Annotated in this window: 47 protein-coding genes (2 of these 47 cut by a window edge); 24 read left to right on the top strand and 23 right to left on the bottom strand. The window is 37.0% G+C overall.

Annotated elements, in window-relative coordinates; genetic code table 11:
• The 4 genes from AC57AW_RS12200 to AC57AW_RS12185 all read right to left on the bottom strand — a co-directional run.
• On the bottom strand, positions 1 to 70 hold the start of the coding sequence (locus AC57AW_RS12200; RefSeq protein WP_496352089.1) for a Rossmann-fold NAD(P)-binding domain-containing protein. It extends 692 nt beyond the left edge of the window; 70 of the gene's 762 nt are visible here — the first part of the coding sequence; it begins with the start codon at positions 68 to 70; its stop codon lies off the left edge, out of view.
• Positions 67 to 495 carry a MarR family winged helix-turn-helix transcriptional regulator gene (locus tag AC57AW_RS12195; protein WP_496352088.1) on the bottom strand — a complete coding sequence of 143 codons (429 nt, stop codon included), beginning with the start codon at positions 493 to 495 and terminating at the stop codon, positions 67 to 69. Before AC57AW_RS12195 ends, AC57AW_RS12200 begins: the two co-directional genes overlap by 4 nt.
• Positions 496 to 840: 345 nt before the next feature.
• Entirely contained in the window at positions 841 to 2118 is a 1278-nt protein-coding gene (locus AC57AW_RS12190) for a phage tail-like protein (protein WP_496352087.1), read from the bottom strand.
• 255 nt (positions 2119 to 2373) lie between these two features.
• Positions 2374 to 2931: a DNA-3-methyladenine glycosylase I gene (locus tag AC57AW_RS12185; RefSeq protein WP_496352086.1), complete on the bottom strand. Its 558-nt coding sequence runs from the start codon at positions 2929 to 2931 to the stop codon at positions 2374 to 2376.
• 139 nt (positions 2932 to 3070) lie between these two features.
• On the opposite strand from AC57AW_RS12185, the gene AC57AW_RS12180 reads away from it, so the two are divergent.
• Positions 3071 to 3370 carry a DUF883 domain-containing protein gene (locus AC57AW_RS12180; RefSeq protein ID WP_047384507.1) on the top strand — a complete coding sequence of 100 codons (300 nt, stop codon included), beginning with the start codon at positions 3071 to 3073 and terminating at the stop codon, positions 3368 to 3370.
• Between the two features lie 120 nt (positions 3371 to 3490).
• A complete protein-coding gene (locus AC57AW_RS12175; RefSeq protein WP_123940030.1) occupies positions 3491 to 4300 on the top strand; it encodes an enoyl-ACP reductase FabI in 810 nt (269 codons plus the stop codon).
• Positions 4301 to 4527: 227 nt separating this feature from the next.
• Here AC57AW_RS12175 and AC57AW_RS12170 read toward each other — a convergent pair whose 3' ends face one another.
• From AC57AW_RS12170 to AC57AW_RS12145, 6 genes are all read right to left on the bottom strand, one after another.
• A complete protein-coding gene (locus AC57AW_RS12170; protein WP_496352085.1) occupies positions 4528 to 5967 on the bottom strand; it encodes a glycoside hydrolase family 30 protein in 1440 nt (479 codons plus the stop codon).
• Positions 5968 to 6007: 40 nt separating this feature from the next.
• Positions 6008 to 6817, bottom strand: coding sequence for a glycoside hydrolase family 16 protein (locus AC57AW_RS12165; RefSeq protein ID WP_496352084.1), 810 nt, complete (start codon positions 6815 to 6817; stop codon positions 6008 to 6010).
• A gap of 71 nt (positions 6818 to 6888) precedes the next feature.
• Positions 6889 to 9111: a glycoside hydrolase family 3 N-terminal domain-containing protein gene (locus tag AC57AW_RS12160; RefSeq protein WP_496352083.1), complete on the bottom strand. Its 2223-nt coding sequence runs from the start codon at positions 9109 to 9111 to the stop codon at positions 6889 to 6891.
• Positions 9112 to 9120: 9 nt separating this feature from the next.
• On the bottom strand, positions 9121 to 10545 hold the full coding sequence (locus AC57AW_RS12155; RefSeq protein WP_496352082.1) for a glycoside hydrolase family 30 protein: 1425 nt from the start codon (positions 10543 to 10545) through the stop codon (positions 9121 to 9123).
• A 3-nt stretch (positions 10546 to 10548) separates the two neighbouring features.
• Positions 10549 to 12108, bottom strand: a complete 1560-nt coding sequence (locus tag AC57AW_RS12150) for a RagB/SusD family nutrient uptake outer membrane protein (protein WP_496352081.1) — start codon at positions 12106 to 12108, stop codon at positions 10549 to 10551.
• Positions 12109 to 12119: 11 nt separating this feature from the next.
• A complete protein-coding gene (locus tag AC57AW_RS12145; protein WP_496352080.1) occupies positions 12120 to 15041 on the bottom strand; it encodes a SusC/RagA family TonB-linked outer membrane protein in 2922 nt (973 codons plus the stop codon).
• A 176-nt stretch (positions 15042 to 15217) separates the two neighbouring features.
• Between AC57AW_RS12145 and AC57AW_RS12140 the strand changes: the two genes are divergently transcribed.
• The 8 genes from AC57AW_RS12140 (at position 15218) to AC57AW_RS12105 (ending at position 27632) form a co-directional block, all read left to right on the top strand.
• Entirely contained in the window at positions 15218 to 16402 is a 1185-nt protein-coding gene (locus tag AC57AW_RS12140) for an MFS transporter (RefSeq protein ID WP_496352079.1), read from the top strand.
• 16 nt (positions 16403 to 16418) lie between these two features.
• Positions 16419 to 17207, top strand: a complete 789-nt coding sequence (locus AC57AW_RS12135; RefSeq protein WP_318846152.1) for an NUDIX hydrolase — start codon at positions 16419 to 16421, stop codon at positions 17205 to 17207.
• Between the two features lie 128 nt (positions 17208 to 17335).
• Positions 17336 to 18514, top strand: coding sequence for an acyl-CoA dehydrogenase family protein (locus AC57AW_RS12130; protein WP_077414460.1), 1179 nt, complete (start codon positions 17336 to 17338; stop codon positions 18512 to 18514).
• Between the two features lie 160 nt (positions 18515 to 18674).
• Positions 18675 to 20633, top strand: coding sequence for a T9SS type A sorting domain-containing protein (locus AC57AW_RS12125; protein ID WP_496352078.1), 1959 nt, complete (start codon positions 18675 to 18677; stop codon positions 20631 to 20633).
• A gap of 298 nt (positions 20634 to 20931) precedes the next feature.
• Positions 20932 to 23727, top strand: a complete 2796-nt coding sequence (locus tag AC57AW_RS12120; RefSeq protein ID WP_496352077.1) for a TonB-dependent receptor plug domain-containing protein — start codon at positions 20932 to 20934, stop codon at positions 23725 to 23727.
• Positions 23728 to 23748: 21 nt separating this feature from the next.
• Positions 23749 to 24969: a DUF4876 domain-containing protein gene (locus AC57AW_RS12115; protein WP_496352076.1), complete on the top strand. Its 1221-nt coding sequence runs from the start codon at positions 23749 to 23751 to the stop codon at positions 24967 to 24969.
• Between the two features lies 1 nt (position 24970).
• On the top strand, positions 24971 to 26485 hold the full coding sequence (locus AC57AW_RS12110) for a DUF6850 family outer membrane beta-barrel protein (protein WP_496352075.1): 1515 nt from the start codon (positions 24971 to 24973) through the stop codon (positions 26483 to 26485).
• Positions 26486 to 26552: 67 nt separating this feature from the next.
• Complete coding sequence (locus AC57AW_RS12105) at positions 26553 to 27632, top strand: cytochrome-c peroxidase (RefSeq protein ID WP_496353883.1); 1080 nt, start codon at positions 26553 to 26555, stop codon at positions 27630 to 27632.
• Between the two features lie 109 nt (positions 27633 to 27741).
• Here AC57AW_RS12105 and AC57AW_RS12100 read toward each other — a convergent pair whose 3' ends face one another.
• The 6 genes from AC57AW_RS12100 to AC57AW_RS12075 form a co-directional block, all read right to left on the bottom strand.
• Positions 27742 to 30105: a patatin-like phospholipase family protein gene (locus tag AC57AW_RS12100; protein ID WP_496352074.1), complete on the bottom strand. Its 2364-nt coding sequence runs from the start codon at positions 30103 to 30105 to the stop codon at positions 27742 to 27744.
• A 186-nt stretch (positions 30106 to 30291) separates the two neighbouring features.
• The gene (locus tag AC57AW_RS12095) at positions 30292 to 32979 is read right to left on the bottom strand and encodes a PD-(D/E)XK nuclease family protein (protein WP_496352073.1); all 2688 of its coding nucleotides are present in this window, start codon (positions 32977 to 32979) and stop codon (positions 30292 to 30294) included.
• Positions 32976 to 33512: a DUF922 domain-containing protein gene (locus AC57AW_RS12090; RefSeq protein ID WP_496352072.1), complete on the bottom strand. Its 537-nt coding sequence runs from the start codon at positions 33510 to 33512 to the stop codon at positions 32976 to 32978. Before AC57AW_RS12090 ends, AC57AW_RS12095 begins: the two co-directional genes overlap by 4 nt.
• Entirely contained in the window at positions 33512 to 33916 is a 405-nt protein-coding gene (locus AC57AW_RS12085; RefSeq protein WP_077414471.1) for a hypothetical protein, read from the bottom strand. Before AC57AW_RS12085 ends, AC57AW_RS12090 begins: the two co-directional genes overlap by 1 nt.
• Positions 33917 to 33978: 62 nt before the next feature.
• Positions 33979 to 34614, bottom strand: coding sequence for a 16S rRNA (guanine(527)-N(7))-methyltransferase RsmG (gene rsmG, locus AC57AW_RS12080; RefSeq protein WP_496352071.1), 636 nt, complete (start codon positions 34612 to 34614; stop codon positions 33979 to 33981).
• 97 nt (positions 34615 to 34711) lie between these two features.
• Entirely contained in the window at positions 34712 to 36049 is a 1338-nt protein-coding gene (locus tag AC57AW_RS12075; RefSeq protein WP_496352070.1) for a M20/M25/M40 family metallo-hydrolase, read from the bottom strand.
• Positions 36050 to 36312: 263 nt separating this feature from the next.
• Here AC57AW_RS12075 and AC57AW_RS12070 point away from each other — a divergent pair, with 263 nt between their 5' ends.
• The 5 genes from AC57AW_RS12070 (at position 36313) to AC57AW_RS12050 (ending at position 41941) form a co-directional block, all read left to right on the top strand.
• On the top strand, positions 36313 to 37506 hold the full coding sequence (locus tag AC57AW_RS12070; RefSeq protein ID WP_496352069.1) for a pyridoxal phosphate-dependent aminotransferase: 1194 nt from the start codon (positions 36313 to 36315) through the stop codon (positions 37504 to 37506).
• A 33-nt stretch (positions 37507 to 37539) separates the two neighbouring features.
• Positions 37540 to 40479 (top strand): M16 family metallopeptidase, encoded by a 2940-nt coding sequence (locus tag AC57AW_RS12065; RefSeq protein WP_496352068.1) that lies wholly within the window; start codon positions 37540 to 37542, stop codon positions 40477 to 40479.
• Positions 40480 to 40625: 146 nt separating this feature from the next.
• Positions 40626 to 41258: a peroxiredoxin gene (locus tag AC57AW_RS12060; protein ID WP_103235396.1), complete on the top strand. Its 633-nt coding sequence runs from the start codon at positions 40626 to 40628 to the stop codon at positions 41256 to 41258.
• A 126-nt stretch (positions 41259 to 41384) separates the two neighbouring features.
• Positions 41385 to 41693 carry a thioredoxin family protein gene (locus tag AC57AW_RS12055; protein ID WP_047384463.1) on the top strand — a complete coding sequence of 103 codons (309 nt, stop codon included), beginning with the start codon at positions 41385 to 41387 and terminating at the stop codon, positions 41691 to 41693.
• Positions 41693 to 41941 (top strand): DUF6952 family protein, encoded by a 249-nt coding sequence (locus tag AC57AW_RS12050; protein ID WP_002980002.1) that lies wholly within the window; start codon positions 41693 to 41695, stop codon positions 41939 to 41941. The genes AC57AW_RS12055 and AC57AW_RS12050 overlap by 1 nt, the downstream gene beginning before the upstream one ends.
• Before the next feature lie 582 nt (positions 41942 to 42523).
• Here the strand turns inward: AC57AW_RS12050 and AC57AW_RS12045 are convergent.
• The 3 genes from AC57AW_RS12045 to AC57AW_RS12035 are packed head-to-tail and all read right to left on the bottom strand — an operon-like array spanning position 42524 to position 44776.
• Positions 42524 to 43213, bottom strand: a complete 690-nt coding sequence (locus AC57AW_RS12045) for a Bax inhibitor-1/YccA family protein (protein WP_496352067.1) — start codon at positions 43211 to 43213, stop codon at positions 42524 to 42526.
• Between the two features lie 41 nt (positions 43214 to 43254).
• Positions 43255 to 43692, bottom strand: a complete 438-nt coding sequence (locus AC57AW_RS12040) for a peptidylprolyl isomerase (protein ID WP_496352066.1) — start codon at positions 43690 to 43692, stop codon at positions 43255 to 43257.
• Between the two features lie 49 nt (positions 43693 to 43741).
• Positions 43742 to 44776: an acyl-CoA reductase gene (locus tag AC57AW_RS12035; protein WP_496352065.1), complete on the bottom strand. Its 1035-nt coding sequence runs from the start codon at positions 44774 to 44776 to the stop codon at positions 43742 to 43744.
• Positions 44777 to 44835: 59 nt separating this feature from the next.
• Here AC57AW_RS12035 and AC57AW_RS12030 point away from each other — a divergent pair, with 59 nt between their 5' ends.
• The 8 genes from AC57AW_RS12030 (at position 44836) to AC57AW_RS11995 (ending at position 53994) form a co-directional block, all read left to right on the top strand.
• Complete coding sequence (locus AC57AW_RS12030; RefSeq protein ID WP_318846169.1) at positions 44836 to 45186, top strand: 4Fe-4S binding protein; 351 nt, start codon at positions 44836 to 44838, stop codon at positions 45184 to 45186.
• 110 nt (positions 45187 to 45296) lie between these two features.
• On the top strand, positions 45297 to 46361 hold the full coding sequence (gene serC / locus AC57AW_RS12025; RefSeq protein ID WP_496352064.1) for a 3-phosphoserine/phosphohydroxythreonine transaminase: 1065 nt from the start codon (positions 45297 to 45299) through the stop codon (positions 46359 to 46361).
• A gap of 124 nt (positions 46362 to 46485) precedes the next feature.
• Positions 46486 to 47451, top strand: coding sequence for a D-2-hydroxyacid dehydrogenase (locus tag AC57AW_RS12020; RefSeq protein ID WP_318846171.1), 966 nt, complete (start codon positions 46486 to 46488; stop codon positions 47449 to 47451).
• A 2-nt stretch (positions 47452 to 47453) separates the two neighbouring features.
• The gene (locus AC57AW_RS12015) at positions 47454 to 48698 is read left to right on the top strand and encodes a DUF1015 domain-containing protein (protein ID WP_318846172.1); all 1245 of its coding nucleotides are present in this window, start codon (positions 47454 to 47456) and stop codon (positions 48696 to 48698) included.
• Positions 48699 to 48753: 55 nt separating this feature from the next.
• On the top strand, positions 48754 to 50157 hold the full coding sequence (locus AC57AW_RS12010; RefSeq protein WP_496352063.1) for a M28 family peptidase: 1404 nt from the start codon (positions 48754 to 48756) through the stop codon (positions 50155 to 50157).
• Position 50158: 1 nt separating this feature from the next.
• Positions 50159 to 51517, top strand: coding sequence for a M20/M25/M40 family metallo-hydrolase (locus AC57AW_RS12005; RefSeq protein ID WP_496352062.1), 1359 nt, complete (start codon positions 50159 to 50161; stop codon positions 51515 to 51517).
• Positions 51518 to 51519: 2 nt separating this feature from the next.
• Entirely contained in the window at positions 51520 to 52878 is a 1359-nt protein-coding gene (locus tag AC57AW_RS12000; RefSeq protein ID WP_496352061.1) for a M20/M25/M40 family metallo-hydrolase, read from the top strand.
• An 885-nt stretch (positions 52879 to 53763) separates the two neighbouring features.
• Positions 53764 to 53994: a hypothetical protein gene (locus AC57AW_RS11995; protein ID WP_496352060.1), complete on the top strand. Its 231-nt coding sequence runs from the start codon at positions 53764 to 53766 to the stop codon at positions 53992 to 53994.
• 157 nt (positions 53995 to 54151) lie between these two features.
• On the opposite strand, the gene AC57AW_RS11990 is transcribed toward AC57AW_RS11995, so the two are convergent.
• From AC57AW_RS11990 to AC57AW_RS11975, 4 genes are all read right to left on the bottom strand, one after another.
• Entirely contained in the window at positions 54152 to 54373 is a 222-nt protein-coding gene (locus AC57AW_RS11990; protein ID WP_496352059.1) for a hypothetical protein, read from the bottom strand.
• A gap of 138 nt (positions 54374 to 54511) precedes the next feature.
• Complete coding sequence (locus AC57AW_RS11985; protein ID WP_318846180.1) at positions 54512 to 55549, bottom strand: peptidylprolyl isomerase; 1038 nt, start codon at positions 55547 to 55549, stop codon at positions 54512 to 54514.
• A gap of 81 nt (positions 55550 to 55630) precedes the next feature.
• The gene (locus AC57AW_RS11980) at positions 55631 to 56143 is read right to left on the bottom strand and encodes an FKBP-type peptidyl-prolyl cis-trans isomerase (RefSeq protein WP_496352058.1); all 513 of its coding nucleotides are present in this window, start codon (positions 56141 to 56143) and stop codon (positions 55631 to 55633) included.
• Positions 56144 to 56348: 205 nt separating this feature from the next.
• A complete protein-coding gene (locus AC57AW_RS11975) occupies positions 56349 to 57419 on the bottom strand; it encodes a branched-chain amino acid aminotransferase (RefSeq protein WP_318846181.1) in 1071 nt (356 codons plus the stop codon).
• Positions 57420 to 57504: 85 nt separating this feature from the next.
• On the opposite strand from AC57AW_RS11975, the gene mnmC2 reads away from it, so the two are divergent.
• Positions 57505 to 57671, top strand: the beginning of a protein-coding gene (gene mnmC2 / locus AC57AW_RS11970; RefSeq protein ID WP_496352057.1) for a tRNA (5-methylaminomethyl-2-thiouridine)(34)-methyltransferase MnmC2. Its footprint extends 508 nt past the window's final position; 167 of the gene's 675 nt are visible here — the first part of the coding sequence; it begins with the start codon at positions 57505 to 57507; its stop codon lies beyond the right edge, outside the window.

Raw genomic sequence — 57671 nt, 5'->3', positions numbered from 1 at the left:
ATTTTCCGGATAAGGAAGAGGCTATTCTCTCTCCCAGCCAGCCATAGCCTATAATTCCTATTTTCTTCATATTTTGGATACCGTTTGAATGTATAATATTTCGTCTAAGGAAGCACTCAGTTGAGTTTTCACATCATCACTCAGATGCATACAGCTTTGAACCGCCGCAGGAATATGCTTCGCTCTTTCTTTCAGTTTTGTTCCATTTTCTGTAAGGTTGATCAGTACTACTCTTTCATCTTCAGAGCTGCGGGTACGGATAATCAGCCCGTTTTTTTCCATGCGTTTCAGAAGCGGAGTCAATGTTCCATTATCCAGATGAAGGTGTTCACCGATCTTTCCGATATTCATTCCGCTATGTTCCCACAAAATGATCATTACAAGATATTGAGGATATGTCAATGAAATTTCATCCAGATAAGGCTTATATAAACCTGTAATATAACGGGAAACAGCATAGGTTTTAAAACATAAATGTTCTGATAAAGGAATCATTTTCTTTTTTAATGAACAAATATAGTTTATTTTGTGCACAATATTTTTGTTTACAATATTTATTTTATTCAAATGGCCTGAGAATTAAAAGCACTTTATGAAAGCAAATATATTTTTGTGGGACTCTATTTCTGGCTTGTATCTACGTCATCATAAAGAAAGGTTTTAATGGAATAACCGCGCTTTCTTTGGCTTTTTTCCCTTTGTATCTCATTATAAGGAATAGCTGGCAAAATGTCCGCCAGGAAATCCGCTTCTTAAAACTCAATTAACATCTTATAACCAAAAAGGACCTCCAACAGGAAGTCCTTCACACCATATCAACTATAATAAAAACTTATTATTTTAAAACTCATTGATCATCACATAAAAATGTCCGGAATACAAGCTATTGGCGCTTCCTGAAATATTAGTAAGATTAATTGTAATACTTGATGTGGAAGTCATCCTAGGATTCGAAATAGAGAATGACGAATTTCCTGCAAAATCTCCTGCCGGAGAAACCACCACAGCAGCTCTTGCAGAATTTGGCTGATATCCCGAAGGAACCGGAATTTCTATTGTTGTAGATTTTCCCGATGGCAAATTATTGATGGATATTCCCGGCCATGCTTCAAAACTGATCTGATTTTTCTGCACACTTCCTTTTTCTCCCAATTTGAACTGTCCGTTTATATCCAGTTTTGCAGAGATATTCGGAGTACTTGTACCAATCCCGACATTGGCATTATTATTTCCCAGAACAATAGCATTGGCCTGTGAAGTAGCTGCTCCATATCCTACTGCTGTTGAATATTGTCCCAATGCGTTGGCTTCTGAGCCTAAAGCTGTTGAGTTCTGACTGTTAGTTACTGTATTATATCCTAAAGCTGTTTCACTATTTGTATTCGTTTTTGCATTAAATCCTAATGCGATAGACTGAAACCCGTCTGCTGAAGAATTATTTCCGACTGCAACAGATTCGTTACTGCTGGTTTGGGCATGAAATCCTATTGCTGTAGATCTGAATCCAGCCGCTGCCGTCTTATTTCCCACTGCCAAAGCTTCATTTCCGGAAACTACGGTTGCACTTCCAATAGCTATTCCCATAAATACTGAACTTGCACTTCCAATGGCAATACCATTTTGTCCTCCATTTGATCCTATTCCCAGGCTTACAGAGTTGTCAACCCCCAGTCTTCCTGCTGTCAATGCATTGACTTTAAATATCAAATCATCGTATGTTTTTGTTCCTAAAGCCAGCGTTGTATTCGCTCCTCCATAATTTCCCACATTTGTTCCAGAAAGGTTCCAGTTTGTTCCATCCTCTACCTTAGTGGTAGTGCCACCATTTGCCAAAATTTTATTCCATTTTGATTCAAACCAATAATAAAATCCAATTTCTGTCAATGTTCCATTACCATTATTCCACACGATAAGTCCATCTGCCGGTGAAGGTACGGTAACATTGTCTGTTGTTGATATCAACGCAATACTGGGAAGAAGTACTCCTTTATCATTGGCACTGATATGAAGCATAGCAGACGGATTTGGATTTGGTAATCCAATCCCAACCTGAGCGTATATAAAACAAGTGAAAAATAATAAAAGAAGAGTATAAGGAAGTTTATAGTTTTTATACATTACCTACGATTTTCGAGGATGCAAATATACAAATTTCTAACAATACATTGGTTTTATTGAAAATTTCATAATTAAAAATGCTTTCAAGTGATTAAACCTGAATTTACTCACAAAACAATGAAATCTGTTTAAATATAAACAAGTTATAAACCACAGTATTCATTAGCTTTTCCAACAATCCCTGATTTTATGCTTAATTATTTAAATTATAATATCAATAAAAAAAATCACTAAATTTTGAATAAATAATAACCATTACATTCTGGTAAAGCAGTCTTTTATGTGGTCATTTACCATTCCGGTAGCCTGCATATGGGCATAAATTACTGTAGAACCCACGAATTTGAACCCTCTTTTTTTAAGTTCTTTGGATATAAGATCGGAAATTTCTGTTGTAGCTGGAACATCAGCTAAAGTCTCGGGACTGTTATCAATGGGTTTTCCGCCTGTAAAGTTCCATATATAGTTGGAAAAACTCCCGAATTCTTTCTGAATTTCTATGAACCGCTGAGCATTGGAAACTGCTGCCAGAATTTTAAGCCTGTTTCTGATAATTCCCGGATTGTTCATTAATTCTTCGATCTTTTTCTCTGAATAAACAGCTACTTTTTTATAATCAAAATGATCAAAGGCTTTCCTGAAATTTTCTCTTTTAGACAAAATAGTATACCAGCTCAGCCCGGCCTGAAAGCTTTCTAGAATAAGGAATTCAAAGAGTGTTTCATCATCATATACGGGTCTTCCCCACTCTTCATCATGATACTTTCTATAGAGGTCATCTTTTTCGCACCATCCGCATCGTACTGTTTCCATAATTATCAAATTTTATCAATTAAAGATACTGCTGATTTGGAAAAATATAACAAAAGATTATGAAAAGTTTAACAGAGATGTCCTATTTTAGGAATGGTTATTGTTTAATTACTGATACCAAACTAAAATTTATACTATTATGAACAATTCAGAGTACAACAAAGCGGAAAATGCAGTAAACAATGTAGAAAATTCTTTACAAAATGCAACGGACAAAGCCAAATGGAAAATCAATGAATTGGCAGACAAGGCTAAAGATTATATCAATGAGAAAAGAGATAATGATCAGGAAGCCAGCCAGGAAGACTGGCTCGACAGGGTAAAAGCTAATGTATCCGATGCCTGGGAGGATATCAAGGATAAAGCAGATGAGGCATGGGAAAAAACCAAAGATGCGGCAGAGGATGTAAAGGCAGAATGGAATAAGAAAACCAATTAGTATTTCAGTCATATAAATATTTTCAATAAAATGGAGTCTTAAATTGATAAGGCTCCATTTTTTATTATGCCATAAGCACAATTATTGCTACATTTGTATTATAATAAACATTAAAAAATTATGTCATACGGTTTACTTAAAGGCAAAAAGGGAATTATTTTTGGAGCCCTTAATGAACAATCTATCGCATGGAAAGTTGCTGAAAGATGCCATGAGGAAGGTGCTGAATTTATCTTATCCAATGCTCCGATTGCTTTGAGAATGGGGGAACTTAATGGATTAGCAGAAAAAACAGGTTCTGAAGTAATAGCAGCAGATGCTACTTCTATAGAAGATCTTGAAAAACTTTTTGATGCCGCTGTTGCAAAATTTGGAAAAATCGACTTTATCCTTCACTCCATTGGAATGTCTATCAATGTAAGAAAAGGAAAACATTATACAGAAATGAACTACGATTGGTTGGAAAAAGGTTGGGATATCTCAGCTGTTTCTTTCCATAAAGTAATGCGTGTGGCTTGGGAAAAAGATTGTATGAACGAATGGGGAAGCATCCTGGCACTTACTTATATTGCTGCTCAGAGAACATTCCCGGATTATAATGATATGTCTGATAACAAAGCTTATCTTGAAAGCATTGCAAGAACTTTCGGAAACTATTGGGGTGAAAGAAAAGTACGTGTAAATACGGTTTCTCAGTCTCCTACAATGACTACTGCAGGTAGTGGTGTGAAAGGTTTTGGAGGATTCCTTGGATATGCAGAAGATATGTCTCCTCTAGGAAATGCTACAGCTCTTGAATGTGCAGACTATTGCGTTACCCTTTTCTCTGATCTTACGAAGAAAGTAACGATGCAGAATCTTTTCCATGATGGTGGTTTCAGCAGCTCTGGAGTTACTCAGAAAGTGATCGGTAAATATGATGTTGAATAATATCATTTATCTTAAAAAATAACGAGCTGATAAAGTTTCGTTTACCATACATAACCCCCATGAAGCTTTTTCATGGGGGTTCTTTTTTCTTGAAACCTCATCTTTTATCAGTTGAAGCCAATAATTATAAAAAGGCTTTCATGAAATTGAATGTCTAAGCTGTATAAAATAAACCCGGCGGCCTCAGAGAGGCCGCCGGATCTGTCAAAAATAATATTAATATGATATTACAAAATTACGGTCTGTATAGAGTGTGCAGGAGCATTCAGCTTGGCAGCCTTTCCTTCTATCCATAGATTGGTTTCTATATCATTTTCTGAATCATTCATGATCACAGTTACCAACTGTCCGTTTTCATTCATAAAAGCGGAAGAAGTTAATGCCGCTCTGTTAGAAGAACTTCCGATTCTCTGAGCATTTGGTTTGATATATTTTGAAACATGGCCTATATAATAGTATTCATAGGTATAGAACACCTCTCCTGTTTTGGTATCTGCAATAATCGGGGCAAAGCAGAAGTTCCCTTTATGGTTAGGCCCTCCGGTTTCATCCAATAGAATATTCCAGTCTGTCCATAAAGCATTTCCTTTGTTGAAATCATTCAGCATATTTTTGCTGTAAAGCTCACCCAGACTTACATCATAGATCTTATCCATACTGAACTGTTCTTTACATCCTTCCGTAAAAGCCAGAAACTTATCCGGAAAAGCTCTGTGTGTTTCTGCCAGGTTATCAAAAAGCTGGGTTTTATTATTCCATGTTTCATACCAGTGATACCCAATCCCGCTTGCGTATTTTGAAGTTTCCGGATCGCTTAGTGTAGTGGTTGCTCTTTGATAGATAAGGTCTCTGTTGTGATCCCAGATCATTACTTTTTTATCTTTATATCCGTTTTTCCAAAGCGTTGGTCCAAGGTTCTTTTTCAGGAATTCTCCTTCTTCTTCAGCAGTATAGATACATGATTCCCAGCTTTGGGTAGCCATGGGTTCGTTTTGGACGGTCAGTCCCCAGATATTAATTCCTCTTTTTTCGTATTCTTTAATAAATTTGATATAATAATCTGCCCATGTCTGATAATACTCGTTTTCTAATCTTCCACCTTTATACAAACTTTTATTTGATTTCATCCAGGCTGGCGGGCTCCACGGAGAGAAATAGAAGGTAAAATTATTCCCGATCGCTTTCTGAGCTTCTTTAATCATCGGAATTTTATACTTCTCATCATGAGCAACGTTGAACGTCTTCAGGGAAGTATCATTATCCTCTACATAAGTGTAAGAATCACTGGAGAAGTCACAGGAATTCATATTGGTACGAACAACGGTGTATCCCAATCCGTTTTTTCCAAAATAAGCATCCAGGATTTCTTTCTGCTTGTTTTTTGGCATTTTATAAAAAGTTTCTGCTGATGCATCTGTGATAGCACCACCAATCCCTATCAGTTTCTGATATTTAAAATTGGGAGCCACAAAAATACAGGCCTCTGTTTCTTTGGGCTGACCAAACTGTTCAAATTTAACGGCTCCTTTATCCACCATCTTCTCATTCGACTTCGAGTTGGTAAGGATTACCTTAGCTGTTTTTCCTGCATTCTTTTTCCAATAATTCTGAGCATTGACATTGATGACAACGCCTACAACAAAACAACTTACAATTAGTTTTCTCATGATTTTTTTTCTGTTTTTGGACCTCTTGTCCTCATTTTCATTATTTATTCTGATAGACTCTTATGTAGTCTATGTAATACTTCTGTGGAAAAATAGAATCATCTATTCCTTTTTGGCCTCCCCACATTCCACCTACCGCGAGGTTTAAAATGATAAAGTAAGGTCTGTCAAAGGGCCATGCTTCATTACTTTTCTCTTTATTCACATAGGTGAAAAATTTCTTATCATCTATATACACATCAATCTTTTCCGGTGTCCAGTCTGCTTTATAGACATGAAACTTCTCGCTGGCATCTTTTACAAACAGGGTATCTGTTTTCTGGGTTCCCTGGATATGATTGTATTTTTTAGTGTGAACGGAAGCATGTATAAATCCCTGATTAAAACCCACGTGTTCCATAATATCCAGTTCACCGTCATCCGGCCATTTCTTCATATTTTCACTCATCATCCATATTGCCGGCCAGGTTCCACGGCCTTTGGGAAGTTTTGCTCTGACTTCTACTGTTCCATATTGAAAAGCGAATTTCCCTTTGGTTAAAAGTCTTGCAGAAGAATATTTATTGTTTCCCCAATTTTCTTTTTTGGCTTCAATGATGAGGTTTCCTTTTTCCATTCTGGCATTCTCAGGTCTGTTTTTAGTATAAAATTGAGCTTCCTCGTTACCAAAACCTCCTCCTCCGGTATCATAATTCCATTTTAATGAATCCGGAAGACCTTTCCCATTAAATTCATCATTCCAGATCAGGGTTCTGTGAAAATCAGGTTTGTGCGAGGCACAGTTCAAAACAGAAAGGAAAAAAGTTCCTGCTGCACATATTCTGATGATATTTTTAGCTTTGAGATGCATAGGTTTATGTTTTGGCTAAAGCCATATTCTGAATCTTTTATTAAACGGGCTAAAGACCACTCCTATTGAATTTATTTTGTCCAGTTAATTCTTTTGGTCTGCACATTTTGAGAATTGGTTCCGATCATAATGTCAAATTCTCCACTTTCCCAGTCAAAATTCAAGTTGTCATCAAAAAATTTCAGGTCTTCTGGTGTCAGCTTAAAATCTACTTTTTTACTTTCTCCTTTTTTGATCAATATTTTCTGGAAACCTTTCAGTTCCTTTACAGGTCTCACCACTTTTCCGAAAAGATCTCTGATATAAAGCTGTACCACTTCTTCACCATCATATTTTCCTGTATTGGAAACGGTAACACTGACATTAAGAGTCTGATTTCCAGTAAGGCTTGTTGAACTTAATGCCATATCAGAATATTTGAAATCAGTATAGCTTAAACCATATCCAAACGGATATTTCGGGTCATTATCAAGGTCTATATAGGCTGAAACATAGTTTCTGTCTGTATTATTTTTTGCGGGTCTTCCTGTATTATAGTGATTGTAATACACCGGAATCTGCCCTTCTGTTCTTGGGAAACTCATTGGAAGCTTTCCTCCAGGATTCACGGTACCAAACAGAACATCTGCAATAGAATTTCCTGCTTCAGTTCCCAACCACCATGTATATACAATTGTTGGAATATTATCTGATGCCCAATTGAAAATCAAAGGTCTTCCAGCATTAATCATCAAAATGATTGGCTTTCCTGTTTTTGCAATTTCTTTCAATAAGTCTTCCTGAACTCCTGTAAATCCAATAACACTACGGCTTTTCGCCTCTCCGCTCATCGCATGTCCTTCTCCCAATGTCATAATCACCACATCTGCTTTTTTTGCAGTTTCTATAGCTTCTGCAAATTGGGTTTTGTCCTGATCATCTACATTACAGCCTTTTGCGTAGAGTAAAGTGGAGTTTTTATCAAGCTGGTTTTTAATTCCATCAAATTGTGAAACGATTCTTTGGTTGTCATCTTTGAATGCAATAGACCAGAAACCGTGATTAGCTACTGTTTCTTTCCCGAAAGGGCCTATCAGTGCAACTGTTTTTGTAGTTTTTGAAAGGGGAAGAATATTTCCTTGGTTTTTAAGAAGAACAATACTTTTTGAGCCAAATTCTCTTCCGAATTTTCTGTTCTCCTGATTGTCGGTTTGTTCTTTCTCTCTCTTTTCATCGCTGAATCGGTAAGGATCATCGAAAAGACCCATTTCGAATTTCTTGGTTAAAATTCTTCCCGCTGCATCATCTACCAGTTTTGGATCTACTTTTCCTTCTTTGACCAATTTTGGAAGTTCTGCCATGTAGACACGGCTTTCCATATCCATATCGCTTCCGCCCTGTATTGCTTTTTCAGCCGCCTGGCTGGCATCTTTAGCATAGCCATGAGGAATCATTTCCCCGATGCTTCCCCAGTCTGAAACCACAAAACCTTTATAGTTCCATTTTCCTTTTAACAGATCTCTCTGAATATATTGGTTAGCCGTTGCAGGAATTCCGTTGATATCATTGAAAGAGTTCATAAAAGTAGCTACTCCTGCTTCAGCAGCGGCTTTAAACGGAGGAAGATATGTTTCATTGAGTTGTCTGAGACTCATATCTACAGAATTATAATCTCTTCCACCTACCGCAGCTCCATAAGCCGCGAAATGTTTTGCACAGGCCATCACAGCATCAAGACTTCCCAAACCTCTGCCCTGAAATCCTTTGATCCTTGCCAATCCTATTTTTGTTCCCAGGTAAGTATCTTCTCCGGAACCTTCCATTACTCTGCCCCATCTCGGATCTCTGGCAATATCCACCATTGGAGCAAACGTCCAGTGAATACCATAAGCAGCCGCTTCTGTTGCAGCGATTCTTTCTGATTTTTCTATCATTCCGAGATCCCAGCTTGCTGCCTGTCCCAGATTTACAGGAAATGTGGTACGGTATCCATGTATAACGTCCTGACCGAACAACAAAGGAATTCTCAGCCTTGACTGCATGGCCAGTTTCTGAAATGCTCTGGTTTCTTCTGACCCTGCCACATTCAGCATAGAACCTACTTTACCTTTTTTAATTTCTTCTAAAACGGCTGCCGAATTAGATTTCTGAGGTCCTGTAGCATATTCAAATCCGCTGTACTGAACCATCTGTCCTACTTTTTCCTCAAGGGTCATTTTAGACAGCAATTCTGTTACTTTCTGATCAATGGTTTTCTGTCCGTAAGCATTCATTCCCAATGTGGAAAATGCCAGTAAGAAATAAACTCTTTTCATAGTATCAAATTAAAAAATATAGGTTGCTGTAGAACGTCCTGAAATTGTTACAGCAGCGGTTTTCCCGGCAAATTTAATATTAAAATTCTCATCTGAAGGGTTATCGTTCTGCACAATTAAAACTATTTTCCCAAATTGAGTCTTAAAAGCAGCAGTGGAAAGTTTATCAGTCTGTGTGGAAGCGATACGCTGAGCTCCTGCAGGAACAAATTTAGAAGCGTGTGCAATAATATAGTAGGAAACATTTCTTGTGAAATTTTCACTGTCAGACACGGTAATTGCTCCTTTACACTCTGTACAACCTCCGTCTGTATGCGGAGCGTATTTTGGATCGTTGGCAAGGTTCCATTCCAGTGCAATTTTACTCCAGTTCCTCATAGATCCGATGATTACATTTTTCGTATGCCAGTTCAGGTCTTCGGTAAAAGTTCCTTTGGACCCGGTCCACTGTTCGGTAAAGTATAAATTCTTGTTCGGAAAAGCATCATGTACATTACTTAATGCTGAAATATCTCCTTCATATAAGTGAAAAGCAGATCCATCAATATACGGATTGGCTTCGGAATCTTTTAAAATATCAATGGCATATTCAGGTTTGTTGCAGTTGTGATCATAAACCACGATTTTAGTGGTAATTCCATTAGCTTTAAAAACCGGGCCTAAATGATTCTTAATAAAATCTCTCTGTTTTTCAGATGGCATATACAAACTGGGATTATTTCCCGGATGCAGAGGTTCATTCTGTGGCGTTACAGCATCAATAGTGATGCCTTCTTTTTTCATTCCCTGAATGTATTTTACAAAATATTGAGCATACGTTCCTGCAAATTCAGGTTTCAAACTTCCTCCCTTTGATTTACCATTGTCTTTCATCCAAACCGGAGGTGACCAAGGTGCTGCAATGATTTTTATTTTTGGATTGATTGCTAAGATCTCATTCAACATAGCGATCAACGCTTTATCTTTTGCCAAGCTGAATTTTGAAAGAGAAGGATCAGTCTGTCCTTCCGGCAAATCATCATATGAAAATACTTCACCATCGAGATCGGAAGCTCCTATACTTAGTCTTAAATAACTGATAGAAATTGAGTTTTTGTTGTTTCCAAAAAGCTCATTAAGCAGTGCTTTTCTTTTGGAAGGCGACAATCTGTTGATTACCTCAACACTTCCTCCTGTTAATGTATATCCAAAACCATCAATATATTGAAACTTTTGAGAATCGTCAATTTCAATATTCTGAAAGCTGTTGGTATTATTTACAAATTTAACAGAGGTCTGCTGTTGTAATTTTACACTTCCATCACCTTTTGTAAGCCAGTACTGAACTTCATTTCCTTTGTTGAACGCAATGGATGTACACGACAAAGGAAAAAGGGCCACACCACTAAGTAGTGCGGCACCTCTAAAGAAACTATATAAGTTGTGAAACTTCATGTTTTAGTATCCAGGATTTTGTTTTAAAACTGTATTCGGCAATTCATTGAACGGAATGGGAAGAATTTCATTTTTATTGGCTTTAAATCCTTTTGATGCAAGTTTAGAAGGAGCATCTCCCCATCTTACAAGGTCGAACCATCTGTGTCCCTCACCTGCAAGTTCTCTTCTTCTCTCATCTTTTATGGCCTGTAAAGAAACCGGAACCGATGATAATCCAACTCTTGATCTTACCGCATCTAATAAAGCCTGGGCTCTTGCTCCTGCTCCACCTAATGCTTCTGCCTCCATCAGATAAGTATCTGCTAATCTTATGGCGATATAATTCTGACGAAAATTTAGTTCTGCCGGACCTGGAAGCGAGGTTTTTAAAGCATTTGTAGGCAAATATTTATTAAGGAAATATCCGGTATCTGCAAAAGCAGGCCCATAAATGACTTTACCTTCCGCTACCAGTTTTTTAGCATTGAAAACAGTCACATTCAGTCTTGGATCTCCCTGCATAAAATTGACATAATTCTCTGTTACGGTATTAAATGCCCAGCCTGAATAGATATCTGGTGCATCATTATTTGGAATGCTTTTTAGTGAATAAGAACGAGGGGCCACCATAACATTGATAGAATTTCCTTCATCCTTACCCTGTCCCCAGAATCCCCAATCAGAGCTTCCTTTGTTGGTATGCATTATTTCAAGAATAGATTCTGATAAAAATTTATATTTATTTGGATCCGGATCAGATTCTAAGGCAACTTTAAATAAATCTGCATAATCTGCCACGAGCTTGTATCCATACTGACTGGTTCCTCCAGGTGTACCGTTTACTTGGGCAAATTGTGCAGCAGCTTCTGGCATTTTTTTATCATAAAGATAAATTTTACCTAAAATAGCTCTTGCAGTTCCCTGTGTAATTCGTCCTTTATCACTGATAGCAGGTGTCATCATCAGATCCGGAATAGCAGCAACCACATCATTTTCTATTTGTGCATAAACATCACCTGGTTTTGCCTGTGGTATATGCCAATAATCATCTGAAACAGTTATACTTTTAAGAATCAAAGGGATATTGCCAAACATTCTTACGAGTTCAAAATAATATAAAGAGCGAAGAACTTTGGCTTCTGCAATATATCTCTTCTTAAGATCTTCATTCATTGAAGCACCCGGAACTTTTTCTATTACAAGATTGGCACGTGCAATTCCCTGATAGTAATCTTTCCAGTAGCTGGCTGGCATTGTATTCGGGTTGATCATATAATTATTCATTCCCTGAATACCTGCTCCATCACTAGAGCTTCCTCCGCCGGAATAAAAGTCATCAGATCCTGCATTAAAGAAAGTAACTGTATTTTCAAATCCTGCAGAATATTTTCTTAAAACATCATATACGGAAATCAGCGCACTAAAGGACTGCTGTTCATTTTTAAAATATGAATCAGTACTAAATGCCCCGGAATTCTGTACTTCATCCAGATAGGAATTACTACAGCCTATATTGGTAAAACTCAGACCTGTCAGAAACGCAACGGCAAGTCCTTTATGTATAAAATTCTTATTTTTCATTTTGTTGGTCATTAAAATTGAATATTAGCTCCTATAAGGAATGTTCTTGCTTGAGGGTAATAAGCTCTGTCTACACCAATAATATCCTGTTCAGAATTATTTCTTCCCGCAATTTCAGGGTCATATCCTGTATATTTTGTAAAAGTAACCAGGTTTTCTCCTGTGATGTACAGTCTTACTTTGCTCATTCCGAAACGTTCGGTAACGTCCTTAGGAATGGTATAGCCTAACTGAACAATTTTCAGACGCACATAATCTCCTTTCTGAAGGTAGTAGTTAGACATCCATGAATAGTTGTGGTTAGAATCAGTGCGGGTAAGTCTTGGATTATCATTGGTAGATCCCTCACCTGTCCATCTGTCTAAGATTCTTGTCTGGTAGTTGGCATCAGGCAAATCCAATCTTCTTAGCCCCTGGAAAATCTTGTTACCAGCCTGTCCTTGCGCAAACATCATCAGATCAAAATTCTTATAGCTCATATTCACAGTAAGTCCAAAAGTATATTTTGGTATAGAGCTTCCTAAGTTTACTTTATCATTGTCATCAATTTTACCATCTCCATTATTATCCTGCCAGATAAAGTCTCCAGGTTTTGCATCTGGTAATAATTTTACACCATTGGCATTTACATAATTATCAATTTGTGTCTGATTTTGGAAAACACCGCTATATGTTTGTCCGTAAAATGATCCATAAGGCTGCCCTACTGCTACTCTGGATACTGCTCCCATAGTCTGGAAAGAAGCCAGGTTGAAGTATTCAATATCATCTTCTAGTCTAAGAACTTTGTTCTTTATGGTTGCAAAGTTACCGTTAACTGAGATGCTGAAATCCTGCCAATTCTTTTTGTACCCCAATTCAAGCTCTATCCCGGTATTCTCCATATCCCCTACGTTTGACCAAGGTAGATTTGGAACTCCTACATAACCCGGAATATTGATTTGTCTAAGGATATCAGTTGTTTTCTTTTTGTACCAGTCTGCTGTCAAAGTAAAATTGTTGAATAATTTTAAATCTGCAGCAATATTCAGCTGGCTGGTCTGCTCCCATTTAAGGTTTGGATTTTCCAATGTACTTGGCGCATAACCAATAATGATATTGTTACTGGAGTTGGTATAGTTACTTCCGGAAACCATGAAACTTGCATATCTGAAGTTATCCATTTCGTCATTTCCTAACACCCCATAGCCTCCTCTCAATTTCAAATTATTAACCACTTTATTCTCCGGCCAGAAATTTTCTTTATGAACATTCCATCCAAGAGACATTGATGGGAAAGTTCCCCAATGCTGGTTGGTTGCAAATTTTGAAGAACCATCTCTACGAATTGTTCCTGTGAATAAATATTTGTCAGCATAGTCGTAAATGATTCTACCAAAATAAGATGCTTTACGGGTCTCGATTCCATCCCATCCTTTGGCAACAATATTATCCTGAGAAATATCGAAGTTGAAGGAGGCATCCTGCCAGTTATCAATAGGCAGATTACTATAAGTCAGGCTCGCCCCACCGGCAATATTATATCGGTAAACTCCCTGACCCACCATGATGTTGATGTTGTGATCACCAAACTTATTCTGGTAAGTCAACGTATTTTCCATACTCCATTCAAATTTATTTTCGTCCACTTTGTTTAGACTGTTGAAGCTGGTATTGTTAAAATTGGGACTTAAATAATATTTCGGAGTAAAAGAACGGCTTCCCCAATAGGATTTTTTGCCATTTAAGCTTGTTTTGAAGGTGAAGTGATCCAGAAATTTAAGTTCTGCAAAAACATTCCCTACAAAATCATCAGACCAGCTATAATTTCCTTGTTGTATATGACGGAAAGCCTGCGGATTGGTCATCTCGTTATTTACATATGGGGAAATTCCATAAGGGCGTCCTTCAGAATCGCGAATAATATTAGGGTTTGTATAACCACTTGGTTCTACCATAGACCAATCTGTCACAACAACCGGAGTGGTAGGATCCAGGTTAACTGCTGAAGCCAAAGGCCCTCCAAATTCTTCGTTTGCACTTATTCCCTGAGATTTCACATGGGTATAGGCAAAAGTTTGCCCTATGGTCAGGTAATCCGTAACTTTATGTGTTGAGTTGAATCTCGCATTGATTCTTTTATAATAAGAAATATCACTCAATACAATACCACTCTGATCAAAATATCCGAATGATGTATAGTAGGTTGATTTTTCATTACCTCCAGTAATGCTTACTTCATGAGATGATTTTTCACCTGTTCCGAAAATAGCATCCTGCCAGTTGGTTCCTTTTCCAAATGATTCAGGATTAGTAAATCTGGGAGCTTGTCCATCATTAACGAACCCTTCATTGATAATTTTGGCATATTGTGTGGCATCTAGGAGATCCAGTTTTTTCGAAGCATTGGAAAAACCGTAAAATCCATTATAGGAAAGGGTCAGTTTTCCTTTTTTTCCTTTTTTGGTCGTAACCAGGATTACTCCTTTAGCAGCGGAAACTCCATAGATTGCAGAAGATGCTCCATCTTTTAAGACTTCAATACTTTCAATATCAGACTGGTTAAGCCATCCTATATTGTCTACAACAATACCGTCTACTACCCACAAAGGACTGTTACTTCCAGCCCCGAAACTGGTAATACCTCTTACACGTACAGTGGCAGCAGCTCCCGGCTGTCCGGAATTGGTCACTACAGAAACTCCGGCTGCCCTTCCTTGTAATACCTGTTCCGGCTTACCGGATGGAATATTTTCAATATCGCTGGCTTTAATACTTGCTATAGCTCCTGTCACATTACTCTTTTTCTGAGTACCGTAACCAATCACTACAACTTCGTCTATTTTGTTTTCTTTAGCAATTGTGTCCTTCGCCTTGGTGGTCTGGGCACTGAAGTTGGCCGTAAAATAGAGGACGGCAACCACTCCTACGCTTCGTGATATTCTTACATTCATATACAGTTATTGTTTAATTCTCAAATTGAGACAATAAAAATATATTTTTTTTCAATTAATTAACATTCTATTCACAAATATTTTAATTTTTCTTTTATTTTTCAGGGTTAGAAGCCCTATCTTCGCATCAATATTTCATAAAAATTCACAAAAAAACAATAAAGAAGTCTCCCAAAATGATCATCAAGCATTCTAAAATTTCTCTTCCGTTAAAACTTACCTTTCTTATTTTTTCAATGGTTTTGAATTGTATGGGACTTATTATTCTGCAGTTATCTGAAGAGAAAATCACTTACGGAGAACTGGGCTTTTTAGAATCCTTTAAAGACTTACCTATTGCCTTTATTTCTCTTTTTGCGGTAAGCTTTATCAACAAAACAGGAACGAAAAAAGCATTGATTTCAGCTCTGGTCATTGTTGGATTCTGTTCCTGCCTGCTTCCCTTTATAGAGGTTTTCTGGTTTTTCAAATTATGGTTTGCCATCATCGGAGCCTGTTTTGCTATTGGTAAAATTTGTGTTTTTGGGATTATCAGGAACAATATTTCGGATGAGAAATCGCTGGCAAAGACGATGAATAGCGTAGAAGCTTCTTTTATGATCGGAATCTTTGTTGTCAATACCTGCTTTGGATGGGTCGTATCAAGTGAATACTCTGAATATTGGAAGTTTTGCTTTTTATTAATCGCGTTTTTATCGGCATTAACTATATTCTTGTTATCAAAAATTACAATTTCTGAATCCAAGCCTTTAGAAAATAAAAGTGTATTCTCTGAACTTTCAGGGTTTGTAACTCCTTCTATAGCATTATTCCTTGGTGTCCTCTTTTTTATTGTGTTTGTAGAACAGGGATTCAATTCATGGCTTCCCTCATTTTATAAAAACCATTTAAAGGTCAACTCATTTTTTGCGCTTCAGGCCACCTCCTTTCTTGCTGTATTTTCGTATCTGGGAAGAACGATAACAGCCAATATTATCAGAAGATTTTCATTACCCACTTATTATATTTCATGTATGGCCTTCATTATTGCCCTATTGATCATTATTGTAGGAATACAGTATTTTGAATCTGTAAATTCGAGAATCATTCTTTTCTTATTTCCGGTCATTGGGTTGTTTTTATCTCCGCTCTACCCTGTGATCAATTCAAAGATGATCGCGCAGGTCGACAAAGAGAGGGTTACTCTTTTCACCTCTCTTATTGTTATTTTTTCATCCCTTGGAAGCTCTGTAAGTTCTATTATTATGGCAGTTCTGTTTGAAAAACAATTATTAAATTTTTATCCATTATATATATTATTTTTCGTTATTATTCTTTTTGTTACCAGTTTGCTCTTTTTTAACGTTTCAAAAAGAAAATAGTTTTATTTTTACTGCCATGAAAATCAAAGACACAAAAAGTAAAGAAACACTTCGGGAACTTATCGATACCAAAGATTTTGTTGCCCATATCTCTGTGGACTGTACTATATTCGGCTTTCATAATAACATTTTGAAAGTTCTTCTTTTAAAGTATCACGATCTGGATTTATGGTCACTTCCGGGTGGTTTTGTTTTCAATGATGAAGATTTAAGGGAAGCAGCAGCAAGGGTTTTATTCGAAAGAACACATCTTAAAGATATATTTCTGAAACAATTTCATACGTTTGGAAGAATAGACCGTACTGAAAATAATGTTCATCAGATTCTTCTTAACAATAAAGGAATTGAAGTACCGGAAGATCACTGGATTTTTCAAAGATTTGTCACGGTAGGTTATTGCAGCCTTATTGATTTTTCAATGGCCAATACTTTCCCTGATGCCTTCAATGAGAGTTGTGAATGGTTTGAGGTAAACAATCTGCCCAAGATGGCTTTCGATCACGACAGAATCATAGAAACCGGGTTAGAATACCTGCGGATGAATATCAATACAGAGGTAGCGGCCAGTAATCTGCTTCCTGAAAAGTTTACGATGAAAGATCTTCAGTCTCTTTATGAAACCATTTTAGGCCAAAAATTCAGAAGAAATAATTTCCAACGCAAAATTTTAAGCTTAAATATTCTCGACAGGCTGGAAAAATTGTACGATGGCTCTGCCAATAAAGCACCTTATCTATATAAATTTAAAAGTAAAGTCCACAATTCTACCAATCAGTATCCTATCTCTAATGATGAGGAGGCTTAAAACACCGAATTTATCCCATTAACAAATAAAAAGAGCATTATCTACCTGAAAACCAACCCAAAGATAAGTTTTCAAAAAAATTTTCAGGACACCACGAAAAATGTTACTTTTAACCAAATCAAAAAATCATGTCATATTATCCTCTTACAAGCATCCCTGATTATTATGGAATTGATGCTTTACTTACTGAAGAACACAAACTCATCCGCCAATCTGTAAGAGACTGGGTTGAAAGTTTTGTAATGCCGCAGATTGATCAGGCCGCTCAAAATCATACAGATATACCTAATCTTATGAGAGAACTGGGGAAAATCGGAGCGCTGGGACCTTATATCCCGGTTGAATATGGCGGTTCAGGGTTAGACCAGATTTCTTATGGTCTTATTATGCAGGAGTTGGAAAGAGGAGATTCTGCAGTACGTTCTGCTGCTTCAGTTCAGAGCTCGTTGGTGATGTTTCCTATCAATGAATTCGGTTCTGAGGAACAGAAAATGAAATATCTTCCTAAGCTTGCTGCCGGAGAAATGATTGGATCTTTTGGATTGACAGAGCCTAACCACGGTTCAGACCCAAGTTCTATGGAAACTTATTTTAAAGATATGGGAGACCATTATCTTTTGAATGGAGCTAAAATGTGGATCACTAACTCTCCTCTATGCGATATCGCTGTGGTATGGGCAAAAAATGAGGAAGGAAAAGTACAGGGATTAATTGTTGAAAGAGGAATGGAAGGATTCACCACTCCTGAAACTCACAATAAATGGAGCTTAAGAGCTTCAAAAACCGGAGAATTGGTATTCAATGACGTAAAAGTTCCGAAAGAAAACCTTCTTCCAGGGGTAACAGGACTGAAAGGACCTTTATCTTGTCTAAACTCTGCGAGATATGGAATTTCATGGGGAGTAATTGGTGCTGCTATTGACTGCCACTGTACTGCTGTTCAATATTCTAAAGAAAGAAAACAGTTTGGAAAACCAATCGGTTCTTATCAGCTTCAGCAGAAAAAGCTGGCTGAATTCTTAACAGAGATTACAAAAGCTCAGTTATTATGTCTTCAGTTAGGAAATCTTAAAAATGCCCACAAAGCAACTCCAGCTCAAATCTCTATGGCTAAACGTAACAACGTTAATATGGCTATTGAAATTGCCAGAGAATCAAGACAAATCCTAGGTGGTATGGGAATCATGGGTGAATTCCCAATGATGAGACACGCTGCTAATCTGGAGTCTGTGATCACTTACGAAGGAACGCATGACGTTCACTTGCTGATCACTGGTTTGGATATTACAGGAATCAACGCTTTTTAAAAAAAGATAAAATATAAATAAAAGAGTCTGGCCTTCGGCCAGACTCTTTTATTTTACTCACTTTGCAGAGAATTGATATTCAATGAATAATTATTGATGTTGTAATATTTTCACGGATTTGTTAAAGTTATTACCTTAATACCATAGAAAATACATCAATATGAGAAAAATCACAACTTTTTTACTGGGCCTTGCCGCTCCATTCTACTTTGCACAACAGGCTGGAGACGTTGTAAGCGCTGAACAGAAACTGGATTTAACGCCACAGGGAGTCATTAATTTTATCGCCAATAATCTCGGCGATCAAAACGCTCCGGAATTTGCCGGCTACCTGAACAGTTTTAATGTGGGCCTAAAGGGCTACAAGATCACTTATTACACCAAAAATGAAAACAATGTCCTTGTAAAAGCTACCGGACTCCTTATGTATCCCAATGTAGGATTCAAATTGTCAACAGTTGTATCAGATCATGGAACTACAGACAGCAGAAATAATGTGCCTTCTAATTTCAAAGGAGCATTAACAGCAGGGTTTGTAGTGGAACTTTCTTACGTACTTAATGGCTATATTTTAATGGCACCAGACTATGTAGGAATGGGAAGTGGCGACGGAGTTCATCCTTATGTAGATTATGCAACTGAAGCGGGTGCAACCATTGATTTCGTCACTGCCGCCAACAAAGTACTCGGACAATTGGGTGTTAAACGCTATGATGAGTACTTTCTAGCCGGGTATTCACAGGGGGCTCATGCGGCAATGTCTACTTTAAAAAGATTAAGCATTTCGAATCCCAATAATATCAAATTCAAATATGCTTATATGGGCGACGGACCTTATGATTTCTCCGGAGTAACCTTAAATAAAGGCGTTCTGGAAAAAGATATTTATCCGTTTACCTCATTCCTGGCCAATGTTCTTCATACCTGCAACAATACAGGATATAAAACCTATAATAACAACATTTCAGAAGTTATTTCTGCAGAATACCTTGATAAATATAATTATCACGTTGTTCAAGATAATGGCGGACTTTTATGGGGTCCTGTGATATGGAAAAAACTCTTTACACCCAATTTTGTGAACGATGTCACCAATAATCCAAACAACAAGCTCAGACTGTGCATGAAACCTAAGGATGTATACGACTGGTACAACAAAACACCTATGACATTGGGTCATTCGACTGTAGATTTAGCTATTCCACCTGAAAATACCTCTAAAACCATTGATGTTCAACGTGGCTATTATGCATGGTGGGATCTGAATAAATATAAACTGGATTCTTTCTACTGGGGACCTCTTGGACACGTAGGCGGAATTCTTCCTTTTACTTTAGCTTCCAATGCCAAATTCAATACTTTGAGAAGCGGCGGACTTCTTAATGAATGGGCAATTGTAGGATCCATTTTCGGCAAGCAGTCAGTAGAGAAAACATTTGAAAAGCCTTCCCTTCTCTCTTCACAAATCAAACCGGATCTGGGAAATATGCAGCTCGTTGAAATTACAGATTTCAATAAAGAAAAAGCCCAGAGCAGAACAGCCAATGACCAAAATTTATCAACTTTAAAAGACGGAGTTTATTTATTAAAAGTATCGGAAAACAATGAAAATAAGATAATTCCATACATCAAAAACACTCCTAAAGAAGTTTCTGAAAACGAAATCGTACAATCTTCCGGCCCATCGGTTTTACAGTTAAAAGTTGATCAGGACGAACTTTCTGCAGTAAACATATTTGATGAAAATAAAACGTTAGTCAAAAGTATTTCTCAAAAGCAATACCGTGAAGCCGGAGGGATCAATGTACAGGATCTGGAGAATAAAAACTACACTTTTGAAGTGGTAACTTCTTATTATAATCTTCAGTTCAATAAAGCAGTTGGAGGTACAATATCTTCTGAAAGCAATACGGATATCTTTACCCAAAAACAGCAAATTATTGCAAAATCTGGCAACGACATTAAAAACATCAGCATTTACAGTATTTCCGGTGCTCTGATCGTTCAGCAGGAAGTCGGCAAACCACTGTTTGAATCCAGAAACCTAGAATCTGGGGTATATCTGGTACAAATCACACTTTCTAATGGGAAGGTCATTAATAAAAAAGTAAAACTGTAATACAATCCTCTTCATAATCTCATTTCAAGTTAATTTTGGCACTTCAGCAATGAAGTGCTTTTTCATGTATGCAAATCCAATAACTCCACAATAAATAATTAGAGATAAATTGCAGCTAAAACCAAACACAATTACGCAATTCATTATTACAAACCCTTTTACATCTCAAAATTTCAACTTTAAACAAAAATATTATCAAAACAGCAAAAATGATTCTTGTCATTTATTTTAAATTATTCTAAATAAAATTAGCAAACTTATATTGATGCTCTTACTTTTGCCGAAAGAATAATGCCAGATGGTACACCATGACTCCCGATTCCCTTTGAGACTCCGATTTTTCAGCTTTCTTATTTTTATCACCACGATCACAGCAGTCAGGTCCCAAAATCTGGAATTTACAATTACTTTTGAAATAAAAGACAAAAATCAGACTTCACTAAAAGACTCTGAAATAAAAATTTTCTCAGAAGAAAACACTCATACATCTTCTACCAATGACGAAGGAATAGCAGAAACACATCTTCCCCCCGGAAAATATAAAATTGAAGCCTGGAAAAACGGAATTCTTGGATATTCAGGCAAAATATCTGTAACAAAGTCTGAAACGTTTGTTTTTCCATTTGCGGAAAAGATAAATACTATTGAAGAAGTGGTTATTACAGCCAAAGAAGGCAAAGGACTTACCTCCTCCTCTATGATCAGCCAGCGGGCTATGCAGCATTTGCAGCCTTCAAGCTTTTCTGATCTTCTGGAACTTCTTCCCGGTGGGAGGTCAGGTGATCCGGTTCTTAATCAGGTTAACAAAATAAGTCTCCGCGAAACCGGCAGACCAAGCAGTGATTATAACACATCTTCTATGGGAACTACATTTTTGGTTGATGGTGCTCCGCTAAACTCTAATGCCAACCTGCAGTATTCTTATGATTTTTTAGACAAAACCAACAATGGACTTAAGAGAAGGCTTAATATAAACAGCGGTGTAGATATGAGAACCATTTCTACGGATCAGATTGAGAGCGTGGAAGTTCTTCGTGGAATTCCGTCCGCTATCTATGGAAACCTTACTTCAGGAATTGTAAAAATCACGAACAAATCCGGATACACAAAATGGAAAGCAAGATTTAAAGCAGATGGTTACAGTAAACTTTTTGCCGTAAGCAAAGGTTTTGAAAATAAAGAAAAAGATCTGAAAATCAATACAGGACTGGATTATCTGAATGCAAAATCTGACCCCAGAGACCGGCTTGAAAGCTATAAAAGAATTACCGCTCATATCGCCGTTATAAAAGAAAAAAAATGGGATCGCGGAACCGGTAAATGGCAGAGCAATCTCAGTTATACAGGTTCACTGGACGGTTCAAAATCTGATCCTGATGTAGATATGTCCGAACTCAATTCTTATGAGGTGAATAATCATTTTTTGAGTCTTTCCAATTTGTTTACTTATACTAAAAATGAACCTTCGTTCTATCGGTCAACCGAAATTCAGGCAACGGCAAACCAAAGATTTGACAGGATAAAGCAAACCAAATTTATTCAGCTGGAAAATGCAATGGCCTTTCCTCTCTCAGAAACTGTAGGGGAATACGATGGTTATTATCCTGAACCAAGATATATTTCCAATTATACAGTGGACGGAAAACCTCTTGATCTGTTTGTTAAAATGATCAATAACTTTCAGGTTGATTCAAAATCTGTTCACCATGAGTTCAATGCCGGATTTGACTGGCAAATGAGTAAAAACTGGGGCAAAGGGCAGCTATTTGACATCTACAGACCCATTGACCCAAAAGCTACTTTCAGACCACGCCCTTACCGCGATATTCCGGCTTATATGACTTCAGCGTTATTTCTGGAATCTGTAAGTTCATTACATGCAGGCAATCACAAACTTACATTAGCATTAGGATTAAGAGGAAACACTATGATGAACCTTCCATCTCATTTCAAAATGAATGGAAAATGGTATACAGATCCGAGAGCCAATTTCCAATGGGAACTTCCTTCGTTTGACTGGATGAATAAAAAAGCAACTTTAGCTTTAACATTAGGATATGGCAAACAGAGCTTATTTCCGGACCTGAATTTATTATACCCTGAACTTATTTATAAGGATATTCAACAGCTCAATTATTTTCACAACAATTCAAACTACAGAAGAATCAATTATAAGACATTGATCTACAATCCGCAGAATCCTGAAATAGAACCTGCTGTGAATGAAAAATTTGAAGCAAGAATTGATTTCAGTCTGGGGTCACATCAGTTATCTGTTACTGTTTTTAAAGAAAATATGCACAATGCATTCCGTTCCATGAATGAATATGCTTTATACCAATATAAAAAATATGACACTTCTGGTCTGAATCACGATGCTATCACTTCTCCGCCTGATTTGAATACACTTCCCTACCAGACAGTGAATGAAAACTTTCTGTATGCCACTCAGCGGAATGGCAGCAAAGTAGATAAAGAAGGTGTAGAATTTCAATATTCTTCCAACAGAATTCCCGGAATTAATACAAGATTTACTTTAAACGGAGCCTGGTTTCGTACAAAATATGGCAACAGCCTGCCGGTATACAGAGGAAGAGATTTACTGATCAACGGAAGACCTTATCCTTATCTGGGATTATACGAGGGAATGGAACCTAATTCGTTGAATGAAGTACTGAATACCAATCTGATGATGGATACTTATATTCCCCGTTTGGACCTTGTTTTTTCATCCTCATTCCAGTTTTCATGGTATTCTATGAGAAAACTTGAGCCTATGAGCGGAATCCCCAGTCATTATGTAGATCAGGACGGTCATATCCTCCCTTTTAATCCGGAAACAGCCAAGGGAACAATCCTTGAAAGTCTTATCATCGCTCAGAATGAGGACTTATATAATGCCTCCCGAAAACCTATGGAAATGAATCTCAATCTGAAAGTAACCAAAAGCTTCAGAAATAAAACTGTTGTAGTATCTATGTTTGCCAACAGGCTGTTCAGCTACTATACACCTTACAATATCAACGGATTTACCATTAATAGAAAAGGTGCTTATGATCCTTATTTCGGGATGGAAATCAATTTCAATTTATAAACAATTTCAATTCAATAAGTTATGTTAAAACATGTATTAAGAACACTCTTCGTATTGTGTGCAGCAATTGCGATAACAGCCTGTTCTTCAGATTCCAATGATGTCGCAGAGGCAAAAACTTCATTAAAGCTGGAACTCAAAGTAGTTCCTGAAAATATTCAGGTTAAAGAATACAAACATCTCACGATAAGCTTCAAAGAACTTAATTCCGGATTTACGGTTACCCAGGAGCTTAAAAACACCAATAAACTGCATATTGTTCTTCCTTCGGGAACCTATAACATCATTGCAGAAGGAAACATTGTGTATGCTGATAATTCCGGGGTAATAGAAGCCAAGGTTGCCGGTGTACAGAACGGGGTTGTCATCAATGGCAGTGAAACCAGCAAAACTCTGGATCTTGCATTAAAATCAGGCAGCAGCAGTGATCTTATCCTTGAAGAAATCTTCTTTACCGGAACCAAAACCCCACAGGGAGCCATGTACTTTGGTGATCAGTATTTTAAAATTACCAACAATACAGACCAGACTTTGTATGCAGATGGCATGCTGCTGATACAATCCAGCTTTATGACCAATGAAAAACAGGATTACAGCCCCAATATTATGGGAACTGCTCTATCTGCCGGGGCTATTATCAGAATTCCAGGAAATGGAGCGACCTATCCTGTAAAACCGGGAGAATCTATCATTATTGCTGAAGATGCTATTAATCATAAAGATTTCAATCCTTCTTCCGTTAATCTTTCCAATGCTAACTTCCAGATTTTCAAAGAAGATTCTGATGACATCGACAATCCTTCGGTTCCGAAAATGGTAAATGTTTTTGAAAAAATGGTGATTCACACGCAGGGATATTACGCTTATGCATTAGCACGTATGCCACAGGGAATGACCAATGAAATGCTGATCGCTCAAAACACATATACTTACAATTACAACCTTACTATAAGTGGTGATGTGTATCCTATGGACGGAACTGCTGTCAAAATTCCCAATGAATGGATTACAGATGCTGTTAATTTAAGTGTACAGGATTCATTTCAATGGGTGGTAACCACTCCTTCTCTGGATCTGGGATGGACTTCTGTAACTACTTTTGACGGAGATAAAAACCGTTTTGGAAAAGCTGTACGCAGAAAAGTAACAGGAAAAACAATAGATGGTAAAAATATTCTTAAAGACACCAACAACTCCACAACAGATTTTGAACATGGTGTAAAACCATCTTTATTCAACTAAAATGAAATATTTTCTTTCCATATCCGTCCTGCTGATCTCTTTTTCAAGTGTAAAACTGCATGCCCAGATCACGGACACGATAACAGAAAAAGTACGTGAAGAATACAGCTTTGAAAGGCTTATTAAAAACAGTATTACCACCAATCCTGCCAGTTATGCGGAAGCAAGGAAATACGGGATCACAACTTTCAATGTGTTTGCTGAAAAAAGCAATACTCCCAACCAGCTGCAACAAAAAGGCAAAGGCAAAAATCTGTGGGGTGCAGAGGTCTACAGCTTACAAAAGCTCGATGACAGAACAACAGTTTGGGGTAATGCTTCTTATACTCAGGGGAAAAATAAGCAGGTGGTATGGAACGAAAATTCAGATTATGATCTCATCTATCCTTACGTGGCGGCAGACAGTGTAGGCGGAGATATGAAGTTTGAAAATTATAGATTTTCAGGAGGATATTCTAAAAAAATCAATACTTACACATTAGGAATTACAGGAAGCTATGAAGCAACATTGAGCTATAGAGACATTGACCCACGACCGAAAAATACAGCAGCTCATTTTTCTTTGACAATGGGTGCCAATAAACTGATGTTTCAGAAGTTCAGAATCGGGGCTTATGTGGATGCTGAAAAATATACTCAAAAGCATTATCTGAGCTTTGTGAGCAATCAGGGATATCCTATGATCTATAATATGAGTGGACTGGGAAATTATAACGAACTGCTTTCCGGAAAGCTCCGTCAGGCTTATTATGAAGGCTGGTCTTATGGAGGAGGTCTGCAAATCTTTGAAGCAGGCAGCAAAAACTGGTATCTGAATATAGGTCTGAAAAAGTTTAATCTTGATAAGTTACTGACAGAATATGCAGATCTCAACGCTTCAAAAATTGATGAACGTCAGTTGACTTTTTCAGCAGGAAAATTCTTTGATTCCGGGAAAATAGTCTGGGGAATTTCTGCCGAAGGAAACAATACAGAAAGAAAAGGAACTGAAAATCTGTTTTTAAATGAAAACTCAAGAAACTACCTCCAGATCGGAAGTGTGGAAAAGTACAATCACAAGATCAGCAGTATCATTTTTAAAGGGCTCATACAAATGGGTAATGAAAAGGCAAAATCCTCTTTAATTCCCTTTTTTGGATGGATTCAGGAAAAAGAGAAATACAGCAGTCCCACATCAAGAATAGAATTAAGTAAGATAATCTATGGCGCGGATTATCAATGGCTGAAAACTTTTGAACATCAGCAGACACTCTCTGTAGCTGCAGGGCTTTCCGCAACTAGTATCTATCAAAAAGATGCTCTTTTCAACAATTCCGGAAAGCCATCCATTAATACAATGCTTCAGGAGAATTATCTCTTTCAGTCTTCAGATTTCTGGCAGGCAAAGCTTGATATTAATTTTCATTTCAGCTTCCCGGTTATCAAAACCGCTTTTGTAGGAGGTAAAATCATGTACAGCAATTTTAAAAACAGCAGCAATACCCTATTTGCAATCAGTATAGGAAGTATTTTTTAAACACATTATGATAAAATTTTCAGATCTTAAATTAATCGCAGTTCTCGGAAGTATTTCTCTATTCTGTATGCAGCATACCATTCAAAAGTACAGGGTGGACTATGGAGAAACTGTGGAGCAATACAAAAAGCCTGTAAGATTCTGGCCTAAACCCACAATCGATGCCGGGGTTAACTGGAAAGAATTTGAGGCTATAGACTGGGATTCCAACTATTACGAAACACAGGAACTTCCTGAAGTAATGCTTGGAAAAAAACTGTTTTTTGATCCCAAACTATCATCATCCAGCCAGGTATCCTGCAGCAGCTGTCATAATCCTGAACTGGGCTGGGGAGACGGCCAGGAAGTAGCATTGGGAACAGATCATCTGCAGGGAAAAAGAAATACACCGTCTCTTTTTAATATTGCAGACCGGAATTCCTATTTCTGGGACGGAAGAGCCAGAACGTTGGAAGAGCAACTTGTAGGTCCTATTTCTGCTCATAATGAAATGAACATGAAACCGGAAAAACTCGCAGGAAAACTGTCTCAATTGAAAGAATACAGACAGCTTTTTAAAGAAGTATATCAGACGGATAAGATTACATTTGATAAAATCGCCAAAGCATTAGCAACTTTTCAAAGGACCATCAAAAGCCAGCCGAGCAAACTGGATAAGTTTATGAAAGGAGATTATAAAGCCATGAGTGATCAGGAAATTTACGGCATGCATATATTTCGTACTAAAGCAAGATGCATGAACTGTCACTATGGAAAAAATCTGACAGATGAATCTTTTCACAACATAGGGCTTACTTATTACAAACGGGAGTATGAGGATCTGGGGTTGTATAATATTACTAAAAACTCAGATGACACAGGAAAGTTTAAAACTCCTTCTCTGAGAGATCTTAATTATACCGCTCCATGGATGCATAACGGATTGATGGATGACATGCACGGCATTGTCAGTTTATACAACAGCGGTATGCAGATGATTAATCCTACTCCTGAAGAAAAGAAAACTGATCCTAATTTTCCTGTTACCGATCATCTGATAAAACCTTTGAATCTCAATGAGCAGGAACTGGATGCAGTTGTTTCATTTTTAAAAAGCATGTCCGGAAGCTACTATAAAATGCCAAGACCGGAAATCCCAAGAAAATAGTTTTACAACAGAATAAATAATTGATTTTAAAACAGTAAATCCTTTTATCTAAAGTATATTTTTAGGTAAAAGGATTTTTAATATTTTCTAAACCGACTCCGGTTATTCTTTAAAACTTGAAACCAACACTGAAATATATCCTTGAAAAATCAAGCTGACTGTTTCTGGAAACATTGATACTTATAGGGCCGATAAGAGATTCATATCCCAGGTTTACTCCATATCCAAACATATCGAAGCTGTCATTAAAAGGAGAAAGTTCTTCACTTACTTTTCCATAGCTGAACGAAGGGGTAAGATAAAGTTTTTTCATAATTCTGTACTGAAATGATATTGCAGCCTTCGCAACAGAAGTCACAGGAAGCTCTTTCTGACGAAGACCATTGAATTCAGGGCTTAAAAGATCATTATTATATTCGCTGCCTCCAAGATTATATTTCTGATTCAGGAATAGATAAGGAACCTGATCGTCTCTCCTCGAGCCAAAACTTGCTCCCAAAAATACGTTTGCCTTTACCGTCAGCCTTCTTGTGATGGGTTGATAGAAGTTTTCATTCAAAGTAAAAGAAATCAGGTTTTTAGGTTCGTAATAATAAAAATCTTTAGGATTTAGTATCAGATACAGAAGAGGCTGTACTGTATTCAGATCATAAAGCTCGTACTGATCTCCGTAATAAAATCTTGTACTCACCTGAAGATGATTCCCTTTTGTTGTGAAATACCTTTTGTTGAGACTGTTCTGTTCAAACTTCAGGAATGTGTTGAAGTTACTGTGGTTATACAATTTCTTACTGTAATTATCCACTTTTGACTGATCCACTTTATCCAGTAAACTGTACATTCTTTCTGTACTGAATTCTGTTCCCAATGACAGATAAGCATTTGGAGTGATGTTATAGTTCAGCGCAATCTTTCCTGTTATATTACGGTACATATGGTTAGGAAAACGGTCACTTCCGTCGTCATTCACATCATATAACCTGAAGTTAAGGTCATTACTTTTAAGATTAACCATCTTGGCTTCCAGATCCAGCCACAAACGCTCTCCGCTGTCCAGAAACTGCTGGTAAGCAAGTTTAGCCTTGAAACGCTCAGAAATATCTACGGTTGCCAGAAATCTTGACCTGTTCAAAAGAATGTTTCTGTATGTATAATTAACAATAATTCCTACCGACTGTTCTGTATCATAGTGCAGAGCCAGTTTAAAAGCTCCTTTTTTTGCCCTTTTCACAAAAACATTCATGATAAGACCATCATTTTCATTGGTGTAGGTATAATACACCTTTATATACTGGCGCATTCCGAATACCCGGTCTATTGCTTCATTTACAGTTTTTGCATCGTAATACTTCCCTTCCGTCAATCCCATTTGCTTTTTAAGCACTTCAATCTCCGCAGCATCATTAATAGGCGTTCCATCTTCTTCGTTGAATGTGAATTTCGTAGTAGGCAATTTCACCTCTTCAATCATCTGATGTTCATATTGGATTCCGGCTTTTCGCTGAGCTTCTGCCAGGGCTACAAACTCAGGAAGGTGTTTTCTTGCTTCCACCTCTCCAATTTTGATGATCCTCCTGAACTTGGCAAAATCCTTCGTTGTAATCTCACCCAATGGATCTACAAAGTCTACCAAAACATTAGACAGCTCTTTTTGATGTTTAAAATCCTCCACCGAACGGATGGCATGCGTTTGATAAATCATCTTCATCGGATTCTCAATTTCTTTCTTGGTAAAAAGTCTGAAGCCGGTATACCCTCCGATGACAAAATCTGCTCCCATCTCCCGAACCTCATTGGCTGGATAATTACGGTCTAATCCACCATCTACCAAAAGCTTTCCATCAATATAAACAGGTGCAAAAGCTGCAGGAATGGCCAGTGTAGCACGAATTGCCAACGGTAAAGAGCCTTGTTTCTGCATAATCAGACCTCCGTTTTCAATATCGGAAGAAGTAAGCTGAACAGGAATCCTCAGTTTGCTGAAATCATTGATATGTTTTGCGTTGAAAGTAAGTGTATTAAGAACCTCACCCATATACTGCCCTTCAATATACGAGCCTGGAAGAGTCGGAATCCCTTTTACCACAGGAAACTCGAGGATATATTTGTCATATTCGTCTTTTTCACTGATATTGACTTTCCTGTAAGGAATCTTATTACTCAGAATCCTATTCCAGTCCATTTTATAGACCGTGTGTTTCAGTTGATCCGCATTATACCCCATTGCATACAAACCGCCCAGAATTCCTCCCATACTGGTTCCTGTAATGTAATCCACCTTGATTCCCAATGAGTCAATCATCTTCAAAATCCCAATGTGTGCAAAACCCTTTGCACCGCCACCGCTTAGAGCAAGGCCAAATTTAGTGTCTTTGGTCACATTCTGAAGGGCAATATTCAGGGAATCATTCTTTTGCTGGGACTTGATAATAAGAGAGAAAGCTATGGCAAAAAATATCAGGATCTTTTTCATTGGTGGGGCTTAATGTATCTGATTTAAACTTTAAAAGCTTTTAATAAGTAGTAAAGATACACAAAAAGTTACCTGCTTTATCAGTGCATTCTGTGAAGCAAATAAATACACTTCATCATGCTATTCGAAACAAATAATATTCTGATTTACAGACAAAACCCGTTGTTCATCTGTAATTGAATATTTTTAATAGGTTTTTATTGTTTCCACAAAATTAATATCCGGATTCAGGATTTCAAGAATAAGGCTTTTGACAGATTTCATGGCGTCATCAATATTTCCTTTGTCAAACTGTAGAGAAACCATTCCCTTTCTGGCATCTGCAAAACTCCAGATCCCTGTTTCAATAGGATATCCCCAAAACTCAGGAAGATGCTGTACCACGTAATGATAAATACAAAGCTGAAGCGCCTGTTTTCTTTCACTGTTATGGAAATATTCAGCAACATTGTCTCCATCAATTTTCACAATGAGATTTTTGATCTTGGCTGTTTTATAATCAATAATCCTCAATGTACCGTTCAGTTTATCAATCCGGTCAATATATCCCAGGAAAGAAATTTTATCATTTCCATCGAGAGGAAAATCAATGTTTTCAAACTTTCTTTCGATATCAATAATCTCCAGTTTGTTTCCCTGTTTTATTAATTCAAGATCATGATTAAGGACATTTTCAATCACCTTTTTAGCAATTGCTTTATGAATATAATTCATCCCCTTCTCATAGAATTCCGGCTGATGTTTCAGTTTTTCAATAGCAATATTTATATAATGATCTATTGCTTTAACTGAGTCTTTTAAATCACTTTCTTTTAAAACTTTACCCTTCAATACCTCATACACTTCTTGAAGTGAATAATGGACTAAATTTCCGTAATTTTTCACAGACAGTTCTTCTTCAATCTCATCCGTTTCTGAGGTATTCAAAATCTTGGAAAGGTAGAAATCAATCGGATTATAGAGGTAACTGGTAAGGTGAGATGCGGATACTTTTTCCTTCCATTTCTGAAGGCGTTCCTGTACAATCTGCGTCTTGGAAATTTCTATCGGTTTGGTGGTAATAGGTTCGGAAGAATTTTCAATAATCAGGTGTTCGATCTCGTGTGAGCTCTCCATTTCAATCTGTGTAATGAAACGGCTCTTCTCCCCTGTATTCACTCCGGAACTTAAAGCATTGTACAGCAAATGAACATTCTTCGCATCCTGAATGAGCCTGTAAAAGTGATAGGCATAAATGTTGTCATTTTCCAGGAAAGTATGAAGATCAAAAAACCTTCGGATATCAAAAGGAATATAAGTATTCTGAGAGTTTCCAAGCGGCAGTTTTCCTTCGTTCACAGAAAGCAGGATAACATTTTCAAAATTCAGGAGACGGGTTTCCAGCAATCCCATAATCTGCAATCCTCTCAACGGCTCTCCCTGAAAATCAATACTTTCAGAGTTAATATGCTGGTTGATCAGAATTTCCAGTGTCTCCATTTTGATTTCAATATTGTAGGGAGTCAGCTGATTTTTAATGATTCTGAATGCATTTTCAAAGTGTGAAACATTCTCATACTGAATATCATCTATTTCCAGCCATTTTACCTGCTGGCAAAACGCGATAAGCATATCCAGATAAACATTTGTTCCTACAGCCTTTTGGAGAAGGTTAAAATATGATAACCCGCTGAGCAGTTCATGGAGCAGCTTTTTAGAAATATAAACAATATTCCGCTCTTCTACTTTGGCTTTAAAATCATTGATAACAAGCTCGTCTTCAATAGATTTAGGCAATTCTTCCAGAATAGGAAAAACATCTCTGTAGTAATATGAAGATTTATTTTTTTCCAGTTGTTTCTGCAGATAAAACAGACGTTTCACAGCATTGGAGAAAGATAGGTTCTTCAACGGAAATCCCATTGTAATATTCAGATTATCAACACCGTGCATTACATCCAGACTTGCAGGAAGAAGGTTTTCATCCAGCAATACTACTGCTGTATTGGAATAGGTTTTATTATTGATTTCCTTAAAGATTTCGGGCAGCACTTTCGTCTGAGTCACATTCCCCGATACTTCGTATACTTTAATTTTTTTAGGTTGATTAAAATCGTCCTCTATCCATTGAAAAGTCCTGTTTTCATCAAATTCTTTCCAGGTCTTATGGTTTCTCAGAAACTTTCCGGCTTCCTGTCTCTCGTCATCAAAATAATAGCGGTCTGCCTGAAAAAAACATTGCGCTTTATTCCATTTTAAAAGGCTTCTCACCAGCTTTTCCTCCACCGGAGTAAAAGCGTTGAATCCACAAAAAATAAACTCTTCTTTGGTGTCTTTAGCAAAATCTAAGATCTCGGCTTTGGCTGCCTCATGAATCATTCCTGAAGTCGCCCAGTTCTTTTCCTGTAGTCTCTCTTTCAGAACAGGAAGAAAAACGTTCATATTCTGCCAGAAATTAAGAAACTTCTTTCTTGGGACATCCTCATCATCGCCCAGGTTTTGAGCCCATTCTTTAATCCTTTCTTCATCAAACATATACTGCAGAACTGCCTGATCACTGTCTGAGAATTTGAGAATATCATCCCAGTCCTTCTGCAGCGTTGGAAACCACTTCAAAAAGTCCGAAAAATCATCTCTGGGAATGAGATTCAGACTTCTATACACATCGAATGAGAAAAGCCACAATGGGATTCCCTGAATTGGCTGTTGATCGGAAATTTTATTGATAAGCTCTTCAATGGTAAAAAAATTGGGAAGAAGCCCTGAGTAATTGTTTTCCTCCAGAATCTGTCTGATAAACACAATGGGACGTTTTCCGGGCAGAATGATATTAAACGCAGAAAGGTCCGGGTTTTGCGCTAGCAGTTCGTGGATAATCTTATTGAGGAATTTCAAGGGGCTTGATAGCTTTTTAGGTTGTCTAGTTGTTCAGAAATCGTGTTATTATATTCTGCCTGTTTTTCTTTATTGATTCCGTGGCGGGTTTCTCTGTCATAAGCCAGTTGGAAGTTTTGATAATCAGTGGATATTCCATCATAAATTGATTTGAAATACTTGTTGTAATCACCGGAAGTTCTGATTTTTTCAGCGACTGCCTTTCTGAATTTTCTCACAAATAATTCTGCAATATCAAAATGCTTCTGCTCATGAAGAAGGATATAATCATCCATCTTTCTCACGTCTTTCCAGGATTTCTCTTCGTTAAATATGGTTTTGATGGTAATCGTAACCAGTGCTTTTGGATTGGAAGATTTTACCGAGGAAAATTCCCAGCCGCAATGGGTATACGCTGCTACATCGGGATTCTTTTTCTTATTGACAGGGCTTTTAAAATTATCCCAGGTCAGTTTTCTGTCTTCCTGCCAGGTAATTTTTTGCCCGAATACCATCTGAGCTGCCAATAAACACATTACAAAAGTCAATCTCATTATTCCACTACAATTGTTTTGGTGATCCAGTTATTTCCACCATTCCAGAATTTAAAAGTATAAGTTCCTTTTCTCTGCGGACTGAAGTTGATTTGATTAGCTCCTACATAACTGCCCTGTGTACAAGGTCCGTTTGTAATGTATTTGTAGGAAGTAACTGTTCTTTCAAGATTAGTATTGTAAATATAATCATAGCCGTAAAAGCCGTCACAATGAGACGGATAGGTGGAATAAGTTTTTATGCTCTGTATTGCAAAAACGTCCATGGTATCATTGACGATTTTTACGCTGTCTATTTTGATCTTATCAATAGATTCGATTGTATGGTAATCGTCATCATTACACGAAACCAGAAGCCCGCCAAACAGTAATACTGAAAATCCGATATTTAAAAGTTTTTTCATAACCTTTGATTTTCTGATTATTAATAAATATTTAGCAAAAATTATTCCCCAATCACATAAAATCAGGAACTAAAATTACCTTTTGATACATAAACCACTTTTTTAGTATCAAAAAATTCTTCATCAAAATAGTGTTTAAGGTTGAAAATTTCAGATTTAATTCCGGCTAGTTCTTCTGCAAGATCACCACCTTTTAAATATAAAATTCCGTTATGCTTAGGATTAAACTGTTCTTTTTCAAACTTTCCTTTCAGCCATCTTAAAAATTCAGGCATCTGGGTTACCGCTCTGCTGACAACAAAGTGGAATTTCTCTTTCAGCTTTTCTGCTCTTCCGTGGATAGCCGTTACATTGGTCAAACCTACACCTTCTGCTACAGCCTGTACCACACTTATTTTCTTGCCGATAGAATCAATCAAAGTGAATTCTGTTTCAGGAAACAGGATCGCCAAAGGAATTCCCGGAAAACCGCCTCCGGTTCCGATATCCAAAACTCTAGTTCCTGGAGCAAATTCCATCACTTTTGCAATTCCCAAAGAGTGCAGAATATGTTTTTCATACAGCGACTCCATATCTTTTCTGGAAATTACGTTGATCTTTTCATTCCATTCATTGTACAGATTTTCCAATTGTGAGAACTGTTCTATCTGTTTTTCAGTAAGATCCGGGAAATATTTTAATAGTAACGATGCAGACATGTGAATTATTATAAACAGCAAAAATAAGTTTTATTTCTCTTGTATTCAAATCTACTTTTCCCGGCAGACCCCGATCTCTGGTTTTCAGCAGAGGCCATTACTTCGCAATACCCGGAATTACAGGCACGTTCAGGTTTCCGGACTGACTGATTGTCTGTACAGCAAAAATATAATTGTCTTTGGAAAGCGAAACTTTAATGGAAAGTGCCGTTGTAAATATTTTTTTCTGCCATACCGGACTGTCTGTTTCCCGTGCCAGTACATAATATCCTGCCGGAGTTCCTGATTTTGGTTTTTCCCAATGCAAAGTTGTAGAGTTAGTCAGTTCTTTAACATCCATTTCTACTTTTTCAGGTTTTGAAGTGGATTTTGCAAGGCTTGCCAGTACCGCAATATTGGCAGCCACGTTTTTCTTCAGGTAGTTAAAATCTATAAATTCAGGCAGGTCGCCATATTGCTTATTGTTTTCTATTCTTATATCCTGATGCTGATGATCGTAATTCTCATAATACTCGGTCAATCTTACGGAAGGAAATCCGTTGTTGACAAAGCTGGTATGATCTCCTCCACGCAAAAACCTGTCATTTCTGTAGATCAGCTTTACTTCAAGTCCTTTGACGTATTGTTCCGTAGTTTCTTTGATATATCTTGCCAGCTGTCTGGATTCGCTGTCATTTTCAAAACCCAGATTTCTGATCGCCATTGCTTTTTTGTCCAGATCTTTATATGGCAGACCTTCACTGAATACACGGAGTATTCGGGTATTGACTTCTCCTGTTTCTCCTGCTTTAGGATTGCCAATCATATCATTGTTCAGGACGGCTTCCAGCTGTAGATTTTCTCTCTTAATTTTTTCTGCCAATTGTTTAGATCCCAACAACGATTGCTCTTCCCCGGAAAAGGCCACAAAAATAATGGAAGCTGGAAACGCAGACCTGCTCAGGATTCTGGCAGATTCTATAACAGCACTTACCCCACTGCCATCATCATTGGCTCCAGGTGCTTTTGAAGTTCGGTTCATCACATCCGTAACCCTTGAGTCAAGATGTCCGCCGATCAGGAAAATTCTTTTGTCATTAGGATCTGTACCTTTCAGAAAAGCAACAGCATTTCCTAAGCTGACCGTTTTATCAATCCGTTTTCCATCCGGCTGAATATCTTCCTGCTGAAGGTACACTTCCATTCTGCCACCGGAATTTTTTGCATAATCATTGAATTTTTTAACGACCCAGTTTCTGGCTGCTCCTATCCCCTGTTTGGGATCATCTATTGTACTCAAAGTATGTCTGGTCTCAAAGCTTACCAGTTTGCCAATGTATGATTTCAGTGAATCTTCATTCACCTGCGACACGTATTTCTTCACTTCATCATCTTTTGAATATCTCTGAGAAAAGACAGTACAGGAAATCAGCAATAAAAAAACGGAACATTTCATAGAATGGGTCTTAGATTGTTTAAAGATACAAAACACTGAGCTTCAGAAGTACTTTTTATTTACCATAAGATTTTCACCTATTCTATTTATTGATTATCATTTTACCAAAACATGATTCAACTGTTTATGCTTGTCTAAGTAACATAATGATTTCTAAACAGTAAAAATTTGTTCAAAACCTGACAAAAATCTTTTAAGTACCCCTACTTTTATTATCCCCAGAAGACGTTTTTATTATATATTTGTTAAAATTCAAAAAGTACATGGATAAACTTTCAGATAGAGTAAAAAGATTAGGATACTCACAGACATTTGTAATGTCTAACAAAGCCAGAGAGATGAAAGCCAGCGGAATAGATGTAATCAGCTTAACTCTTGGCGAACCGGATTTCGATGTTCCGGACAATATCAAACAGGCAGCCTTCGATGCCATCAACCAAAATTACAGCCACTATTCTCCTGTACCCGGATTTCTGGAACTACGTGAGGCTATCGCTTATAAATTAAAAAGAGACAACCACCTGGAATACAAACCTAACCAGATCTGTGTTTCAAATGGTGCTAAACAAGCTATCCTGAATGTTCTTGCATCCATTATCAATGATGGTGATGAAGTTCTCCTTCCTGCTCCTTATTGGGTAAGCTATGATGAAATGGTAAAAATGATGGGTGGAGCTTCTGTAATGCTTCCTACCTCTTATTTAACAGATTTTAAAGTGACTGCTGAACAGCTTGAAGAGGCTATTACAGAAAAAACCAAAGCAGTACTTTTCAGTTCACCATGTAATCCATCAGGGGGTTATTACACTTACGACGAATTAAAATCCATTGCAAAAGTTATTGCCAAATACCCTCAGGTAACGATAATTTCTGATGAGATTTACGAATATATCAATTACGAAACAAAAACAACTTCTATTGCACAGTTTCCAGAAGTATATGAACAGACCGCGGTAATCAACGGAATGTCAAAAGCATTTGCAATGACAGGATGGAGAATCGGGTATTCTGCATGTCCGGAATGGCTGGCAAAAGCTTGTGAAAAAGTACAGGGACAGATGACCAGCGGAGCTAACACTGTAGCACAGAGAGCGTCTATCACCGCATTGAAAACAGACCCATCCGAATACAGATACATGATTGATGCTTTTAAAGAAAGAAGAGATCTTGTGTATGAACTGATCAAAGAAATTCCAGGATTCAAAGTATTGCTTCCTAAAGCAGCATTTTATTTCTTCCCGGATATTTCGCACTATATCGGAAAAACCCTGAACGGAACGGAAATTAAGAATTCTGACGACTTTGCCATGTTCCTTCTGGAAAATGCTCATGTAGGTTGTGTTGGCGGATTCTCTTTCGGAAGTCCGGAATGTATCAGATTCTCTTATGCTGCTTCTGAGGAAGATTTGAGAGAAGCTATGAGACGAATTAAAGCCTTATTGGAACCATTCAATTAAAAAATTAATAATCAAAAATAAAGCACAACAGCAATGAATCTGTTAAAAAAACTAACCATCGCAACAAGTATTGCAGCTGCAAGTTTCGCAGGATATGCTTTTGGTCAGGATTTCCAGTGGAAAGAAGGAAATTCTAATGGCTACAAGTATAAATACGTTACCAACGACCCTACTTCTGCAAGGTACTACACCTTAAAGAACGGGTTAACAGTTATCCTGAGCCCTACCAATAAGGACCCGAGAATTCAAACGTATATCGCCACAAAAGCAGGAAGTAAAACCGATCCAGCAGACCACACAGGTCTTGCCCATTATCTGGAGCACATGCTTTTCAAAGGAACCAATCAGTTTGGATCTAAAGATTGGGCGAAAGAAAAACCTCTTTTAGACCAGATTGATGCTCTTTACGAAAAGTACAATCAGACTAAGGATGAAGCTAAAAGAAAAGAGATCTACAAGGAGATTGACAAGGTTTCCGGAGAGGCTGCCAAATATGCAATTGCAAATGAATACGACAAAATGATGGCGGGTATGGGAGCTGACGGAACTAACGCCTTCACTTCCTTTGAACAAACGGTATACACAGAAGATGTACCAGCCAACGTTCTTGACAAATTTCTTGCTGTACAGGCTGAAAGATTCAGAGAGCCGGTTTTGAGACTCTTCCACACAGAGCTTGAAGCGGTATATGAAGAAAAAAACAGATCTCTTGATGATGATGGAGATAAAGTGTTCGACACCATGTTTGCCAATCTTTTCCCTAACAACAACTACGGAAAACAGACAACCATCGGAACGATTGAACACTTGAAAAACCCTTCTTTACACGCTATCAGAGACTATTACAATAATTACTATGTTCCCAACAACATGGGAATCATCATGTCCGGAGATTTTAACCCGGATGAAGTGATTGCAAAAATAGACAAGGCTTTCTCTTACATGAAACCTAAAGCCATTCCTGAATATAAAGTAGGACAGGAAAAAGCTATTACATCTCCTGTTGTAAAAGAAGTTACGGGGCCAAATCCTGAAAACGTAATGCTAGGCTTCAGATTTCCGGGCGCTTCCACAAAAGATGCAAGAATGCTGAACCTTGTTGGAAATATGCTTACCAACGGACAGGCAGGATTAATTGACCTTGATCTGGTAAAAAAACAAAAATTACTGGGTGCTTATGCAGGATCTTATGCCTTAAAAGATTATTCAGTATTACTTTTACAAGGAAAACCAACTGAAGGACAGTCTCTGGATGAAGTAAAAAATCTTCTTCTTCAGGAAATTGATAAATTAAGAAAAGGAGAATTTTCTGACGACCTGATTCAATCTATCGTGAACAACGAAAAGAAAGGTATCATTCAGAAAGACGAAAAATATTCATCAAGAGCAAGTATTCTGATGGATGAATTTACTTCAGATATTGACCACAAAGCATCGCTTGAATATGTTGAAGAAATTTCCAAGCTTACGAAAAAAGACATTATGGATTTCGTATCCAAATATCTTCAGAATAACAACTATGTTGCGGTTTACAAAAGAAAAGGAGAAGACAAGAGCATTGTGAAAGTTGACAAACCAACAATCACTCCGGTTTCTGTGAACAGAGAAGACCAGTCTTCTTTCCTTAAGAAGATTGATGAAATGCCTGAAAACCCTATCGCACCGGTATGGTTGAATTATGACAAAGACATCGCTAAAAACAAATTAGCTGATGTAGATGTACTTTCAGTAAAAAATACAGATAATGCGCTTTTCAGAATGTATTATCATTTTGATTCAGGAAAATGGAACAACAAAATTCTTCCTGTAGCAGCAGAATATCTTCAGTATTTAGGAACTAAAGACAAATCTTCAGAAATCATCAGCAAAGAGTTCTACAAATTAGCTTCAAGCTTCAATGTAGGTGCTGGAAATGAAGAAACTTATGTATCTCTTGAAGGTTTAAATGAAAACTTCGATAAAACGATTGCTTTATTTGAAGATCTGATTAAAAACTGCCAGGCAGATCAGACAGCTCTTGATGCTTACAAAACAAGATTGAAAAAAGCCAGAGCGAATGCGAAACAAAATAAAGGAACCATTATGGCCGGGCTTAGAAGTTACGCACAGTATGGCGCACAGAATCCTTTCAATAATGTACTAACTGATGCTGAACTTGACGCCTTAAAAGCAGAAGACCTGGTCAATGTACTTCACGACCTGTTCAATTTCAAGCACAAAGTATTGTATTACGGTCCGAAATCAGGAAACGAGGTGGTAGCATCATTAAAACCTGTCCACAAACTTCCTGCAACCCTGAAAGACCTCCCTAAGTCTAAAACTTTTGCGCAGATCCCAACTGATAAAAACAAAGTATTATTTGCTCATTATGACATGGTACAGGCAGAGGTTTTCTGGGTAAGAAATGCAGATCAATACAATCCTTCAACCACTCCTACCGTAAGCTTGTTCAACAACTACTTCGGAGGCGGAATGGGATCTATTGTTTTCCAGACGATCAGAGAATCTAAGGCATTGGCCTACTCTACGTATTCTTATTTTGCACTTCCAAGCAAAAAAACAGATAAGGATATGGTAATGGCTTATGTAGGAACACAGGCTGACAAGTTCAATGAGTCTACAACAGCAATGAATGAGCTTTTAACGACGCTACCAAAATCTGAACAGTTATTTGAAACAGCAAAAAGCGGATTGAAAAAATCAATTGCTTCTGAAAGAATCACTCAGGACGGAATCATCTTCTCTTATTTGAAATCTCAAAGACTTGGAAACAATTTTGACATGAGAAAGAATGTCTACGAACAGGCACCAAAATTGTCATTCACAGATATCAACTCTTTCCACGATAAGGAAATGAAGAATAAAAACTATACCTACTGTCTTGTTGCTTCTCAAGATAAAGTAAATGAGGCCGATATGCAGAAATTAGGTGAAGTAAAAAAACTTAATTTAACTGAAGTATTCGGTTACTAAAATAAACAAAAGCCCTGTTGTCAGGGCTTTTTTATTTAACAACACCCCAAAAACAATTATAGATTTTATTTATCGATGTTTGTTTGTTCGATAGATGAATCTTTCATATCTTTGCAATAGAAATTTAAATATAAAAACAGAAAATTATGTCTTTAGTAGGAAAAAAATTCCCAAATTTAACAATTGACGCAATGTCCGAAATGGGTGACGATCTTAAAATCAACATCCTTGATGAAGCAGTAAACAACCAGCAAAAAGTTCTTTTATTCTGGTACCCTAAAGATTTCACTTTCGTATGTCCTACTGAGCTTCACGCTTTTCAGGAGGCTTTAGGTGAATTCGAAAAAAGAAACACTAAAGTAATCGGTGCATCTTGTGATACTAACGAAGTACACTTCGCATGGTTGAACACACCAAAAGATAACGGAGGTATCGAAGGAGTAACTTACCCACTTTTAGCTGATACTCACAGACAATTGGCAAACACATTAGGAATTGTTGATCAGGATTTCGAATATGACGAGGATGGAAACGAAGTTTTCACAGGTTCTAATGTAACTTACAGAGCAACTTACCTTATCGATGAAACTGGAAAAATCTTCCACGAAGCGGTAAACGATATGCCTCTAGGAAGAAATGTAAAAGAATTCTTAAGATTAATTGACGCTTACACACACGTTCAAAAACATGGTGAAGTATGTCCTGCAAACTGGGAAGAAGGAAAAGATGCTATGAAAGCTGACAGAACTTCTACAGCAGAATATTTAGCTAAGAACTAATATAATTTGTTAATTTGAAAATGAGATAATTTGAAAGTTAATCTCAGGGTTATTAAAAATTATCTCATTTTCTTCTTTACAAATCATTGACACATTTCCAAATTTTCAACTTTTCAAATTACAATCATGTACACAGAATTAACCGAAGATACATTACAAAATATAGTTAACGACAACGAAAAAGTAGTTGTTCAATATGGCGCAACATGGTGCGGAAACTGCAGAATCATGAAGCCGAAGTTCAAAAAACTGGCATCTGAAAATGATACGATTCCATTTTTATATGTAGACGCTGAAAAGCTTCCTGAAAGCAGAAAATTAGCAAAAGTAGACAACTTACCTACTTTCGCGATCTTTAAAAACGGAGAATTGGTCAATCAGGTTCAATCTAACCAGACTGAAAGTTTAATTAACCTTTTTAATGAATTAGCATAATGAAATTACCCGTAATCAGACAATTTTATCAGAATCAGACTCCTGAAAATCTTGAAAAAACATTAGAAGTTCTGGAAAGTTTCTGTGAATTCAGAGGAACAAGTGAAGAAGACTTAAATGTTGCAGGAGAATTGATTACCAACATTTGCGGAGCTTTAGAAGTTCACGCCAACGTACAAAACGGAATGAGCGAAAAAGATGCTTTAAATTCTTTTGCTCAGAAGGTTTTAGGATCAATCGACAAATAATATCTTTCGATTATTTTAATCAAAAGATTATAAAAAACACAAATTTAATACCTGAGGTTTTCCTCATTACTATATTTTTTCTATTCTTTAAGAATCTTTTTACATCAATAGTAAAACCTACTTCAAAAGACTTTAATCAGTCTCCTGAAGCTGGTAATTGCATGAAAATTTTTAAAGAATATCCAACAAAATCCGGTGAAATTTCATCTGGATTTTTTGGGTTTATGGTTTAAAACACTAATAGCACAAATATTTTTCACAAATTTCACAAATAGAATAATACCAGTCGATTCATTAAAAACCATACATCATTATGCTTATCAATCCTTGAAATCTGCGTGACAAAAAGTCAACATGATCATAAGTTTCGGCTAAAGCCATTGGAAAATCACCAAAGATAAACGGGCTAAAGCCCGCTCCTATTGAATCAACCATAATGATCTAAGGTAAAATACACCCTACTAAATTGTGTTATTCATGAAACCATTCGTGCCATTTGTGTTTAAAAAAATTACATCCAAAAAAAATCCCGATGAAAATATCACCGGGAATATTATTTTAAAGATAAGATCAACTCATCAATTAGTTTCTTTTACTCATCAAAATACTCAGAATATACCAGAAAAGAAGCATAATAGAAGCAAAAAGCTGTAATGCTGCCCCTACATACTGATTCGTTCCATAAGAATCTTTTAATTTGCTTGTCTGATATAAAATAGTAGCCGAAGCCAGGATTACCATTCCTACTGAAAACCATAATCCAAGGTTAAAACCAAAGATCATCCCACCTGCAATCAGTCCGATTGAGATAAACCCACCAATTACAATAATATTTCTTAAAAAAGAAAAATCTCTTTTAGAAGTGAATGCTACTGCTGAAATACCTGCAAACATAGCAATAGTTAAAGTAGCCGCCTGGAAGATTACATTGGTACCTCCTGCCATATTGGTTGCAATAAAAAGCAGAGGCATAAAAATAATCGCTTCCAGTAAGATATAAAATCCTAATCCTAAATATTGGGTAGATTTACTTTGTGAAAGTGACCATTTAGAAGCTAAAACAGAAGCCAGCCAGAAAACCCCAATGATTAGTAACCAAATATATTTCTGAGCAAACATCATTGCAATAAGCTCTGCCGGAACAGTTTTCAATAATATCGTTTCAACTCCAATAAATGCAAGAATAGATAAAGCAACATGCAAATACGTCTTCTTGTAAAAACTCGCTTTTTCTACATCCGAAGAATGAGCGACTAAAACATCTGTCATCATAGTTAATATTTTTTTAGTTAATCGAAAATAAATTTACAATCTTATTTCGCAGGCAATACACCCAAAATCTTTCCATCATCCTCAAATACAGCTGTAATAGCCTCTTTGGAAGATAATTCTCCTGCATATTTATATTTAATACTTGGATGATTGGTACCATCCATTGTTTTATAATATCCAGCTTTTAAGATTTCAAGCTTTTTATTGGGGTCAATGCCTTCTTTTACTTTTTTGAGAACTTCATCCGTTACAATCTCTTTTACCTTCTCAGAAAGCAATCCATCAATTGTCTTACGGTCAGAAGCCTGTAAAGCCTCAACAAACCTAAGAAAGTTATCATTGTACAAACTTACTTTCTCTTTACTTATAGCAGCCGGCTGCTCTTTTTTCTGGTTACTCTCAACCTTTACACCTGCTACTTTCTGAGCAAACATCAACTGTGCACCCACAAGAGCAAATCCCAGCAATAATTTTTTCATAGTATTCATTTTAGTTACCTGGTAAAACAAGTGATGGAAGATACGAAAATCAGACCAGTTCTAAAAATTTCATTGTATCCACATTATCTGCATAGGTATCAAGGCCCGGATTCTGCGCTTCTCCAAACGGAATAACGTTCAGCCCCAAATCCTCTTTCCCTACCACACACTGGATATTTTCTTCATTTTCAGCTATAAAAGATTTCACATCATCCAAAGATTCATATCTGCTGAAATTGATTACAGAAAGCGGGCTGAAAAGCTTATCATCCTCTTTCAGCATCACAAAATTATTATCCCAGAATTTATCCAGATTTAAAAGATAAACCGCTCTATTATAATCATAATTGTTAGCATATTTATTATGATTGATGATATCCTGGAATGCTAAGAAGTTCTCAAACAATCTGTCAATAACAAAATCCTGCGGAATAAAAATTCTCGTCACATTTCTGCATCCCAGTCCAAAATACTGGAAAATATCTTTTGCCAGCAGCTGCAGCTCCGCATCCGTTTCATCGCCTTTCAACACAGCAACGGAAGTTCTGTTCTTACGGATAATGCTTAAGTGATTTTTAAAATAATATTCAAGGTATCTCGCTGTATTATTGCTTCCTGTAGCGATCACTGCATCAAAATTTTCTAATCTCTCTACAAATTCAAACACTACATTCTCATTGGAGAATTCATTCCATTTTTTTAATAAAAACGGAACCATATACTTATCTTTTGAAGACAGCTTAATAACAGGAATATGATTGCCCAACACAACGGATATCACATCATGAAAGCCCACCAAAGGAATATTTCCGGCTAAAATAAGTCCAACTCTTTTTGAAATTTTAGAGATTGAATAATTTCCAAGCCAGTTTTTGATATTTTCTTCAGTCAAAAGATCAGCCCATTGCTGTAAAGCAAATTTCTGATTATCAATAGTAAACCACGGATTCTCTATTTCAGATCTTTTTAACAATAATACAATATCAGCATCATCTTCATTGTGATCTTCCGGTTTCTTCGCTAAAAACGCTTTTATATAATCACTTAATTTAATAAGTCCTAAAACTTGATTTTCGGTATTCATAATTACTTTAAAATTGGGGAATATTTTGTAATTTTGTGCAAATTTAAAAAAAATTAGCGATGGCTATTAAAATAACTGATGAATGCATTAATTGTGGGGCTTGCGAACCGGAGTGTCCAAACAATGCAATATATGAAGGAGCTGTAGATTGGAAAGCTTCCGAAGGTACGGCTCTTCAAGGTACAATCACAATGCCGTCGGGACTTACTGTAGATGCAGATGCACCACAGGAACCTGTAAGTGATGATGTGTATTTCATTGTAACAGATAAATGTACAGAATGCAAAGGATTCCATGAAGAACCTCAGTGTGCGGCGGTATGCCCAGTAGACTGTTGTGTTCCTGACGAGGATCACGTAGAATCTGAAGAATCTCTTCTTAATAAAAAAGCATTCTTACACGGCGAATAAAAAAATTCCGTCTCATCATCTGTGAGGCGGTTTTTTTGTCAAAAAATCCAATGTAACCAAAAATAAAGCTGAAGGAATTTAAAACCCGGAAGCAACCAAAAAATAAAAATATGAACAAAAAGCACAACTTCAGCGCAGGGCCATGTATTTTGCCACAGGAGGTATTTGAAAAATCAGCACAGGCTATTCTGGACTTTAACGGTATCGGATTGTCTCTTCTTGAAATTTCTCACAGAAGTAAGGATTTCGTAGCTGTAATGGACGAAGCGCGTGCAATTGTAAAAAGACTGATGAATCTTGGTGATGATTATGAAGTTCTTTATTTAGGTGGAGGGGCCAGCCTGCAGTTTGCCATGGTACCTTACAACCTGATGAAAGTAGGTGGAAAAGCAGCTTACCTGGATACAGGAACATGGGCAGCCGGAGCCATCAAAGAAGCAAAAAAAGTAGGAACAGTAGATGTAGTAGGTTCTTCAAAAGAAGAGAATTACTCTTTTATTCCTAAAAATTATACCATTGGTGCAGAATACGATTATTTCCACTGTACTTCCAACAACACTATTTATGGAACTCAGATGAAATCTTTCCCAGAAGTGGATACACTGATGGTTTGTGATATGAGTTCTGATATTTTCTCTAGACAGCTTGATTTTTCCAAATTTGACCTGATCTATGCGGGTGCTCAGAAAAACATGGGACCTGCAGGAGTTACCTTAGTGGTTATAAAAAAAGAAATCCTTGGAAAAACAGGAAGAGAAAATATGTTCTCTATACTGGATTATTCTCAGCATATTGCTAAAGAATCAATGTACAATACGCCGCCGGTATTCCCTGTATATGCCTCTTTACTTACCCTTCAGTATCTTGAAAAAAATGGAGGAATTGCAGCTGCAGAACAGAGAAACGAAGCAAAGGCCAAGCTTTTATATGACGAAATCGACAGCAATCCATTATTCGAAACTTTCTGCGTGAAAGAAGACCGTTCATTGATGAATGTTTCTTTCAAAATCACAGATGAGAGCAAAAAAGAAGAATTTGACAATGCATGGAAAGCAGCAGGAATCAGTGGATTAAACGGACACAGAAGCTTGGGCGGATACAGATCAAGTTTATACAATGCCTTACCTATTGAAAGTGTACAGGTTTTGGTGGATGTAATGAAGTCAATCAAATAATTTTAAGCATTAAAAATTCAAAGATTGGAAGATTGAAAAGCAGTTAATTTAAATTCATTAATTTGCACCTCAGTTTTAAAATGTTGAAATATTTAAATTTTTCAATCTTTAAATCAAATAACTCATGAAAGTTTTAGCAAACGATGGAATCTCAAAAGCAGGAGAAAACGCTTTAAAAGAAGCCGGAATTGAAATTCTGGACAATAGAGTGGCTCAGGATCACGTTATTAATTTTATCAACGATAATAATGTGGACGTTCTTCTTGTAAGAAGTGTAACGAAAGTGAGACAGGAGCTGATTGATGCATGTCCCGGCCTTAAAGTCATTGGAAGAGGCGGTATTGGGATGGACAATATTGATGTAGAATATGCCAAAAGCAAAGGCATTAAAATAATCAATACACCTACAGCATCTTCAAAATCTGTGGCAGAATTAGTTTTCGGACATTTCATTTCACTGGCAAGATTCCTTCACGAATCTAACAGACTGATGCCTCTGGAAGGAGATACTCACTTCAGTGCTATGAAAAAGTCATTCAGCAATGCCTATGAACTTTCAGGGAAAACATTAGGAGTAATCGGCTTTGGAAGTATTGGCCAGGAAGTCATTAAAATAGGAATTGCTTTAGGAATGAAAGTAAACGTTCTGACAAGAAGCCCAAAGACAGAAGTTCTTACCCTGAACTTCTTCAACGGACAGTCTGTCGACTTTGAAATCACTTCCACCAATGATATGGATGCATTCCTGAAAGATTCAGATTTCATCAGTATCAATACGCCGAAAACGAATGAATATATTATAGATACCCCTCAATTTGAAAAAATGAAAGATGGGGTCTATATTGTAAATACTGCAAGAGGAGGTGTCATCAACGAAGTGACACTGATCGATTTTATTGAATCAGGAAAAATAGCCGGAGCGGCATTGGATGTTTTTGAAAATGAACCAAGCCCGGAACTTCCTTTACTGATGAACCCTGCATTATCTCTTTCTCCACACGTTGGAGGAAACACAGTAGATGCACAGGAAAAAATCGGTATCGAACTTGCAGAACAAATTATTAAGCTACAAAAAGAAACTATAAGATAAATATGCCTGTTTTTAAACCTTTCCGTGGAATAAGACCTCATAGAGACTTCGAGAGCACTTTCCCTACCCATCCACTGGATAATTTTACCCAGGAAGAGATCGCAGAGAAGGCTCAAGTTGAAAATACTTACATCAATATGATCAAACCCTATGTTGTAAGTAAATCTAAAGATATTGACCGGAATCTGCGAAAGATCCGCTCTACATTTGAAGAACTTCTGGACGAAAAGAAATTGGTCCAGGACAATTCAGCCTACTATCTTTATGAGCAGATCTACCCCAACAAACAGGTGTTCAGAGGACTTCTGGGATTAGCAAGTATTGAAGATTTCTGGAATGGAAAAATCAAAAGACATGAAAGTACCATTCCTCAGAAAAAAGAAAAACTGGCTCATTACCTTGAAAAAGTAAACCTGCAGGCAGAACCTGTACTCCTTACCTATCCTGCCAACTCAAAAATTGAGCTGCTGATGAATCATGAGGAAAAAAATGTCCCTATCTTCAACCATGTGGATACCATCGGTATCAGACATAAAATCTGGAGAATAGACAACCGTCTGAAGCTACAGCAGTTTAAAGAAGTGATTGATCAGATTGATTCCTTTTATATTGCTGACGGACACCACAGAATTGGTTCTACAGCAATTAATGCCAAATATCATAAGGAGAAAAACAAAAAACATAACGGTACAGAGCTTTACAACTTTGTTTACAGTTTTATTGTTTCCAATCAGTCTATTAAAATTCATGATTATAACAGAATCTTACATGATCTGAACGGTACTTCTCCCGAAGCTTTCCTGAAAGAACTTGAACATTATTTCCTTATTCATGAAAAAGGAGAAGCATCCTACTACCCTTCTCAGAAATTCCATATTTCAATGTATATGGATGGGAAGTTCTACTCTCTTCACGTGAAGCACGATCTTCGTTCCAAAGAAATGTCTCTGGATAACCTGGATCACCACCTTATAGACAAGTATATTTTCAAAAATATCCTGAAAATTGAAGATCCGGATAGCTCTGAACTTATTTCTTATGTAAAAGGAACTTCCAATATCAACGGAATCAATCTTCTGAAAGAAAAAGTAGACAGCGGTGAAGGTAAAGTTGGTTTCGGAATTTATCCTGTAAGTTTTAATGACATGATTAAAATTTCGGATTTAAGATTAAGCATGCCTCCAAAATGTACATTTATTGAACCAAAATTGATTACAGCTCTGGTAATGTACGATATGAAACCTTAATAAATTCCTATTTTTTCCCTACTTTTATCAAAGGAAAAAGAAAGGTAAATAAAAAATGAAAAAAATATTCATTATACTTCCACTCTTTTTGAGTGGATTTTTATTTTCTCAAAAAAAGCCACTCAAAAATCCGGCAAAAAAAACAACTCTTGCCAAACTCAACTATCATGAGGAGTTCAGAAAAATTTCAGATGAAATCATGACCAATGGTAAGGCTTATGATAATCTTGGAGAACTTACGAAAGGAATTGGATCGCGTTTCAGCGCAACTCCCGGTTATACAAAAGCCGTAGAATGGGCCGAAAAGAAGTTCAAGGAAATTGGTATTGATATGATCTGGAGACAAGAAGCCAAAGCTCCTGTCTGGATCAGAGGAAAAGAATCTTTACAGATAAAAGCCGGAAATGGAGATTGGAAAAATATCAGAATGCTTTCTTTTGGAAACTCTGAAGGAACGGGCGGAAAAGACCTTACAGGTGAAATCGTCTTAATTAATTCCACTTCAGAGCTTAATGCCATGTCAATAGGTCAGCTAAAAGACAAAATAGTTTTCGTAAATGTTCCTATGGACCCGAAAATTATCAATACAAGTGACTCCTATTTACAGACTGCAAAATCAAAATTAATTTCCGCTTCTATCATCGCTAAAACAGGCGCAAAAGCATTAATTATAAGATCACTGACAACGGCAAATGACGATACTCCCCACGCCAAAATGATTTACTACGAACCGGATGATAAAATTAAAATTCCGGCTTTATCCATTGGAGTAAGATCTGCAGATGAGTTGGAAAAAATATTGAAAAAGCAAAAAGTTACTGCTAAAATCAACATGACTGCTGAATCAAAAGGAGACACTACAAATCCAAATATTATTGCTGAAATTCAAGGCAAAAAAGATTCTAAAGTAATTGTTTTAGGTGCCCAGCTTGATTCATGGGATTTTGGCGAAGGCGCCATTGATGATGGAACAGGCGTTGTTCAGTGTATCGAAGTTTTAAGAACATTGAAAGCATTGGGATATGAAAATAATCACACCATCCGGGTAGTTTTATACGCCAACAGTGAAAACGGAGGCCAGGGCCGCGAAATGTATGCTGCTTTTGTAAAAAAGAGGGATGAAAAACATGTTTTTGCCTTAGGAACAGATGCCGGAGGGTATTCTCCAAGAGGATTTTCTCTGGATATGTCACCTCAAAGAAGAAGGTTGATTTATCCATGGAAAGAATATTTTCTTCCTTATGGCGTTTATGATTTCGACCAAACTGAGGCAATTCAGGACATTTCACCTTTGAAAAAACTTGATATTCCACTAGCAGAGCTTGTAGTAGACACCCAAAGGTATTTCGATTATCACCATTCCGAGCAGGATACTTTTGATAAAGTGAATAAAAGGGAGCTTCTTCTCGGGGCGGTTGCCATCACACAGATGATTTTCATGGTTGATAAAAACTGGTAATATGAAAAAGATAATAGGCACTTCATTATTGCTTTTTGGAATGACTGTTTTTGGTCAGACTAAAGAAGATTCTATCCAATTCAAAAAAATTTCAACAGAAATCCTGAACAACGGCAAAGGATACAATGAACTGAGAGAACTTACCAAAACGATAGGCAACCGTTTAAGCGGTTCCGAAGCGTATGAGAAATCAGTACAATGGGCTGCACAGAAACTCCGTGATGCCGGAGCTGATAAAGTATGGCTTCAGGAAGTCATGATCCCTGTCTGGGTAAGAGGAAAAGAATCTCTGCACATACAAACCGCTAACGGAAAATGGAAAAATATTAAAATGCTTTCCCTCGGAAATTCTGAAGGCACAAACGGGAAAGACATATCAGGTGATATTATTATGGTAAAATCACTTGAAGAATATGATCAACTTCCTGCAGAAAAGGTAAAAGATAAGATTGTATTTTTCAACTATCCTTTTAATCAAGGGAATGTACAAACCTTCATTTCTTACCGCGATGCAAGTGCTTACAGACGAACTACCGCTTCATTAACGGCTAAAAAAGGAGGTAAATTTGCCATCATCCGGTCACTTTCTTCCGCTTTTGACGATGTTCCTCACACAGGCAATATGCGCTATGATGAAAACATTTCAAAAATACCCGCCGTTACCATCGGAAATACTTCTGCTGATGAACTGGAAATACTGTTGAAAAATAAGAAAGTAACTGCCAAACTTAATTCCAACTGTGGAATGAAAGGCGAAAAGCTTTCCCATTCTGTAATCGGGGAAATCACAGGCAAAAAAGACCAGAGCGTTATTGTTGTCGGCGGACACCTTGATTCCTGGGATGTAGGCGAAGGTGCTCATGATGACGGAGCCGGAATTGTACAAAGTATTGAGGTACTGAGAACTTTTAAAAAATTAGGAATACAAAACAACCATACCATCCGCGCTGTGTGCTTTGCCAACGAAGAAAACGGAACAAAAGGCGGAAAACAATATGGCAAAATTGCCAAAGAAAACAATGAAAAACATCTTTTTGCTATAGAAACGGATGCCGGAGGTTTTTCACCACGGGGAATTTCCCTGGAAATGGATGATCCTCAAAGAAACCAGATCAAAAGCTGGGTCAACCTATTTTTACCTTATGGAGTTTACAATTTTGAAGGTAAATATTCCGGATCAGATATTGCTCCGCTTCATGAAATGGGAGTTCCCACTGCTGAACTGGTTCCTGATCCGCAGCGTTATTTTGACATTCACCATACAGCAGAAGATACTTTTGAAAAGGTCAACCGCAGAGAATTATTACTTGGTTCTACGGTAATGACACAACTTATTTATATGATTGATAAAAATTGGTAACAATGAAAAAGATATTAGGAACTTCACTATTACTTTTCGGAATGGTCACTTTTGGCCAGTCTAAAGATGATTCTATCCAGTTCAGAAAAATCTCCACAGAAATCCTGAACAACGGAAAAGGATATACAGAGCTGAGAGAGCTTACAAAAAACATTGGACATCGTTTAAGCGGTTCTGAAGCTTACGAAAAGTCAGTGCAATGGGCTGCACAGAAACTCCGTGATGCCGGAGCTGATAAAGTATGGCTTCAGGAAGTCATGATTCCGGTATGGGAAAGAGGAAAAGAATCTCTGCACATTCAGGCATCTAACGGAAAATGGAAAAGCCTGAAAATGCTTTCCCTTGGAAATTCTGAAGGAACCGGAGGAAAAGATATTTCGGGAGAAATTATCATGGTAAAATCTATGGAAGAATATGACAAACTTCCAGCTGAAAAGGTGAAAGATAAGATTGTATTCTTCAACTATGCTTTCAGCCAGTCATTTGTCGAGACTTTCAAAGCCTATGGGGATGCTGCAAAATACAGAACGACAGCTGCTTCTTTAACCGCTAAAAAAGGAGGTAAATTTGCTATCGTAAGATCTCTGTCTTCTGCTTTTGATGATGTCCCTCACACGGGAGCCATGCGCTACGAAGACAAAGTCTCCAAAATACCAGCCGTAGCCATCGGAAGTACTACCGCAGATGAACTGGAAGCTTTACTTAAAAATCAGAAAATCATGGCTAAACTTAACTCTAACTGTGGAATGAAAGGCGAAAAACTTTCCCATTCTGTCATCGGGGAAATCACTGGTAAAAAAGACCAGAGCGTTATTGTTGTCGGCGGACACCTTGATTCCTGGGATGTAGGTGAAGGTGCTCATGACGATGGTGCTGGGATTGTTCAAAGTATTGAAGTTTTGAGAACTTTTAAAAAATTAGGAATACAAAATAACCACACCATCAGAGTAGTCTGCTTTGCCAATGAAGAAAACGGAGTAAAAGGCGGAATTCAATATGGTAAAACAGTAAAAGAAAAGAATGAAAAACATCTTTTTGCAATAGAAACAGATGCCGGAGGTTTTGCACCGAGAGGAATTGCCCTGGATATGGATGATGCCAAAAGAAATCAGATCAAAGGCTGGTCAAACCTATTCCTTCCTTACGGAGTGTATAATTTTGAAGAGCGGTTTTCCGGAACAGACCTCTACCCGCTTCATGACATGGGAATTCCTGCCGCTGAATTGATGCCGGATTCTCAACGCTATTTTGATATTCACCATACAGAAGAAGATACGTTTGAAAAGGTGAACCGAAGAGAGCTTTTATTAGGCGCTACGGCTTTAACACAGATGATCTACATGATTGATAAAAACTGGTAATAAATATGAAACCGTCTTTAGAGGCGGTTTTTGTTTTTTATAGACTTTTTACTATTTCAATAGGAACAGGCTTTAGCCTGCTTAACTTTACAAGTATCTTCCGTTGGCTTCAGCCAAAAATTATCTTTATTTTATAACCACTGATCTACAGAATTGGCACAGATGATTGCATTTTTTGATAAATAAATTTTCACCTACAATCTAATCTGTGAAATTTGTGCAAAGCCATTCGTGGTATTTGTGTTTTAAGATTATTGATGCTGTCTTTTAAACTTTCCCGGTTCATTTTCTAAGCAATTCTAAAATATTTTAAATATAAAAAATAATTGTACCGTAATATTTTCTTTGTTTCAAACAACTCAACCTTAAAAACAGAAAATTTTTCTTTGTTTAAGGAAATAACAGATAAAAACACGCTTCATCAGGAGCTTTATCAATCCCGTGAAACAAAGTGTTAATCGCGAAACTTTTATTTTGGCATGATATTGGCATGTAAGATATTGAGAAAAAATTAAAAAAACACTAAGGATGAGAAAAAAGGTTTTCTGTGGATTTTCAGTTTTTCCACTGATTCAAATTCATATCTAGTATATGAATCCTTTTTTTTCTACGATGCCGTACCAGATACGGGTTCGTGATTAATTAACCCCCGTTGATTTTTCACAGCAATTTTGCACCCCGTATCTCACTGGTATCATCAATAACCAAGAATCATTTATTGATTCAAAAAAAACAAAAATATCCCGGACTTTTAGCCCGGTATTACGATATAAATAAATGGCAAAGTCATCGTGAACCTTAGCCCTGTAAAGGAATTTATTCTTTTTACCGTGATGAGCGCGCCTTTATCCTATTAATTAATGTATAACCCTTAAAATGTAAGTAATGATGAGAGACTTTTTTGAAATGATTTTTAAGAGAAATGAAGATGCTGCAAAAATGAACATCTGGAGCTTATTGCTCGTATTAAGTTTTGCTGCCTTTTCTGTATTGGTATACGCCTTAAAACCAAGCTTAAACAGCTTAATTATATATCTGACGGCATTTGCCGCTTATATTGGCTTTGGCCTTGTATTCATCAGTTCCCTAACCGGAACAAGTATGAAGAAAAGATAACAGAACATATAACTTTCAATTAATTTTTACTGAAAAAACCGTCCTGTTTGGGGCGGTTTTTTATCTTATTTCCATATTATTATAATGGAGAATATAAAAAAAGCCACCCCCTCCGGAGCAGCTCGTGATAACAAAGTTATCTTAACATCGTAAAAACTTATTCTTTAAACAGCCCCTTCATCATTTCTTCGAGGATCTTTTTGGTTTCTTCTTCAATCATATTTCCGGATTTCTCAACCATCTTTTCTCTGAAAGGTTCACAACAGGCTTTTATTCCGAAGCCTTCATCTGTTTTAATCAATTCCGGATGCAGACTGTGTTCTTCACACACTTCTGACTCAATTTCTTTTTTTATGAGGTCGTAATTCAGATCAAACATATTTTATTTTGTTTCTTATAAGTGTTGGGTAAAGATAGAGGTAATTGATATTTGCCGAAATCCGTATTTCTACGGTATTTATACAAACAAAAAAAACCGTCCCTTTCGGAACGGTTTTCATATCTTAAAAAGATTCAATTATTTTACTTTTACAAGCTCAACATCGAAAACTAACCAAGAGTTTGGTGGGATCACTCCTCCTGCTCCTCTTTCTCCGTAAGCCATTGCGGGCGGGATCAATAATGTAGCAGCTTCACCTTCTTTCAACAATAGGATACCTTCATCCCATCCTTTGATTACTCTTCCCATTCCAATTGGAATTTCGATCGGCTCATTTCTCTTGAATGAAGAATCGAACTCAGTTCCATCTACCAATTTACCTGCATAGTGTACAGATACATTATCACCAGCTTTTGGAGCTTTACCGTCAGCTGTTTTTGTGATTTTATAGTAAAGACCTGATTCCGTTTTTTGCATACCAGCTTTTAAGTTTTCAACTAATTTCTCCTGGTTAGCTTTGAATTCTTCTTCTTTTTTCTTCTTTTCAGCTTCTTCTTTAGCTAAAAAAGCCTTATTGTTTTCTGCGATCTTCGCTTTTCCTTCGTTGAAAGTTTTAGCTGCATCGTAGTGCTTATACTCATCACCTTTACCAAAAACAGAAACTTTTTCTAAAACGATATCTGTTTTAGGCTTATCCTGAGCTCCTTTTTCAACGTTAGCAATAGCATCAATTACGTCATTTCCTTTTACCACTTTTCCGAAGATCGTGTGTTTTCCATCTAACCAAGGTGTAGCAACTTCAGTGATGAAGAACTGAGAACCGTTTGTATTAGGCCCTGAGTTTGCCATAGAAAGAATACCTTTTCCTGTATGTTTAAGGTCATTTCTTTCGTCCTCGAATTTATATCCAGGATCACCTGCTCCCGTTCCTTTAGGATCACCTCCTTGGATCATGAAATCTTTGATTACTCTGTGGAAAATAGTTCCGTCATAATAAGGAACTCCTTTAGCCTTAGCTTTGTTGTCGATTTTCCCTTCTGCAAGACCAATAAAGTTGGCTACAGTTACTGGTGCTTTCTTGTCTTCAAGCTTCACAATCAAATTACCTTTTGTGGTTTGAAGATTGGCATAAAGCCCGTCATTAAGACCTTCGTAAGTTTCTTTGTCTACGTTCATTTTTTTATAAATTGGGGTACAACTCATCAGCGAGATACTTGCCGCTGCCAGAATTATATTCTTGTTAAACAATTTCATGTATTATAGAGCTTTTAATTTTATGATTAATGGAATGTCGTTATCTATTTTCTTTTCGTCTCCGAAAGTTCCGTAAGCCAAAGAAGATGGCACCAAAAGCGTTACTTCCTCTCCATCATGTATAAAACGCAAAGCGTTCTCCACTGCCCTCAGTTCATCAAAGTGCCCGAATCTGGCATCTCTTCTTTCAAAAGACTGGTCATAAATTTTAGTCTGGTCAAAATCATACAGATCATAAGAATAAGAAATCAAAGTTTCATCTTTCCTTCTTTCTCTCTGATCATAACCTTCCGCCGTTACCCAGTAATTAAGCTGCGTAGGATAAAACTTCACAGACTGGCCATTGATCCAATCCTGAATCTGGCCTCTTTCTATGGTATTCAGATTTTTCATCCTGTTTTTAGAAACATCCAGGTCTTTTTGGCTTAAAACACCGCCTATCGGAGGATGGGCCGTCTGTGTATTTCTGTTGCAACTCAACAGGCTAATGGCTGATATGAAGAGTATTTTTTTCATAAACTTTTGCGAAAATACACATTTCGCGAATCAATTACAAAACTTGACACAGAAATATGTGAATGTAGAAATCTATCAATCTACTCATAAAACCGGACAGCTGGCTGAATTCCGTCATTAAAAGTAATTCATATATTTTATACGAATACATAAATACAAAAAAAGCCGGGAAAAACCCGACTTTTATATAGTTTATTTAAAAACATTAAACTGTTTCCAAAGCGTGATCTACTATAACTCTCCATCCGAAAGGATCTTCAGTAAGGTTATTTTGCAAGTCTACCAAATCTTTCTTAAGGATAGCAGCAAAGCTTTCTTCATCAGATAATCTTGGAAGTTCCAGTTTCACACCCTCATATCCTAAAGCCTGGAACTGAGTGGTTACCACTGCTGTACCTACTCCCCATACTTCTTTAAGAGAACCATTCTTCAAAGCTTCAATAACTGTTTTCACAGGAATTGGCTCTATTTTCACTTCAATTCCTCTTTTCTTAGCTAACTGAATGAAGCTGTCTCTTGTAACTCCATCAAGAATTTTCTCAGAAGTTGGTGGTGTATAAATTGTATCGTTGATTCTTACAAATACGTTCATTGTACCACTCTCTTCGAAATATTCGTGAGTAGCATCATCCGTCCAGATGATTTGCTCATATCCTTCTTCGATCGCCAATTGCGTAGGATAGAAAGAAGCCGCATAGTTACCCGCAGCTTTTGCAGAACCTACTCCTCCGTTTGCCGCTCTTGAATAGTGATCTGAGATTTTTACAGATACCGGCTCAGAATAATAGCTCTTCGCTGGTGTTGCAACGATTGCAAACATATATTTATTAGATACTCTTGCTTTCAAAGCTTCCTCTGTAGCAAAAATCAATGGTCTGATATAAAGAGACATTCCCTCCCCCTGTGGAATCCACTCTCTGTCGATATCTACCAATGCTTTTAATCCGTCTAAAAACATTTCTTCAGTTACTTCCGGCATAGCCAAACGTTTTGCTGACTTATTGATACGTTCAAAATTCTTTTCAGGCCTGAAAAGTAAAACCTGCCCGTCTTTGTCTTTATAGGCTTTCATACCTTCAAAACAAGCTTGTCCATAGTTTACGCCCATCATAGCAGGTGTAAATGGTATTGGACCGTAAGGAACTAATTTTACATCACCCCATTTTCCATCTTCATACTCACAAATAATCATATGATCAATGAAAGTACCACCAAATGAAAAATTGTTAGGGTCAAATGTAGAAATTCTGGAGTTTTCAGTTTTTTGAATTATCATTTTTTAAAATTTTTACGATGTTCTACAAATTTAACATAATTTTCTAAATATAAAAATTTTAGAGTAAATTTGACAAAAAAATAGCTTGAAAAGAGAGATTAAGACCACAAACGATGGAAGTAAAACATTGTTTATCAATGAATTAAATGAAAACTACCATTCTCACCATGGAGCACTTCAGGAAGCAGAACACGTGTTTATTAAAAATGGATTGAATTTAATAAATGATTGCGAAATTAATATTTTAGAACT

Source organism: Chryseobacterium sp. BGA-UO-ETr-SB22, from assembly GCF_059567885.1.
The sequence above is the reverse complement of the archived record's forward strand: the minus strand, read 5'-3'. Positions and strand labels throughout refer to the sequence as shown.

Bases quoted from the DNA above. Each gene is read 5' to 3' on its own strand.
- AC57AW_RS12150 (WP_496352081.1), bottom strand. From the start codon at position 12,108: ATGAAAAATAAGAATTTTATACATAAAGGACTTGCCGTTGCGTTTCTG.
- AC57AW_RS12195 (WP_496352088.1), bottom strand. From the start codon at position 495: ATGATTCCTTTATCAGAACATTTATGTTTTAAAACCTATGCTGTTTCC.
- rsmG (WP_496352071.1), bottom strand. From the start codon at position 34,614: ATGTCTGCATCGTTACTATTAAAATATTTCCCGGATCTTACTGAAAAA.
- AC57AW_RS12145 (WP_496352080.1), bottom strand. From the start codon at position 15,041: ATGAATGTAAGAATATCACGAAGCGTAGGAGTGGTTGCCGTCCTCTAT.
- AC57AW_RS12185 (WP_496352086.1), bottom strand. From the start codon at position 2,931: ATGGAAACAGTACGATGCGGATGGTGCGAAAAAGATGACCTCTATAGA.
- AC57AW_RS12175 (WP_123940030.1), top strand. From the start codon at position 3,491: ATGTCATACGGTTTACTTAAAGGCAAAAAGGGAATTATTTTTGGAGCC.
- AC57AW_RS12120 (WP_496352077.1), top strand. From the start codon at position 20,932: ATGGTACACCATGACTCCCGATTCCCTTTGAGACTCCGATTTTTCAGC.
- serC (WP_496352064.1), top strand. From the start codon at position 45,297: ATGAACAAAAAGCACAACTTCAGCGCAGGGCCATGTATTTTGCCACAG.
- AC57AW_RS11985 (WP_318846180.1), bottom strand. From the start codon at position 55,549: ATGAACGTAGACAAAGAAACTTACGAAGGTCTTAATGACGGGCTTTAT.
- AC57AW_RS12010 (WP_496352063.1), top strand. From the start codon at position 48,754: ATGAAAAAAATATTCATTATACTTCCACTCTTTTTGAGTGGATTTTTA.
- AC57AW_RS12130 (WP_077414460.1), top strand. From the start codon at position 17,336: ATGTCATATTATCCTCTTACAAGCATCCCTGATTATTATGGAATTGAT.
- AC57AW_RS12105 (WP_496353883.1), top strand. From the start codon at position 26,553: ATGCAGCATACCATTCAAAAGTACAGGGTGGACTATGGAGAAACTGTG.
- AC57AW_RS12035 (WP_496352065.1), bottom strand. From the start codon at position 44,776: ATGAATACCGAAAATCAAGTTTTAGGACTTATTAAATTAAGTGATTAT.
- AC57AW_RS11980 (WP_496352058.1), bottom strand. From the start codon at position 56,143: ATGAAAAAAATACTCTTCATATCAGCCATTAGCCTGTTGAGTTGCAAC.
- AC57AW_RS12030 (WP_318846169.1), top strand. From the start codon at position 44,836: ATGGCTATTAAAATAACTGATGAATGCATTAATTGTGGGGCTTGCGAA.
- AC57AW_RS12115 (WP_496352076.1), top strand. From the start codon at position 23,749: ATGTTAAAACATGTATTAAGAACACTCTTCGTATTGTGTGCAGCAATT.
- AC57AW_RS12100 (WP_496352074.1), bottom strand. From the start codon at position 30,105: ATGAAAAAGATCCTGATATTTTTTGCCATAGCTTTCTCTCTTATTATC.
- AC57AW_RS12170 (WP_496352085.1), bottom strand. From the start codon at position 5,967: ATGAGAAAACTAATTGTAAGTTGTTTTGTTGTAGGCGTTGTCATCAAT.
- AC57AW_RS12160 (WP_496352083.1), bottom strand. From the start codon at position 9,111: ATGAAAAGAGTTTATTTCTTACTGGCATTTTCCACATTGGGAATGAAT.
- AC57AW_RS12020 (WP_318846171.1), top strand. From the start codon at position 46,486: ATGAAAGTTTTAGCAAACGATGGAATCTCAAAAGCAGGAGAAAACGCT.
- AC57AW_RS12135 (WP_318846152.1), top strand. From the start codon at position 16,419: ATGAAAATCAAAGACACAAAAAGTAAAGAAACACTTCGGGAACTTATC.
- AC57AW_RS12060 (WP_103235396.1), top strand. From the start codon at position 40,626: ATGTCTTTAGTAGGAAAAAAATTCCCAAATTTAACAATTGACGCAATG.
- AC57AW_RS12125 (WP_496352078.1), top strand. From the start codon at position 18,675: ATGAGAAAAATCACAACTTTTTTACTGGGCCTTGCCGCTCCATTCTAC.
- AC57AW_RS12045 (WP_496352067.1), bottom strand. From the start codon at position 43,213: ATGATGACAGATGTTTTAGTCGCTCATTCTTCGGATGTAGAAAAAGCG.
- AC57AW_RS12140 (WP_496352079.1), top strand. From the start codon at position 15,218: ATGATCATCAAGCATTCTAAAATTTCTCTTCCGTTAAAACTTACCTTT.
- AC57AW_RS11990 (WP_496352059.1), bottom strand. From the start codon at position 54,373: ATGTTTGATCTGAATTACGACCTCATAAAAAAAGAAATTGAGTCAGAA.
- AC57AW_RS12065 (WP_496352068.1), top strand. From the start codon at position 37,540: ATGAATCTGTTAAAAAAACTAACCATCGCAACAAGTATTGCAGCTGCA.
- AC57AW_RS12075 (WP_496352070.1), bottom strand. From the start codon at position 36,049: ATGAAATGTTCCGTTTTTTTATTGCTGATTTCCTGTACTGTCTTTTCT.
- AC57AW_RS12055 (WP_047384463.1), top strand. From the start codon at position 41,385: ATGTACACAGAATTAACCGAAGATACATTACAAAATATAGTTAACGAC.
- AC57AW_RS12050 (WP_002980002.1), top strand. From the start codon at position 41,693: ATGAAATTACCCGTAATCAGACAATTTTATCAGAATCAGACTCCTGAA.
- AC57AW_RS12110 (WP_496352075.1), top strand. From the start codon at position 24,971: ATGAAATATTTTCTTTCCATATCCGTCCTGCTGATCTCTTTTTCAAGT.
- AC57AW_RS12005 (WP_496352062.1), top strand. From the start codon at position 50,159: ATGAAAAAGATAATAGGCACTTCATTATTGCTTTTTGGAATGACTGTT.
- AC57AW_RS12165 (WP_496352084.1), bottom strand. From the start codon at position 6,817: ATGCATCTCAAAGCTAAAAATATCATCAGAATATGTGCAGCAGGAACT.
- AC57AW_RS11995 (WP_496352060.1), top strand. From the start codon at position 53,764: ATGATGAGAGACTTTTTTGAAATGATTTTTAAGAGAAATGAAGATGCT.
- AC57AW_RS12000 (WP_496352061.1), top strand. From the start codon at position 51,520: ATGAAAAAGATATTAGGAACTTCACTATTACTTTTCGGAATGGTCACT.
- AC57AW_RS11975 (WP_318846181.1), bottom strand. From the start codon at position 57,419: ATGATAATTCAAAAAACTGAAAACTCCAGAATTTCTACATTTGACCCT.
- AC57AW_RS12070 (WP_496352069.1), top strand. From the start codon at position 36,313: ATGGATAAACTTTCAGATAGAGTAAAAAGATTAGGATACTCACAGACA.
- AC57AW_RS12190 (WP_496352087.1), bottom strand. From the start codon at position 2,118: ATGTATAAAAACTATAAACTTCCTTATACTCTTCTTTTATTATTTTTC.
- AC57AW_RS12015 (WP_318846172.1), top strand. From the start codon at position 47,454: ATGCCTGTTTTTAAACCTTTCCGTGGAATAAGACCTCATAGAGACTTC.
- AC57AW_RS12090 (WP_496352072.1), bottom strand. From the start codon at position 33,512: ATGAGATTGACTTTTGTAATGTGTTTATTGGCAGCTCAGATGGTATTC.
- AC57AW_RS12040 (WP_496352066.1), bottom strand. From the start codon at position 43,692: ATGAAAAAATTATTGCTGGGATTTGCTCTTGTGGGTGCACAGTTGATG.
- AC57AW_RS12085 (WP_077414471.1), bottom strand. From the start codon at position 33,916: ATGAAAAAACTTTTAAATATCGGATTTTCAGTATTACTGTTTGGCGGG.
- AC57AW_RS12180 (WP_047384507.1), top strand. From the start codon at position 3,071: ATGAACAATTCAGAGTACAACAAAGCGGAAAATGCAGTAAACAATGTA.
- AC57AW_RS12155 (WP_496352082.1), bottom strand. From the start codon at position 10,545: ATGAAGTTTCACAACTTATATAGTTTCTTTAGAGGTGCCGCACTACTT.